46 protein-coding genes, 1 tRNA gene and 11 pseudogenes (1 of these 58 only partly in view) are annotated in these 56,421 nt (G+C 69.1%); 36 read left to right on the top strand and 22 right to left on the bottom strand.

The window, feature by feature from the left end:
- Nucleotides 1-49: 49 nt before the first annotated feature.
- The 5 genes from ACWGDX_RS12390 to ACWGDX_RS12410 form a co-directional block, all read right to left on the bottom strand.
- Complete coding sequence (locus tag ACWGDX_RS12390; RefSeq protein ID WP_453624804.1) at nucleotides 50-1,474, bottom strand: OFA family MFS transporter; 1,425 nt, start codon at nucleotides 1,472-1,474, stop codon at nucleotides 50-52.
- Nucleotide 1,475: 1 nt separating this feature from the next.
- Nucleotides 1,476-2,864 (bottom strand): OFA family MFS transporter, encoded by a 1,389-nt coding sequence (locus tag ACWGDX_RS12395; RefSeq protein WP_453624806.1) that lies wholly within the window; start codon nucleotides 2,862-2,864, stop codon nucleotides 1,476-1,478.
- Nucleotides 2,865-3,212: 348 nt separating this feature from the next.
- Nucleotides 3,213-5,351, bottom strand: a complete 2,139-nt coding sequence (locus ACWGDX_RS12400; RefSeq protein WP_453624808.1) for an acetate--CoA ligase family protein — start codon at nucleotides 5,349-5,351, stop codon at nucleotides 3,213-3,215.
- 2 nt (nucleotides 5,352-5,353) lie between these two features.
- Nucleotides 5,354-6,610 (bottom strand): formyl-CoA transferase, encoded by a 1,257-nt coding sequence (gene frc / locus ACWGDX_RS12405; RefSeq protein WP_453624810.1) that lies wholly within the window; start codon nucleotides 6,608-6,610, stop codon nucleotides 5,354-5,356.
- A gap of 12 nt (nucleotides 6,611-6,622) precedes the next feature.
- Nucleotides 6,623-8,308 (bottom strand): thiamine pyrophosphate-binding protein, encoded by a 1,686-nt coding sequence (locus ACWGDX_RS12410; protein WP_453624812.1) that lies wholly within the window; start codon nucleotides 8,306-8,308, stop codon nucleotides 6,623-6,625.
- Between the two features lie 148 nt (nucleotides 8,309-8,456).
- Between ACWGDX_RS12410 and sucC the strand changes: the two genes are divergently transcribed.
- The 4 genes from sucC to ACWGDX_RS12430 all read left to right on the top strand — a co-directional run bounded on the left by sucC (nucleotide 8,457) and on the right by ACWGDX_RS12430 (nucleotide 12,609).
- Entirely contained in the window at nucleotides 8,457-9,590 is a 1,134-nt protein-coding gene (gene sucC / locus ACWGDX_RS12415; protein WP_453624814.1) for an ADP-forming succinate--CoA ligase subunit beta, read from the top strand.
- An 83-nt stretch (nucleotides 9,591-9,673) separates the two neighbouring features.
- Nucleotides 9,674-10,576: a succinate--CoA ligase subunit alpha gene (gene sucD, locus ACWGDX_RS12420; protein ID WP_453624816.1), complete on the top strand. Its 903-nt coding sequence runs from the start codon at nucleotides 9,674-9,676 to the stop codon at nucleotides 10,574-10,576.
- A gap of 189 nt (nucleotides 10,577-10,765) precedes the next feature.
- Nucleotides 10,766-12,325: an aldehyde dehydrogenase family protein gene (locus ACWGDX_RS12425; RefSeq protein ID WP_453624818.1), complete on the top strand. Its 1,560-nt coding sequence runs from the start codon at nucleotides 10,766-10,768 to the stop codon at nucleotides 12,323-12,325.
- A gap of 199 nt (nucleotides 12,326-12,524) precedes the next feature.
- Nucleotides 12,525-12,609: transfer RNA gene (locus ACWGDX_RS12430), tRNA-Leu, on the top strand.
- 732 nt (nucleotides 12,610-13,341) lie between these two features.
- Here the strand turns inward: ACWGDX_RS12430 and ACWGDX_RS12435 are convergent.
- From ACWGDX_RS12435 to ACWGDX_RS12450, 4 genes are all read right to left on the bottom strand, one after another.
- Entirely contained in the window at nucleotides 13,342-13,749 is a 408-nt protein-coding gene (locus ACWGDX_RS12435) for a DMT family transporter (RefSeq protein WP_453624820.1), read from the bottom strand.
- A 46-nt stretch (nucleotides 13,750-13,795) separates the two neighbouring features.
- Entirely contained in the window at nucleotides 13,796-14,116 is a 321-nt protein-coding gene (locus ACWGDX_RS12440; RefSeq protein ID WP_453624822.1) for a DMT family transporter, read from the bottom strand.
- Nucleotides 14,117-14,399: 283 nt separating this feature from the next.
- Nucleotides 14,400-15,056 (bottom strand): DsbA family oxidoreductase, encoded by a 657-nt coding sequence (locus ACWGDX_RS12445; RefSeq protein ID WP_453624824.1) that lies wholly within the window; start codon nucleotides 15,054-15,056, stop codon nucleotides 14,400-14,402.
- Nucleotides 15,053-15,541, bottom strand: a complete 489-nt coding sequence (locus tag ACWGDX_RS12450; RefSeq protein ID WP_453624826.1) for a nucleoside deaminase — start codon at nucleotides 15,539-15,541, stop codon at nucleotides 15,053-15,055. The genes ACWGDX_RS12445 and ACWGDX_RS12450 overlap by 4 nt, the downstream gene beginning before the upstream one ends.
- Nucleotides 15,542-15,826: 285 nt before the next feature.
- Between ACWGDX_RS12450 and ACWGDX_RS12455 the strand changes: the two genes are divergently transcribed.
- From ACWGDX_RS12455 to ACWGDX_RS12500, 10 genes and pseudogenes are all read left to right on the top strand, one after another.
- A complete protein-coding gene (locus ACWGDX_RS12455) occupies nucleotides 15,827-16,273 on the top strand; it encodes a MarR family winged helix-turn-helix transcriptional regulator (protein ID WP_453624828.1) in 447 nt (148 codons plus the stop codon).
- A gap of 448 nt (nucleotides 16,274-16,721) precedes the next feature.
- Nucleotides 16,722-18,200 (top strand): AMP-binding protein, encoded by a 1,479-nt coding sequence (locus ACWGDX_RS12460; protein ID WP_453624830.1) that lies wholly within the window; start codon nucleotides 16,722-16,724, stop codon nucleotides 18,198-18,200.
- Complete coding sequence (locus ACWGDX_RS12465; protein WP_453624832.1) at nucleotides 18,197-18,454, top strand: acyl carrier protein; 258 nt, start codon at nucleotides 18,197-18,199, stop codon at nucleotides 18,452-18,454. Before ACWGDX_RS12460 ends, ACWGDX_RS12465 begins: the two co-directional genes overlap by 4 nt.
- A gap of 109 nt (nucleotides 18,455-18,563) precedes the next feature.
- Nucleotides 18,564-18,938, top strand: a complete 375-nt coding sequence (locus ACWGDX_RS12470; RefSeq protein ID WP_453624834.1) for an ectoine synthase — start codon at nucleotides 18,564-18,566, stop codon at nucleotides 18,936-18,938.
- An 82-nt stretch (nucleotides 18,939-19,020) separates the two neighbouring features.
- Complete coding sequence (locus ACWGDX_RS12475) at nucleotides 19,021-20,175, top strand: acyl-CoA dehydrogenase family protein (RefSeq protein WP_453624836.1); 1,155 nt, start codon at nucleotides 19,021-19,023, stop codon at nucleotides 20,173-20,175.
- Nucleotides 20,176-20,200: 25 nt separating this feature from the next.
- The gene (locus tag ACWGDX_RS12480) at nucleotides 20,201-20,917 is read left to right on the top strand and encodes a transglutaminase-like domain-containing protein (RefSeq protein WP_453624838.1); all 717 of its coding nucleotides are present in this window, start codon (nucleotides 20,201-20,203) and stop codon (nucleotides 20,915-20,917) included.
- On the top strand, nucleotides 20,914-21,723 hold the full coding sequence (locus tag ACWGDX_RS12485; RefSeq protein WP_453624840.1) for a maleate cis-trans isomerase family protein: 810 nt from the start codon (nucleotides 20,914-20,916) through the stop codon (nucleotides 21,721-21,723). The genes ACWGDX_RS12480 and ACWGDX_RS12485 overlap by 4 nt, the downstream gene beginning before the upstream one ends.
- Nucleotides 21,724-21,769: 46 nt before the next feature.
- A pseudogene (locus ACWGDX_RS12490) lies at nucleotides 21,770-21,910 on the top strand (DUF6253 family protein); the annotation flags it as partial.
- 64 nt (nucleotides 21,911-21,974) lie between these two features.
- A complete protein-coding gene (locus ACWGDX_RS12495) occupies nucleotides 21,975-22,988 on the top strand; it encodes an FkbO/Hyg5 family chorismatase (RefSeq protein WP_453624842.1) in 1,014 nt (337 codons plus the stop codon).
- Between the two features lie 111 nt (nucleotides 22,989-23,099).
- The gene (locus ACWGDX_RS12500; protein WP_453624844.1) at nucleotides 23,100-24,080 is read left to right on the top strand and encodes an LLM class flavin-dependent oxidoreductase; all 981 of its coding nucleotides are present in this window, start codon (nucleotides 23,100-23,102) and stop codon (nucleotides 24,078-24,080) included.
- 181 nt (nucleotides 24,081-24,261) lie between these two features.
- On the opposite strand, the gene ACWGDX_RS12505 is transcribed toward ACWGDX_RS12500, so the two are convergent.
- The gene (locus tag ACWGDX_RS12505) at nucleotides 24,262-24,654 is read right to left on the bottom strand and encodes a hypothetical protein (RefSeq protein ID WP_453624941.1); all 393 of its coding nucleotides are present in this window, start codon (nucleotides 24,652-24,654) and stop codon (nucleotides 24,262-24,264) included.
- 102 nt (nucleotides 24,655-24,756) lie between these two features.
- Between ACWGDX_RS12505 and ACWGDX_RS12510 the strand changes: the two are divergent.
- The 3 pseudogenes from ACWGDX_RS12510 to ACWGDX_RS12520 all read left to right on the top strand — a co-directional run.
- A pseudogene (locus tag ACWGDX_RS12510) lies at nucleotides 24,757-24,878 on the top strand (IS5/IS1182 family transposase); the annotation flags it as partial.
- Nucleotides 24,877-25,319 (top strand): annotated as a pseudogene (locus tag ACWGDX_RS12515) (IS5 family transposase); the annotation flags it as partial. The pseudogenes ACWGDX_RS12510 and ACWGDX_RS12515, both read left to right, overlap by 2 nt.
- 5 nt (nucleotides 25,320-25,324) lie before the next feature.
- Nucleotides 25,325-25,783: pseudogene (locus ACWGDX_RS12520) on the top strand (DinB family protein); the annotation flags it as partial.
- Between the two features lie 672 nt (nucleotides 25,784-26,455).
- On the opposite strand, the gene ACWGDX_RS12525 reads toward ACWGDX_RS12520, so the two are convergent.
- Together ACWGDX_RS12525 and ACWGDX_RS12530 are read right to left on the bottom strand one after the other, a co-directional pair.
- Nucleotides 26,456-27,337, bottom strand: coding sequence for a CU044_5270 family protein (locus ACWGDX_RS12525; RefSeq protein ID WP_453624846.1), 882 nt, complete (start codon nucleotides 27,335-27,337; stop codon nucleotides 26,456-26,458).
- Between the two features lie 317 nt (nucleotides 27,338-27,654).
- Nucleotides 27,655-27,843: pseudogene (locus ACWGDX_RS12530) on the bottom strand (IS5/IS1182 family transposase); the annotation flags it as partial.
- A 521-nt stretch (nucleotides 27,844-28,364) separates the two neighbouring features.
- Between ACWGDX_RS12530 and ACWGDX_RS12535 the strand changes: the two are divergent.
- The 3 genes and pseudogenes from ACWGDX_RS12535 to ACWGDX_RS12545 all read left to right on the top strand — a co-directional run.
- Complete coding sequence (locus ACWGDX_RS12535; RefSeq protein ID WP_453624848.1) at nucleotides 28,365-29,624, top strand: hypothetical protein; 1,260 nt, start codon at nucleotides 28,365-28,367, stop codon at nucleotides 29,622-29,624.
- Nucleotides 29,625-29,740: 116 nt separating this feature from the next.
- Complete coding sequence (locus ACWGDX_RS12540; RefSeq protein WP_453624850.1) at nucleotides 29,741-29,959, top strand: DUF6233 domain-containing protein; 219 nt, start codon at nucleotides 29,741-29,743, stop codon at nucleotides 29,957-29,959.
- Nucleotides 29,960-30,156: 197 nt separating this feature from the next.
- Nucleotides 30,157-30,363, top strand: a pseudogene (locus tag ACWGDX_RS12545) (transposase); the annotation flags it as partial.
- Nucleotides 30,364-30,378: 15 nt separating this feature from the next.
- On the opposite strand, the gene ACWGDX_RS12550 reads toward ACWGDX_RS12545, so the two are convergent.
- Both ACWGDX_RS12550 and ACWGDX_RS12555 read right to left on the bottom strand, forming a co-directional pair.
- Complete coding sequence (locus ACWGDX_RS12550; protein WP_453624852.1) at nucleotides 30,379-31,422, bottom strand: helix-turn-helix domain-containing protein; 1,044 nt, start codon at nucleotides 31,420-31,422, stop codon at nucleotides 30,379-30,381.
- A gap of 605 nt (nucleotides 31,423-32,027) precedes the next feature.
- Complete coding sequence (locus ACWGDX_RS12555; RefSeq protein WP_453624854.1) at nucleotides 32,028-32,615, bottom strand: L,D-transpeptidase; 588 nt, start codon at nucleotides 32,613-32,615, stop codon at nucleotides 32,028-32,030.
- A 658-nt stretch (nucleotides 32,616-33,273) separates the two neighbouring features.
- Here ACWGDX_RS12555 and ACWGDX_RS12560 point away from each other — a divergent pair.
- The 4 genes from ACWGDX_RS12560 to ACWGDX_RS12575 are packed head-to-tail and all read left to right on the top strand — an operon-like array spanning nucleotide 33,274 to nucleotide 37,893.
- A complete protein-coding gene (locus ACWGDX_RS12560; RefSeq protein WP_453624855.1) occupies nucleotides 33,274-33,870 on the top strand; it encodes a hypothetical protein in 597 nt (198 codons plus the stop codon).
- Nucleotides 33,867-34,532 (top strand): ABC transporter ATP-binding protein, encoded by a 666-nt coding sequence (locus ACWGDX_RS12565; protein WP_453624857.1) that lies wholly within the window; start codon nucleotides 33,867-33,869, stop codon nucleotides 34,530-34,532. The genes ACWGDX_RS12560 and ACWGDX_RS12565 overlap by 4 nt, the downstream gene beginning before the upstream one ends.
- Nucleotides 34,532-35,242 carry an ABC transporter ATP-binding protein gene (locus ACWGDX_RS12570; protein WP_453624859.1) on the top strand — a complete coding sequence of 237 codons (711 nt, stop codon included), beginning with the start codon at nucleotides 34,532-34,534 and terminating at the stop codon, nucleotides 35,240-35,242. Before ACWGDX_RS12565 ends, ACWGDX_RS12570 begins: the two co-directional genes overlap by 1 nt.
- Nucleotides 35,239-37,893, top strand: a complete 2,655-nt coding sequence (locus tag ACWGDX_RS12575; RefSeq protein ID WP_453624861.1) for an FtsX-like permease family protein — start codon at nucleotides 35,239-35,241, stop codon at nucleotides 37,891-37,893. The genes ACWGDX_RS12570 and ACWGDX_RS12575 overlap by 4 nt, the downstream gene beginning before the upstream one ends.
- 47 nt (nucleotides 37,894-37,940) lie before the next feature.
- Here ACWGDX_RS12575 and ACWGDX_RS12580 read toward each other — a convergent pair whose 3' ends face one another.
- Together ACWGDX_RS12580 and ACWGDX_RS12585 are read right to left on the bottom strand one after the other, a co-directional pair.
- Nucleotides 37,941-39,275, bottom strand: a complete 1,335-nt coding sequence (locus ACWGDX_RS12580) for a sensor histidine kinase (protein WP_453624863.1) — start codon at nucleotides 39,273-39,275, stop codon at nucleotides 37,941-37,943.
- A 15-nt stretch (nucleotides 39,276-39,290) separates the two neighbouring features.
- Entirely contained in the window at nucleotides 39,291-40,043 is a 753-nt protein-coding gene (locus ACWGDX_RS12585) for a response regulator transcription factor (RefSeq protein ID WP_453624865.1), read from the bottom strand.
- A gap of 152 nt (nucleotides 40,044-40,195) precedes the next feature.
- Between ACWGDX_RS12585 and ACWGDX_RS12590 the strand changes: the two genes are divergently transcribed.
- Entirely contained in the window at nucleotides 40,196-40,861 is a 666-nt protein-coding gene (locus ACWGDX_RS12590) for a response regulator transcription factor (RefSeq protein ID WP_453624867.1), read from the top strand.
- Entirely contained in the window at nucleotides 40,858-42,270 is a 1,413-nt protein-coding gene (locus ACWGDX_RS12595) for an ATP-binding protein (RefSeq protein ID WP_453624869.1), read from the top strand. The genes ACWGDX_RS12590 and ACWGDX_RS12595 overlap by 4 nt, the downstream gene beginning before the upstream one ends.
- Here ACWGDX_RS12595 and ACWGDX_RS12600 read toward each other — a convergent pair.
- Nucleotides 42,251-43,060 carry a COG4705 family protein gene (locus ACWGDX_RS12600; protein WP_453624871.1) on the bottom strand — a complete coding sequence of 270 codons (810 nt, stop codon included), beginning with the start codon at nucleotides 43,058-43,060 and terminating at the stop codon, nucleotides 42,251-42,253. The genes ACWGDX_RS12595 and ACWGDX_RS12600 overlap by 20 nt on opposite strands.
- Before the next feature lie 234 nt (nucleotides 43,061-43,294).
- On the opposite strand from ACWGDX_RS12600, the pseudogene ACWGDX_RS12605 reads away from it, so the two are divergent.
- The 6 genes and pseudogenes from ACWGDX_RS12605 to ACWGDX_RS12630 form a co-directional block, all read left to right on the top strand.
- Nucleotides 43,295-43,462, top strand: a pseudogene (locus ACWGDX_RS12605) (NF041680 family putative transposase); the annotation flags it as partial.
- A 282-nt stretch (nucleotides 43,463-43,744) separates the two neighbouring features.
- Nucleotides 43,745-44,308 (top strand): hypothetical protein, encoded by a 564-nt coding sequence (locus tag ACWGDX_RS12610; protein ID WP_453624873.1) that lies wholly within the window; start codon nucleotides 43,745-43,747, stop codon nucleotides 44,306-44,308.
- 39 nt (nucleotides 44,309-44,347) lie between these two features.
- Nucleotides 44,348-44,593 (top strand): annotated as a pseudogene (locus tag ACWGDX_RS12615) (transposase); the annotation flags it as partial.
- Complete coding sequence (locus ACWGDX_RS12620; protein WP_453624936.1) at nucleotides 44,530-44,895, top strand: hypothetical protein; 366 nt, start codon at nucleotides 44,530-44,532, stop codon at nucleotides 44,893-44,895. The pseudogene ACWGDX_RS12615 and the gene ACWGDX_RS12620, both read left to right, overlap by 64 nt.
- Nucleotides 44,896-44,898: 3 nt before the next feature.
- On the top strand, nucleotides 44,899-47,529 hold the full coding sequence (locus ACWGDX_RS12625; RefSeq protein WP_453624875.1) for a LuxR C-terminal-related transcriptional regulator: 2,631 nt from the start codon (nucleotides 44,899-44,901) through the stop codon (nucleotides 47,527-47,529).
- Between the two features lie 356 nt (nucleotides 47,530-47,885).
- A pseudogene (locus ACWGDX_RS12630) lies at nucleotides 47,886-48,239 on the top strand (transposase); the annotation flags it as partial.
- A gap of 190 nt (nucleotides 48,240-48,429) precedes the next feature.
- On the opposite strand, the gene ACWGDX_RS12635 reads toward ACWGDX_RS12630, so the two are convergent.
- The 3 genes and pseudogenes from ACWGDX_RS12635 to ACWGDX_RS12645 form a co-directional block, all read right to left on the bottom strand.
- The gene (locus tag ACWGDX_RS12635; RefSeq protein ID WP_453624877.1) at nucleotides 48,430-49,035 is read right to left on the bottom strand and encodes a lytic polysaccharide monooxygenase auxiliary activity family 9 protein; all 606 of its coding nucleotides are present in this window, start codon (nucleotides 49,033-49,035) and stop codon (nucleotides 48,430-48,432) included.
- A gap of 751 nt (nucleotides 49,036-49,786) precedes the next feature.
- The gene (locus tag ACWGDX_RS12640; protein ID WP_453624879.1) at nucleotides 49,787-50,365 is read right to left on the bottom strand and encodes an RICIN domain-containing protein; all 579 of its coding nucleotides are present in this window, start codon (nucleotides 50,363-50,365) and stop codon (nucleotides 49,787-49,789) included.
- A 556-nt stretch (nucleotides 50,366-50,921) separates the two neighbouring features.
- Nucleotides 50,922-51,296: pseudogene (locus ACWGDX_RS12645) on the bottom strand (LysR family transcriptional regulator); the annotation flags it as partial.
- 186 nt (nucleotides 51,297-51,482) lie between these two features.
- Here ACWGDX_RS12645 and ACWGDX_RS12650 point away from each other — a divergent pair.
- Nucleotides 51,483-52,466 (top strand): M20/M25/M40 family metallo-hydrolase, encoded by a 984-nt coding sequence (locus tag ACWGDX_RS12650; protein ID WP_453624880.1) that lies wholly within the window; start codon nucleotides 51,483-51,485, stop codon nucleotides 52,464-52,466.
- A gap of 715 nt (nucleotides 52,467-53,181) precedes the next feature.
- On the top strand, nucleotides 53,182-53,397 hold the full coding sequence (locus ACWGDX_RS12655; RefSeq protein ID WP_453624882.1) for an e9imm peptide: 216 nt from the start codon (nucleotides 53,182-53,184) through the stop codon (nucleotides 53,395-53,397).
- A gap of 81 nt (nucleotides 53,398-53,478) precedes the next feature.
- On the opposite strand, the pseudogene ACWGDX_RS12660 reads toward ACWGDX_RS12655, so the two are convergent.
- Nucleotides 53,479-54,060: pseudogene (locus ACWGDX_RS12660) on the bottom strand (transposase); the annotation flags it as partial.
- Here ACWGDX_RS12660 and ACWGDX_RS12665 point away from each other — a divergent pair.
- Nucleotides 54,015-54,845: a WD40 repeat domain-containing protein gene (locus ACWGDX_RS12665; protein WP_453624884.1), complete on the top strand. Its 831-nt coding sequence runs from the start codon at nucleotides 54,015-54,017 to the stop codon at nucleotides 54,843-54,845. The pseudogene ACWGDX_RS12660 and the gene ACWGDX_RS12665 overlap by 46 nt on opposite strands.
- A 254-nt stretch (nucleotides 54,846-55,099) precedes the next feature.
- A complete protein-coding gene (locus ACWGDX_RS12670) occupies nucleotides 55,100-56,074 on the top strand; it encodes a glycoside hydrolase family 6 protein (protein ID WP_453624886.1) in 975 nt (324 codons plus the stop codon).
- Between the two features lie 131 nt (nucleotides 56,075-56,205).
- On the opposite strand, the gene ACWGDX_RS12675 is transcribed toward ACWGDX_RS12670, so the two are convergent.
- Nucleotides 56,206-56,421, bottom strand: the end of a protein-coding gene (locus tag ACWGDX_RS12675; protein ID WP_453624938.1) for an aldo/keto reductase. 762 nt of this gene lie beyond the right edge of the window; 216 of the gene's 978 nt are visible here — the last part of the coding sequence; its start codon lies beyond the right edge, outside the window; its stop codon occupies nucleotides 56,206-56,208.

Genomic DNA, 56,421 nt, shown 5'->3' on the forward strand with positions numbered 1-56,421 from the left:
GGAAGCCGCGCGCGGGGCCGTCTGTGTGATGACGCCCGCCCTCGCCGGGTCAGGCGGGCGCCTCACCCGGCGCGCGCGTACGCGCCCACGGCAGTACGACCGTCCTTCGCCCGCGTTCCGGACCGCCGGGCTGCCGCAGTACCAGTGAGAGTCCCGCGGCGATCAGCGAGACCACACCGGACGCCACATACGCGCCGACGAAGCCCCACGAGGCCACCACGACCGCCCCGAGACCACCGCCGAACAGACCGCTGACCAGCTTGGCGCTGTAGACCATGCCGTAGTTCGAGGCGTTGTTGTTCTCCCCGAAGTAGTCGGGAACCAGCGCCGCGAACAGCGGATAGAACGCACCACCGCCGAAGCCGGACAGGAAGGCGAAGACCAGGAACAGTGTCTGGTTGCGGATCTCGCCCGCCCACAGCACACCGAACTGGGCCACGGCCAGGGTCAGACACACATAGGTCAGCGTGGCCTGCCGGCCCAGCTTGTCCGACAGCCAGCCCACCACACCGCGCCCGGTGCCGTTGATCACCGACATCACACCCATGGACGACGCCGCGATGAGCGGGCCGAAGCCCATCTCCTTCGCGAACGGCACCTGGAACGAGATACCGAAGATCGACACCCCGGCGCAGCAGAGCATGCAGAGCCACATCAGTGGCACCACACCCGTCCTCAACGCCTCCTTCGGCGTGAACTGCCGTACCGCGGGAGGGTTCTTGGCGAGAGCCTTCCCGGTCTTCGAATCACCGGCGATATTGAGCGGATCCACCTCCTCCGGCCACCAGTTCTTCGGCGGATCCTTGAAGAACAGGCCCGAGACCAGCGTCAGCACCAGGACATAGATCCCCACCAGGTCGAGCACCGTGTGGAAGTTCGAGGTGTCGAAACCGTAGGTGAAGAGGAAGATGAACGGCACGGCGCCATAGGCGAACGCCCCGTTCACCAGCCCGGTTTTGCCGCCCCTGCGCTCCGGATACCACTTGCCGACCATATTCACACAGGTCGAGTAGATGAGTCCGGAGCCGAGCCCGCCCAGCAGGCCGAAACCCGCCAGCGCGAGCCAGATGTTCGGCGCATGACTGAGGCTGACGAACCCCACCAGCGAGAAGAACGAGCCGATGAGCATGGCCGCCCTGCTGTTGAGGATGCCCTTCTCCCGCAGCCGGCCGGCCGGGAAGGAGACAGCGGCCTGGAAGAAGATCCAGACGCTGAGCACCCAGAAGGTGTTCGTCGAACTCCAGTGATGAGCCTTGGACAGGGTCTCCTCCGCAGCCCCGAAGGCGTACTCGAAGACGCTGATGGCGAGCATGGCGAGCCAGGGCAGCGCCACCATCGTCCAGCGGGGGAGGCCGAGGATCTGCCGGTCGGATTCACCGATCCGGTAGACACGGCCGCGTGCGTCGGTGATTTCGCGGTAGCCCGCGCCGGCCGGAGCCGGCGCGGACGTACCGGAGAGAGGTTGTGCTGTCATGTCAGGCGATCTCCCGACCGATCGGGTTGGGGTTGGGCTGGATCTTCTTGTGACTCGGCCTGCCTGGCGCCTTCAGGAACACGGCCAGTACCGCCGAGGCGAGACCGATGCTTCCGGCGATGACGAACGCGCCCTCGTAGTCCCAGGCGGCCACCACCACGGCTCCCATACCGGAGCCGACCAGGCCGGATATCAGCTTGGAGCTGTAGACCATGCCGTAGTTGGAAGCGTTGTTGTTCTCCCCGAAGTAGTCCGCCGTCATCGCCGCGAAGAGCGGGAAGATCGCGCCGCCGCCGAAGCCGGAGACCATCGAGCAGAACAGGAAGAACGGCATGCTTCCCATGGAGCCGGAGATGAGCACACCGAACTGCGCGCTGCCCAGGACCACACAGACGATGATCAGTGTGTTACGGCGTCCGTACCGGTCGGAGATCCAGCCGATGACACCGCGTCCCGTACCGTTCACGATCGCCTTGAGCGACATCGCGGTTGCCACGATCCCGCCCGCGAAGCCCATGTCCTTGCCGAAGGGGACCTGGAAGGCGATACCGAAGATATTGATTCCGGCCGTGCAGAGCAGGCAGAACCACATCATCCACAGCACGGGCGTCCGTGCCGCTTCCCTCGGTGTGTACTGCTTCAGCGCCGGCGGGTTCTTCTCCAGCGCACGCCGGACACGGGGGTCCTCCGACGTCTTCAGCGGGTCCGCTCCCGTGGGCCACCAGTACTTCGGCGGGTCCTTGAAGAACCAGCCGGCGACGGCGACGACCAGGCAGCAGATGACACCGACAGCCACCAGAACGGTCTGGTAGTTGCTCAGGTCCATGTACGAGGTGAAGAGGAAGACGAAGGGCACGGAGCCGTAGGCGAAACCGCCGTTGACGAGGCCGGTCTTGCCTCCCTTCCGCTCCGGATACCACTTGCCGACCATGTTCACACAGGTGGCATAGACCAGACCCGCGCCTATACCGCTGAACATTCCGAAGCCTATGTACGCCACGATCACATGCGGCGCGAAGGCCAGGGAGACATAGCCCAGCACCGTACCCAGTGCGCCGAGCATCATGGCGTACCGGGCGGGCAGCCTGCCGCTCTCACGGAGCTGCCCCGCGGGGAAGGCCACGGCCGCCTGGAAGAAGATCCAGACGCCCATGAGCCAGAAGATGTGCCCGCTGCTCCACAGGTGTGCCTCGTGCAGAGTGTCCTCCGCCGAGGTGAACGCGTACTCCGACGAACTGATGCCCATCATTCCCATCCACGGGAAGAGCACCATCGTCCATCGGGGACGGCCCATGATGTCCCGGTCGGTCTCACCGATCCGGTACACACGGCCGTTGCCGTCCGTCACCTCCTTGAAGGGTACGGATGTCGAGATTTCGGTAGTTGTCATGTGGTGTTGCACCCCTTGCATCGAAAGAGCTGGCCAGCGCCCCCTGTCCAAAACCTTTCGTGCTGCCCCGGGCGGGCTAGGTCATCGGTAACCTCCCAACCACCTGACCGGTGTGCTGTTCCGACGGTGTGCCAGGAGTGCGGAGCTGACGGTGTCTCGAAAAAACCCCGCGGTCCTGGCCCACTGGTTGCGTTGTCCCGGGTGCAACCCCCGGACCTCCGGCGGCCCCGGGCACGAACCCCGGTCCACCGGACGACTGTGTGTGCTGACGGTGCGTCATATCAGCGGATGCGGTGTGCGTGCGGGGCATCACGGGCGCCCCGGCCGTTCCGGTGTGCCGGCGGCGTGTCACAGCAACCCCGCAGCCCTGGCCCACCGGTACTTCGCACCGAGCGCGGCGACCGGCTTCTCCGTGGTGTACGGGTAGGCCACCACCCCGCGCTCGAAGAGGTACTGGCACGCCTCCTCGACCTCCACATCGCCCGCGAGTGACGCCACCACCGGCTTCCGGACACCCCGTGCCCGGAACTCCGCCACGACCCGCGCCGTCAGTTCGGCGAAGACCATCGGCGGGGTGACGATCGTGTGCCAGTACCCCAGCACCAGCGCGTGGATCCGCGGATCCTCCAGCCCCAGCCTGATCGTCGCCTCGTAGGTGGAGGGAGGCTCACCACCGGTGATGTCCACCGGGTTGCCGGCCGACCCGAAGGGCGGGATGAAGGCGCGGAACGCCGCGTCCAGATCCGGCGGGATCTCCATCAGCGACAGACCGTTGTCGACGATGGCGTCCGAGAGGAGCACACCGGAGCCGCCCGCGCCCGTGATGACCACGACATTGTCGCCCCGCGGGGTGGGCAGCACGGGCAGCGCCCGCGCGTACTCCAGCATCTCGTTCAGCCCCGGCGCCCGGATGACACCGGCCTGCCGCAGGATGTCGTCGTACACCGCGTCGTCACCGGCGAGCGCGCCGGTGTGCGATCCCGCCGCCCTCGCCCCCGCCGCCGTACGCCCCGCCTTGAGGACCACCACCGGCTTCTTCGGTACGGTCGCGCGCGCCGCGTCCACGAAGGCGCGCCCGTCCTTGAGGTCCTCCAGATGCATCGCGACGCATTCCGTGTCGGGGTCCTCGCCGAACCAGGTCAGCAGATCGTCCTCGTCGAGGTCCGACTTGTTGCCGAGGCCGACGATGGCCGAGACACCCGTCCTGGTGGTCCTGGCGAAGCCCAGGATCGCCATGCCGATACCGCCGGACTGCGAGGTCAGCGCCACGCCGCCCTTGACGTCGTACGGCGTGCAGAAGGTGGCGCAGAGATCGTGCCAGGTGGAGTAGTAGCCGTAGATGTTCGGCCCCAGCAGCCGTACGCCGTACTCCTCGCCGATGGAGACGATCCGGTCCTGGAGTCCGTGCTCGCCGCTCTCGGCGAAGCCGGACGGGATCAGCACGGCGTTCGGTATGCCCTTGCGGCCCACTTCCTCCAGCGCCGCGGGGACGAGCTTCGCGGGGATCGCGAAGACCGCCACATCGGGCTCACCAGGCACATCCATCACGCTCTTGTACGCCTTACGGCCGAGTATGTCATCGGCTTTGGGGTTCACCGGATGGATCTCGCCCGGGAAACCACCGTCGATCAGATTGCGCATGACCGAGTTGCCGATCTTGCCCGGCTCGCCGGAGGCACCGATCACCGCGACCGAGGCGGGCTTCATCAGCCGCTCCATGGAGGTGAGGATCTCCTCCCGGGTGTACGTACGCCGCGCCGCCGGGACCTCGACGGTCAGCAGGATCCGTACGTCGGCGGCCATCACCCCGTTCTCGGACGCGAACACCGGGTTGAGGTCGACCTCCGCGATCTCGGGGAAGTCGGCCGCCAGTTGTGACACCTTGACCACCAGTCCGGCCAGTGCCTCCCGGTCCACGGCCGCGCCGCCGCGCACCCCGCGCAGGATCTCCGCGGCGCGGATCCCGTCCAGCATCGACAGCGCGTCGTCCCTGGTCGCCGACGCGAGCCGAAAAGTGACATCCTTGAGGACCTCCACCAGGACCCCGCCGAGACCGAAGGCCACGATCTTGCCGAAGGTCGGGTCGGTGACGGTACCGATCAGTACCTCCGTACCGGCCGGCACCATCTGCTGGACCTGGACGCCGAGGATCCGCGCGTTCGGGTCGTAGGCCCGGACGTTGGTGACGATCGACAGAAAGGCCCCGCGTACCTCCGCGTGCGAGTTCAGGCCGGTCCTCACCCCGCCCGCCTCCGTCTTGTGCAGGATTTCGGGAGAGACGATCTTCAGTGCGACCGGGAAACCGATCCGGTCCGCGAGTGCCACGGCGTCGTCGACGGTCTCGGCGAGAGCCTCGGCCGGGGTGGGAATGCCGTACGCGTCGGTGACGGCCTTCCCCTCGGGAGCGGTCAGGGCCGTACGGCCTTCGGCGAGCGCGGCGTCCAGGACCGCCCGTACGGCCTGCTGATTCGGTTCCGTGGTGTCCACTGCTAGATGACTCCGTTCGACTTGAGCAGGCGCAGTTCCTCGTCGTCGAGACCGAGTTCGCCGAGGTACACCTCTTCGTTGTGCTCGCCCAGCAGGGGGGAGGTGACCACGTCGACGGGGGAGTCGGAGAGCTTCAGCGGGTTGCCGACGGTGGTGAACGACCCCCGCTCGGGGTGCGGGACCTCGATGACCATGTCGTTCGCGGCCAGCGAGGCGTCCTCGATGATCTCCTTGGTGGAGAGGATCGGCCCGCACGGGATGTTGTGGGCGTTGAGCTTCTCCAGCACCTCCCACTTGGGCAGGGTGCTCGTCCACTCCTCGATGAGCTGGAACATCTTGCCCAGCTTGGGCAGCCGGGCCTCCGGGGTCGCCCACTCCGGGTCGTCCGCCAGCTCGGGGCGGCCCATCAGCTCGGTGACCGGCCGCCAGCCGACGGGCTGGACGATCACATACACATAGTCGTTGGGGCCGCCGGGGGCGCATCTGACCGCCCAGCCGGGCTGGCCGCCGCCGCTCGCGTTGCCGCTGCGCGGCACCTCGTCCCCGAAGTCCTCGTTCGGGTACTCGGCGAGCGGACCGCGGGCCAGCCGCTGCTGGTCACGGAGTTTGACCCGGCAGAGATTGAGCACGGCGTGCTGCATCGCGACATTGACCCGCTGGCCGCGACCGGTGTGCTCACGCTGGAAGAGCGCGGCGAGAATGGCGGCGACGGCGTGGATGCCGGTGCCGGAGTCGCCGATCTGCGCGCCGGTCGCGAGCGGGGGCCCGTCCTCGAAACCGGTGGTGGCCATCGAGCCGCCCATGGCCTGCGCGACGACCTCGTACGCCTTGAAGTTGGTGTACGGGCCGTCGCCGAAGCCCTTGATGGAGGCGTAGACGATCCGCGGGTTGATCTCCCGGATGCGCTCCCAGGTGAAACCCATGCGGTCCACGGCTCCCGGACCGAAGTTCTCCACCATCACATCGGAGCGGCGGATGAGCTCCGTGAGGATCTCCTTGCCGCGCTCCGTCTTGGTGTTGAGGGTGATGGAGCGCTTGTTGCAGTTGAGCATCGTGAAGTACAGCGAGTCGACATCGGGGATGTCACGGAGCTGCCTACGGGTGATGTCGCCGGAGGGTGCCTCCAGCTTGACCACGTCGGCACCGAGCCAGCCGAGCAACTGCGTGGCCGAGGGGCCGGACTGGACGTGCGTCATGTCCAGCACCCGTATGCCGGTGAGCGCCTTCGTTCCCACTGCGGTCTCAAGAGCCTGCGTCATGAGGGGGCTCCTCTACTTGTACCTGGTCTGGTGCACGGTCGCGGGGATGTACGCGTCGGGGTCGACCCGGACGTTGATCAGCGAGGGCAGCCCGGACTCGCGGGCCCGCCGGAGAGCGGGCGCGATGTCGGCCGGGTCGCGTACCTCTTCGCCGTAACCACCCAGCGTCTGGGCGAATGTGTCGTAGCAGTTGTCTCCGAAAGGGCTGCCGCCGGCCCGTTCCCGCTCCAGGCCGTATGCGGCGGCCTCCGGGTGACGGGCCGGATTCATCCGGTGGTTGTCGCCGATGATGCCGACGAACGGCAGGTTGTGACGGACGAGGGTCTCGAAGTCCCGGCCGGTCAGCGAGAAGGCGCCGTCGCCGAAGAGTGCCACGACCTCCTTGCCGGGCCGGGCCCGCTTGGCGGCGAGGACGAACGGGATACCGACACCGGGGGTGCCGAGCGGGCCCGGATCCATCCAGTGGCCGGGGGACTTGGGCTGGACGACCTGGCCGGCGAGGGCGACGATGTCGCCGCCGTCGCCGATGTAGACCGAGTCCTCCGTGAGGAACCGGTCGATCTCGTGGACCAGCCGGTACGGGTGGATGGGTGTGGCGTCCGAGGTGAGCTGCGGCAGCAGCCTCTCGACCGCCGTCCGCTCGGCGCTGCGCAGCTCCTCCAGCCAGGCCTCGCGCCGGAGGGAGCCAGGACCGGTCCGTGCGCTCGCGGCCTCGGTGGCCGATGAGAGTACGAGTCCGGCGTCGCCCACGATGCCGAGGTCGATGTCGCGGTTCTTGTCGACGGCGCGGTGGTCGAGGTCGATCTGGACGACGGTCGCCGTCGGCGAGAGCCGTGTGCCGTACTCCGTGCGGATGTCGAGAGGGGTGCCCACGACGACGATGAGATCGGCGTTGGCGAACGCGTACGGCCGGGAGAGCTCGAAGTGGTGCGGGTCGCCGGGCGCCAGGGTGCCACGGCCCGCCCCGTTCATATAGGCGGGTACGTTCAGTGCCCGCACCAGCGCGACGGCGGCGTCCGTCCCCCGGGTCGTCCAGACCTGGCCGCCGAGCAGCACGGCCGGCTTCTCGGCCCGGACGAGCAGATCGGCGAGCTTCTCGACGGCCTCGGGGTCACCGGCCGCGGGGGCCGGGGTCCGGTGGTGACCGGCCTCGGGTATCCGGGCCTTCTCCAGTGGCACCTTGGCATCCAGTACATCGCTCGGGATCTCCAGGAAGGACGGGCCGGGGGCCCCGACGCGGCTCTCGCGGAACGCCATCGACACCAGACCGGCCGCGTGCGCCGGTTCCGGCACGGTGGCGGCGAAGTTGGTGATCGGGTCCATCAGGTCCACGTACGGCAGTTCCTGGAGTGACCCCATCGGGTGCCGGCTGTGCGCTCCTCGGACGCCGATGAGCAGCATCGGGGACTCGGCGCGGAAAGCGCTGGCGACGCCGGTGAGGGCGTCGGTGATGCCGGGACCTGACGTGACCACCGCGCAGCCGGGCCGGCCGGTGATCCTTGCGTGGCCGTCGGCGGCAAGGGCGGCAACTCGCTCCTGCCGTACGCCGACGACGTCGATGCCCGCGTCGGCGCAGCCGTCATGGAGGTCGGTGGTGTGGCCGCCGGCGAGGGTGTAAACGACCTCTACACCTTGCGCCTTGAGTACCTTGGCGACCAGATGACCACCGGAGATGAGCTCCTGGCTGTCGTCGGACATGAGGGCGGTCCTGTCCCTTCGTAGGGGAGGGCGGGGGCCCTCCCGGTACATTGCATACAGTCGACGAATACTGTATGAAGCTTGTTATCCCGCATCCGGTGGATGGTGTCCAGGGGGCGTGCGGCACTTTCGTCAAATGGGAGCCGGCATGGATCTGTACGAGCACCAGGCAAGAGAACTCTTCGCGGACTACGGCATCCCGGTGCCCGAGGCCGAAGTGGTGGAACTGGCCAGGGAGGCCCGGTTCGCCGCCGAGCGTCTCGGCGGCCGTGTGGTCGTCAAGGCACAGGTGAAGACAGGGGGCCGCGGGAAGGCGGGCGGGGTCAAACTGGCGATCGACCCGGCCGCCGCGGAACTGACCGCGCGTCAGATCCTCGGCATGGATATCAAGGGCCACACCGTCAGGAAGGTGATGCTCGCGCAACCAGTGGAAATCGAAGCCGAGTTCTACGTTTCGTACGTCCTCGACCGAGCGGCGGGGACCTTCGTCGCGATCGCCTCGGCCGAGGGCGGAATGGAGATCGAGGAGGTCGCCGCCACCCGCCCGGAGGCCGTCGCCCGTATCCCGATCGATCCCGCGGAGGGGGTCACCGAGGCCAAGGCGGCACAGATCGCCGCCGCCGCGAAGCTGCCTCCGGACACGGTTCCGGTACTCCAGGCGCTCTGGCAGGTCGTGGTCCGTGAGGACGCCCTGCTGGTCGAGGTGAACCCTCTGGTGCGTACCTCGGACGGGCCGATCGTCGCCCTCGACGGCAAGGTCACCCTCGATGACAACGCGCGCTTCCGGCAGGTGCGTTGGGGCGACACCGAAGAGGATCCGCACGCCGACCCGCTCGAAGCGGCCGCGGCGGACAAGGGGCTCAACTACGTCAAGCTCGACGGCGAGGTCGGCATCATCGGCAACGGCGCGGGCCTGGTCATGTCCACCCTCGATGTGGTCGCCGGCTGCGGGGCACGCCCCGCCAACTTCCTCGACATCGGGGGAGGGGCGTCCGCGCAGGTGATGGCGGACGGACTGTCCGTCATCCTCTCCGACCCGGACGTCAAGTCCGTCTTCGTCAATGTCTTCGGCGGCATCACGGCCTGTGACGCCGTCGCCGAGGGGATCGTCCAGGCACTGGAATCGGTGCGGCTGACCAAGCCGCTCGTGGTGCGCCTCGACGGCAACAGCGCCGCCCGCGGCCGTGCGATCCTCGCGGACCGCGCGCATCCGCTCGTGGACCAGGTCAACACGATGGACGGGGCGGCCCGTCAGGCCGCCGTACTGGCATCCGCCGGATAGGACGCCCGGCCATCAAGAGAGGCCGGCCACCAACAGGCCCGACCACCCGGATCCGGCCACCCGGCTCAAGGAGAGCGGACACCATGGCGATCTTTCTGACCAAGGAGAGCAAGGTCCTCGTCCAGGGCATGACCGGCGGCGAGGGCATGAAGCACACCCGGCGGATGCTCGCCGCCGGCACCGATGTCGTCGGCGGTGTCAACCCGCGCAAGGCGGGCCGTACCGTCGACTTCGACGACCGCGCCGTGCCCGTCTTCGGCTCGGTGCGTGAGGGCATGGAGGCGACGGGCGCGGATGTCACGGTCGTCTTCGTACCGCCGCCGTTCGCGAAGGCCGCCGTCATCGAGGCCGCGGACGCGGGCATCGAACTGGCGGTCGTGATCACCGAGGGCATCCCGGTCCATGACGCGGTCGTCTTCCAGGCGTACGCCAGGAAGCGGGGCACCCGTGTCGTCGGCCCCAACTGTCCCGGGCTGATCAGCCCCGGACAGTCCAACGCGGGCATCATCCCGGCGGACATCGCCGCCAAGCCCGGCCGGATCGGGCTCGTCTCCAAATCCGGCACGCTCACCTACCAGCTCATGTACGAACTGCGGGAGACGGGCTTCTCCTCGGCGGTCGGAATTGGCGGCGACCCCGTCGTGGGCACCACCCATATCGACTGCCTCGCCGCGTTCGAGGACGACCCGGACACCGAGATCATCGTGCTCATCGGTGAGATCGGCGGCGACGCGGAGGAGCGGGCGGCGGCCTATATCGCCGGCCATGTCAGCAAGCCGGTGATCGGCTACATCGCCGGGTTCACCGCGCCCGAGGGCAGGACCATGGGGCACGCGGGGGCGATCGTCTCCGGTTCCTCAGGGACGGCCGAGGCCAAGAAACGGGCTCTGGAGGCGGTCGGCGTACGGGTCGGCTCGACTCCCTCGGAGACGGCCAGGCTGGTCCTCGACCGCCTCGCGGCGACACGTGACGTCACCCATAATTGACGCAGTGCGTGCCGCCGCCCCGGACCGGCCCACCACCGTCGGGCGGACCGCTTCTCTACCGTCGAGTAACAAGAGGTCGCGACCCATGACGACCTGATTCCCCTCACCACCATCACTCCTGGTCTGCCGGCTTCCACGGCAGGCAGGACAAGCCATGTCATTTCCCGCCCCTGAAAGCGGAGACCCTTGATGGCACCCACCCTCACCCCTCAATTGACTTTGTCGCTGAAGCCCGGAACAGCCTGGGCCGACGCCTGGGAGCGCTGCCTCGCGGTGGCGCCCGAGGCCTTCCAGGACGACCGTGTACTGAATCTCTGGGCCGGCTCGTGGCAGTCCGACGGCCGCGCCCTGCCCGCCACCAGCCCGGTCGACGGAAGCCCCATAGCGGGGCCGCCGCGGCTGGACGCGGCCACCGCCCAGCAGGCTGTGCGCGCCTGTCTGGACGAGCACCGCGTGTGGCGGCACGTTCCGCTCGCGGAGCGCAAGGCGCGTGTGGGCGCCACACTCGACGCGCTCACCGAACACCGAGAGCTGCTCGCCCTGCTCCTCGTCTGGGAGATCGGCAAGCCGTGGCGCCTCGCCCAGGCCGACGTCGACCGTGCGATCGACGGCGTGCGCTGGTACGTGGACCATGTGGACCGGATGCTGGAGGGCCGGACCCCGCTGGCGGGCCCGGTCTCCAACATCGCGAGCTGGAACTATCCGATGTCGGTCCTGGTCCACGCCATGCTGGTACAGGCGCTGGCGGGCAACGCCGTGATCGCCAAGGCCCCCACCGACGGGGGAGTGGCCTGTCTGACCCTGGCCTCCGCGCTCGCCGTGCGCGAGGGCATCCCGGTCACCCTGGTCAGCGGCAGCGGCGGCGAGCTCTCCGAGGCGCTCGTGCGCTCCCCGGAGATCGGCTGTGTCTCCTTCGTCGGAGGCCGGGACACCGGCGCCAGGATCGCCACCGCGGTCGCGGACCTCGGCAAGCGCCATGTGCTCGAACAGGAGGGACTCAACACCTGGGGCATCTGGAACTACAGCGACTGGAACGCCCTGACGGCCGTCATCCCCAAGCTGTTCGACTACGGCAAGCAGCGCTGCACGGCGTATCCGCGCTTCGTCGTCCAGCGCTCGCTCTTCGCGGACTTCCTCGCGGCGTACCTCCCCGCCGTACGCTCCATCCGGCTGGGCCACCCCCTGGCGGTCGAGCAGCCCGGGGACCCGCTGCCGGAACTCGACTTCGGCCCGCTCATCAACGCGGCCAAGGCCAAGGAACTGGCGGACCATGTCGCCGAGGCGATCAGCCGCGGCGCGGTCCCGCTGCACGAGGGATCGCTGTCCGACGGACTGTTCCTGCCCGGCCAGGACACCAGCGCCTACCTCCCTCCGGTGACCCTCCTCAACCCGCCCCCGTCCTCCCCGCTGCACCACGCGGAACCCTTCGGCCCGGTCGACACCATCGTCCTGGTCGACACGGAGGCGGAACTGCTCGCCGCGATGAACGCCTCGAACGGCGCCCTCGTCGCGACCCTCTCCACCGACGACCCGGCCACCTACGCCCGGCTCTCCCCGCAGATCCGCGCGTTCAAGGTCGGCCACGGCAAGCCGCGCTCGCGCGGTGACCGCGACGAGCTCTTCGGCGGCTTCGGCCACTCCTGGCGAGGCGCCTTCGTCGGCGGAGAACTCCTCGTACGAGCGGTCACGGACGGCCCCCCGGGCGAACGCCCCCCGGGAAACTTCCCGGACTACCACCTGATGCCGTGACCCACAGCCACTGACCCCGACCCGTCGGGCGCCCCTCCCACCCCGGAGGAGCGCCCGACAACACGGCACGGCACACGCGGGGCCCACCAACCGCGCCCCCACAGGACCGCTGACCACTGGATATACGGGTGAGGAGCACCGCGATCCCCTGGTATCGTTGTCCCCGTCGCCGCGACCGAACACCGCGGTTCGACCACTCGTCCGGGTGGCGGAATGGCAGACGCGCTAGCTTGAGGTGCTAGTGCCCTTTATCGGGCGTGGGGGTTCAAGTCCCCCCTCGGACACTTCGCATACGTACACGCCTGAGAGGGTTGTGACTCAACAGTCACAACCCTCTCAGTCATATCCAGGATCAGGCTGATTCCGAGACTCTCGTACAGCGGGCGTCTACGTTCGGGTGGCGTGGCGAGGAGTCGGTTTTTGATGTCGCCCAGGCTGGTGGCGATGCGCTCGATCTGCTCTGTGGTGAGGGGCTCGGTCCGGGGCGGGGCAGCGAGGAGATCTTGCTGGCTGCGGCTTTCTCGGCCTGTGCCTGGTTGATCCACTCGGCGACGAGACGGGGGTCGGCGCCGGCGTCGAGTGCGGCCCGGTATCCGGTGATGCGCGGAACCGTCACGAGCGGCGGCGGCCCAGGCGGGTCGAGGACTCGACGACCGACCGGGACGCCGCCCGCACCCTGCTACCTGCGGCAAAGAATGTGCTTCTGCGACGTTTCCTGTCCTGGCTGGCAGGTGCGGAACCCCCGGACCGCCCCTCGAACTGCTCACGCGGCCGCACGGGGTACGGGCCGGACCTGCCGGTCGGCAGAAACGGCCCGATGACTCGCCCTCTTGTCGGTGGGTGTGTCACACCAAAGTCCTGCTCGGCCGGCACTCGGTGGGAGGCTCGAACCCTGACCGAAGCCCCGACCGTGGACAGCCCCGGATCAATGACGTGGCCCGCGCCGACCATCGTCGTGGACGGTGATCCGGCGGACGTGGGCCGAACTCTCCTCGGTGTTGCGCACCTTGGGTTTCCTACAGCCTGGCATTGATCCCCTCGGCGCCCCGCGGCGTCTCGACGGGCTCCTGGGCGCTCTGCGGTTTGTCGGCGAGCTTGAGCCAGACCACTCCGACGATGATGACGCCCAGCCACAGGGCCTGGGCCGGGGTGAGGACCTCGTCGAAGAAGACGGGACTCAGCAGCGCGGCACCGGCCGACCCGATTCCCGCCCAGACGGCGTAGCCGATACCGACGTCGATGGTGCGTAGTGCGACGCTCAGTGCCCAGAGCGTCAGAAGGAAGAAGACGACAGCGACCAGCGACCACGACAGGCGAGTGAAGCCGTGGCTTCCGCCGACGGAGAGCGCGTAGCCGACTTCGAAACCTCCGGCGAGGAGGAGCATGAGCCAGGAGTTGGCTGAGGAGCGGCCGGTGTTGGACATGTGCACGGGTCCTTTCGGGAAGACGGGGCGGGGGACGGCGGGATCCTCAGGCGGCGCCACTGAGCTGGAGGCCGACGACCCCGATGATGATGGCGGCGATGCCGATCGCCTTGCGCCAGTTCAGACGCTGGCCGAAGAAGAGCGCTCCGAGAAGGGTGATGCCGATACCGGAAATGGACGTCCAGATCGCGTATCCGACGCCGACGTCGAAAGTCAGCAGTGCCTTGCTGAGGAAGTAGGTCCCGATGGCACCGCTGAGCAGAGTCACGATGGTCCACTTGCGGTTCTTGAAGCCTTCGGCCTTGCCGGCCGCGATGGCGACGGCGATCTCGAAGACGACTGCGATGGCGAGGTAGAGCCACTGCATGGGAAGTCCTTTCGTTCGATGGAGGCCGACTTTTGCGGGGCCGGCCGCCGTGGGATCCGCCGTACCGCGTCAGCGGTGGTGGGCACGGCGAAGAGGTGGTCCAACGGGACCTCGGGAGGAGCCGGGATCAGCCGGCACCGCCCCGGATCGTCGGTGCCGCCGTGAGGCGGTTGTGCGGGTCGAGCACCGCGAACCCGGTCGTGGCGGGGTGCGATCGCATTGCTGTCACGGCACACACCTGCCGGACGCGCGGAGACATCGGGCATCCGACGCGTGTGTCATGTCAGCACCCGCCGGATCCGCAGGCGGTGCCCCCGGCGACTGCCCGTTCCGCCTGGGTGTCGAGCACGGCCTTGCGGATCTCGGCTACGGCGGGGACACCTTCTATGCGGTGGCGTTCGCCGATGATGATCGTGGGGGCGACGGAGATGCGGTACGCCTCGGCGGTCCGCAGCGCTTCCTGGTGGGTCCCGGTGTAAGCCCCGGCCGTCAGCGCCTCGGTGAAACCGGCTGCGTCAAGGCCCAGTTCGGATGCGATGTCGGTGAGGACGTCCAGTCGGCCGATGTGCCGGTTCTCCTGGAAGAAGGCCCGCAGCACACGCGGAGTGTATTCCGCGGCCTTACCGTGCTCGGCCGCGTACTGATAGCCCTCGAACGCCAGCCGGGTGTAGGGCTGTGGTGAGACGGTGGGAAGGCTGATGTCCACCTTCATCTGACGGGCCATCGGATAGACCGAACGGGCCCAGATCGCCGGCAGGTACTCGTCCTCCGGCCGTAGCGTCGGGATCGGGTGAGGCCGCAGTTCGAACGGCATCCACTCGATCTCGACATCGAGGTCGCGGGTGGCCTCGTGCAGCGGGGTCTCGGCAAGCATGCAGAACGGACAGACATAGTCCGACCAGACTTTGATGCCGACTTTGCTGGTTTCCCTCTCGGTCACATCTGCCTCCGGTTCATGGCGACGTACTCCTCGAACGGCTTGGTCCCTTCCGGTATCTGCAGCGAGGTGACCTTGATTCGCCAGGCCATCGGGTCCTCGGCGAAGATCGAGTACGAGCCTGAGTAGTCGAAGCCGTACCGTGCGGCCGTCCTGCGGTCGGCCGCGTGGACGATTTCGCTGACGTTGAAGTACAACGAAGCCATGTAGCACAGGGCACAGGGCTCGCCGGAGGCGATCAGTGTGGCCCCGGCGACGGCGTGCAGCCCATGTTTGGCGGCAGCCTCACGCAGCGCGACCACCTCGGCATGCGCGGTGGGGTCGTTGTCCTCGCGTACCCGATTGAAGCCGACACCGAGGACACGGCCGTTGTTGACCACCATGCCGGAGAACGGGATGCCGCCCTTGACCACATGCTCGCGGCTGATCTGTACCGCCTCACGGACGTACTCGGTCAGCTCGCTCTCTGACATCTCGAGATGGGACATCTTCGCTCCCTGACTCAGACCGTGGTGGGGCGGAGCGGAACGACACCGCCGGTGATCGGGGCGAGCGGGACGATCCGGGAGGCCCACGGGCGGGCGGAGCCCCGGGCGCGGCCCCTGGCAGAGGAACCGTTGGCAGGGGGTGTCGCGGTATCGGTCAGGAAAAAACTTGCTTGTACGTGCATATTCTTCGTTTCCATGGGACTCGATGGAAGAAGCAGGGGAGCGGATAGAGTTTGCATGAGCATGTATCTTGGTGTCAACCGCTGCCTGAGAGGAAGCTGCCCCATGACCAAGATTTCCTATGCGCCGGCCGCCTCGTCCGACCAGGCCGTGTGGGGGAGAGTCCTCACCCTGCACGCGCATGTGGAACGTCAGCTCACCCAGGCCCTGCAACGCAGGCACGGGGTGGGGCTCTCCGAGTTCCGCGCCCTGGAGTGTCTCGTACGGACCAAGGGCGGCGAGCTGCGCATGCAGGAACTCGCCGACAGGGTCGGGCTCGGGCAGAGCTCGGCGACCCGGCTGGTCGGTCGGCTGTTCTCGGCCGGCTTCGCGTTCCGGGATCTCTGTCCCGACGACAAACGCGGTGTCTACGCCGTCATTACCGACGAGGGCAGGCAGCGCTACGCCGATGCGCGCGGTACCTACTCCGAGGTCCTCAGTGCGGCGCTGAATGCCGCCGGCTCCTCCCCGGAGCTGGCCGGTACGGTCCAGGTGCTGCGCAGCGCCCTCTGAGTGACGCCGTCGCCTCCATCCGGTTGTGCCCCGGAGGGACCGCCTGTCGAAAGCCGTCCCCCGGGACGGCTTTCGGCGTTTCCACGCCCCGCCGGGCGTGCTCGGTTGAACGGCCGGGCACGCCCGGCGAACCCTTCCGCGGGCGTCGCGACACCTTGCTGAGATGAAGGCGTCACATCGACCTGAAACGCACATAGTTCATCAAGCAAGCTCGACGCTCCGACCCGCTTTCAGTGATGTGCATCACTGGATGGCACCCAACTGCATGCTTGACTCTGCATGTATCGCAGGTACGGTTGGTCGCGGCTCGATCACCCGGGGGAGTGGTGCGGGGCCGGCCAGGCAGATGGCCGCCGGGCTCCGCGAGTTCTTTGGTGCGATTCGCGCGCCGTCACCCCTCTGGGAGCATGGCCGCTTTCGCGTTGATAATTTCATGAAGGGGGGAACTGTGCCGTTATCCGGCCTTTTTGATGTGCTGGCCGCGCACGCCCGGCGCCGACCCGATCAGGTGGCCCTGATCCGGGGCGAGCGGAAGGTGACGTACCGTCAGCTGATTGGGCTCGCCGAGGACTTGTCAGACGCCCTGGACGGTCTGGGTCTCGACCGGCGGCAGCCGCTGTGTGTGCCCGCGTACAAGACGCCCGCGACGATCGCTCTGCTCATCGGCGCCTTCCGGGACGGCTACGCAGTCCTGGCGCCCTCGCCCGAACTGGGCTCCTCCGCCCGTGCGGTGCTCGCCGCGCAGGCACGGTGTTCCCAGGTATTGACCGTCGACGACCAGGGCCTGCTCGACACCGCCCCGGTTGTGCCGGACGAGCAGGCCGCCCGGGACTTCGACACCGTGGACCCCGCCGTCGCACCACTGCTGCTCACGACCTCCGGCTCCACTGGTACGCCGAAGGTCGTGCCCATCCTCGGGGATGCCTTCAGCCGGTTCGCCGACTGGGCGACCGGCCGGTTCCACCTCACCGAGCACGACACCCTGCTGAGTTACGCACCCCTGAACTTCGACCTCTCCCTGCTCGACGTGTGGACCGCGCTGCGGCTGGGTGCCCGCACCGTTCTTGTCGAACAGGAATTGAGCGCGGACGCACGTCACCTACAGGATCTGATCACCCGGCACGAGGTCAGCTTCGTCCAGGGTGTGCCCATGCTGCACCGGCTGCTCGCACAGGACGGTGCCGTCCATCCGGCGGTCCGCACGGTGATCTTCACCGGAGACGCACTGCCGCAGGCGCTGCTGCGGCAGCTCGGCACGGCCTTCCCGGGCGCCGGCTTCCACAACGTCTTCGGGTGCACCGAGACCAACGACAGCTTCATCTGCGACGTCGACCCCGCGGGAGCCGGTGAGCGGATCCCCATAGGCCGGCCGCTGCCCGGGGTGCGGGCCCTGCTGCTCGACGGCGCGGGACAGGTCCTCGACGGTCCCGGTACTGGTGAACTCCTCGTGACCACGCCGTTCCAGAGCTTCGGATACCTGCAACGCTCCCGCAACAAGGGGGTGTTCGTTCCCGCCCCCGACGGCGGTGACGAAGTCTTCTACCGCACCGGCGACCTCGTCACCCGGGACGCCGACGGCCTGCACTGGCTGCAAGGGCGTACCGACTTCCAGGTCAAGGTCCGCGGGGTGCGGACCAATGTGCAGGAGGTCGAGAACGTCCTGGCAGCTCACCCCGAGGTTGCCGAGGCCGCCGTCGTGGCGATCCCCGATCGTGAGGCCGGCTACCGGCTGCACGCTCAGGTGACCCGGCGGCCCGGCACCTCGCTCACCTCGCTGCGGCTGCGCTCGCACAGCGCCGAGCGCCTGCCCCGCCACGCCATCCCGTCCTCCGTGCACGTGGGCGACGCCCCGCTGCCGCGTACGTCCACCGGAAAACCCGACCGCAACCTCATCAAGGCAGCACGACAGAAGGGAAATCCCGCATGAGCTCCCTGGCGGACGAAATTCGTGGCTATGTCGTCGCAGAGTTCCTCAACGGAGAGGACGCGGCAGACCTGACCACCGGATTCGACCTCATCGACAACGGTGTCGTCGACAGCCTGGGCGTGGTCCGGATCGTCTCGCACCTCGCCCGGACCTACTCGATCCTCATCGACGACATCCCGATGACCCCGAACAACTTCCGCAGCATCGACGCCATCTCGGCATTTGTGGAGAACGCGACGAAGACCGCCGCCTGAGCCGGCGGCCGGATTTTCGCGGATCGGAAACGCGAAAGGCCGGAAAAAGCTCCACAAGAATTTTCGAAGTATTTCCCCGCAAGATGCTATCACACACAAGGAGACCGTCATGATCGTTCGTAGCACCAGCGAGCTCGTCCCCGTCGAGTGGGGCAACGGCACCAGCTACCGTCTGCTCACCGAGGCCGACGGCATGGGCTTCACGGTGTGCGAGACCGTGGTCCGCAAGGGCACCATGAGCGCCCTGCAGTACCGACGTCATCTCGAGGCGTGCTACTGCACGGGCGGATCCGGCGAGGTCGTCACGGCGTCCGGCGAATCGTACAAGATCACAGAGGGCACCATATACGCCCTCAACGAGAACGACGCGCATTACCTGAGAGCCTCCGACTACGAAGACCTGAGACTTATCTCCGTGTTCAGCCCAGCCCTGCGCGGCGACGAGAGGCACACGCTGTCTCCCGACGGCTTCTCCCAGTACTGAGTTTCGCGATCCGGGGCCCGCACCGCCGACAGCGGCGCGGGCCCCGGCACCGACCAACGACGTACCGGAAGGAAGCATACGTATGACACCCGCACCGTCCGCACCGCGGACCGCCGACACCGAACCGGACCCGTACACCCTCGCCGCCCCGTGGGCGGACGAACTCAACCAGGACGTCGAGGAGTGGGACGCCCGCGCGGAGTTCCCGCGGGAGAAGTGGAAGGTGATCCAGCGCTCAGGACTGCTCGCCTTACCGTTCGAGACGCGGTACGGCGGCCGTGGCGGTACTTTGACCGACACGATGCGTGCCCTGGAGGGCCTCGGACACACCTGCCGCGACGCCGGCCTCGGCTTCTCCGCCTCGACGCAGATCGTCAGTGTCGGCGTCCCACTGCAGGCGTTCGGCTCGGAGGAGCTCAAGTCCCGCTTCCTGCCCGGGATCGTCACGGGCGATCTGATCACCGCGCACGCCATCACCGAGCCGGGCAACGGCTCCGACGCCCTGAACATCTCCACCACCGCCACCCGGGACGGCGACGACTACGTCATCGACGGCGGCAAGATGTTCATCACCAACGCTCCGATCGCCGATCTCTTCCTGTTGTACGTACGCACCGGCAAGCCCGGTCCGTTCGGCCTGAGTGTCTTCCTGGTCGAGCGGGACACCCCCGGCCTCCGGGTCGGCGAGCCCCTCGACAAGATGGGACTGCGAACCTCCCCGCTGAGCGAGGTGACCTTGGAGGGGCTGCGCGTGCCCGCCACCCGGCGCATCGGCCAGGAGGGCGCCGGCTTCCTCGTTCTCGACCATGTGATGAGGCGGGAGATCCTCTTCTCCTTCTCCCTCACACTCGGCGAGATGGAGCACCGTCTGGAGCGGGTGCTCGGATACGCCAGGTCCCGCCGCCAGTTCGGCGAACCGATCGGCGCGTTCCAGGGCGTCGCGCACAAGATCGCGGACATGAAGATCGCGGTGGAGACCGCCCGCAAGTGGCTCACCGACACCGGCGCCAAGGTGGAGGCCGGCAAGGACGCCGCGTTCGACGTCGCCGCGACCAAGACCGTGGTCAGCGAGGCCAACAAGCGCACCGCGCTCGACGCCGTCCAGATCTTCGGCGGTCAAGGCTATCTCACCGCCACCGGCATCGAGCGGGACGTCCGCAACGCGGTCGGCGGAACCATCTACTCCGGCACCAGCGAGATCCAGCGCAACCGCATCGCCTCCCTCCTGGGCCTGTGAGCCGGAAACCAATGAAGGAGTCACCATGACCACACTCACTACGGACGATCTCCGACGGCTCACCGCGCCCACCGACTTCCTCGACTACGAGAGCGACAGCGTTCAGTCCTTCGTCGACGAGGCGGTCACCGACCGCGGGGCGGACAAGCGCCGGCTGGCGGTCGAGCTCTACTACGCCGTCCGCGACGAGGTCTTCTACGAGGTGTACGGGGCCGACCTGTCCCCGCAGGGACTGCGGGCCAGTCACACCGCCTCCATCCGCAAGGGCTTCTGCCTGCACAAGTCGGCGCTCTACGCCGCGGCCTGCCGGGCCGTGGGCATTCCCGCCCGCGTCCACTACGGCGATGTGCGCAATCACCTGGCCTCCGACCGGCTGCGCGGCCACATGGGCGGGGACGTCTTCTTCCACGGCCTGAACGCCGTTCACCTGGACGGCAAGTGGGTCAAGGCCACCCCGGTCTTCAACAAGATCCTGTGCCGGCTGTACGGGATGAAACCCCTGGAGTTCGACGGCACCGCCGACAGCCTGTACCACCCCTTCGACGAACAGGAACTCCACAGCATGGAGTTCCTGTTCGACCACGGCAGTTTCGACGACGTTCCCTACGAGTTCGTGATGGCGAACATGCGCCGTAAGCACCCCGGCTTCCTGAACAACACCGGCACCGGCACCGTCGACGGTGGCTCGCTGGCCGCCGAGGCGTCCCAGATCCGGCCCAACGACGAGGGGACACCCAGATGAGCACCATCCAAGCTCAGAGGGACGGTTGGGAGGCGCGGGCGCGCATCGGCGTGGTCGTACCGCACGCGGACGTCGGCCCGGAGTCGGAGTTCCAGGCGATCGCGCCCGACGATGTGTTCGTGCACGGCTCGCGCGTTCACTTCGGCGCGATGCGAGCCGGCGGCGAGATGGATCCGAAGATTCCGCACGATCCGGTGCGCGCCTTCGTGCAGCCGCCGCACATCGACGATGCGGTCACGTTGCTGGCCGCCTCCCCGCTCGACGCGATCGCGCTCGGTTTCACCAGCTCCGCCTACATCCTCGGGGCGAGCGGCGAGAAGGACTTGTTCGCGCGGCTCGCGCAGCACACACGGGGCCTGCCGCTCACCGGCACCACCACGGCGGCCGTGGCCGGCTTCACCGCACTCGGCGCCCGGCGTATCGCCCTGGTCAACCCGCCGTGGTTCGACGACCGGCTCTCCGGGCTCGGCGCCGACTACTTCACCGAACAGGGCTTCGACGTCGTCCACCACGGTCCGTGCGGGCTGCCCAGTAACCAGAAGCTGATCACCCCCGACGCGCTGTCCGAGTGGATCCGCACCACGGTCGCCGGGCAACGGCCCGACGCCGTCCTGGTGGCCGGCAACGGTATCCGCGCGGTCGGCGTCATCAACGCCCTGGAACAGGAATTGGGCTTCGCGGTCCTGACCGCCAACCAGGTCCTGTTCTGGCACGCCCTGCACCTGGCCGGAGCGGCGGTAGCGGCCCGCGCGATCACCGGGTACGGCCGGCTGTACAACACCGAGCCGCCATGCGGCGCGGTTTGAGCCTGCCGGCAGCCGACGGGCACGTGATCCTGTCGTTACCGAGCACGTGATCCTGTCCGTCACCGACGAGGGGGACCGCCCGCCGGTTCCCCTCGTGTGCTGGTACGACGACGGCACCACCGTCCGCGGCGCGGTCCTGTACCGGGGTGTGTTGCGCCGGGCGGAGCATGTCCCCGGCTTCCGCCGCTGTGCTACCGGAGGCCCCCCATGTGCGGCGCGGACGCGCCCTCCCACCACCGAGAGGCACACTGGTGAACCAACTCCCCTCTTTAAATGCCTACTTCGCCCCCCTCGTCGGCGCACCCCAGCCGGTCCCGGATCGGCACATCCTCGGCACGGTCGCGTTCGGCGAGCGCTTCGGCCTCGCCTTCGACCCGCACGGACACCCCGAACTCGCCGTCCCCATGTCCTCGCCGGGCTTCGACGCCTTCCGCGAGGTGTGGACCACCACGGCAGAGCCGGTCAACGGCAGCCAGGACGGCCTTGTTTTCGCGGACGACGGCGAACACCTCTTCGTCGCCGGCACCATCGCACCGCACCCCGTGTACGCGCCCACCGTACGGGCGACCTACGAGACGGCGTTCTCACTCGTCGCGGAGCGCGGCTGTTCCCATGTCTTCCGCATGTGGAACTTCGTCGGCGACATTCTCGGCACCAACTCCGAAGGTCTTGAGGTCTACCAGGACTTCGTGTCCGGCCGCGCCGAGGCGTTCGCCTCCTACTACGGCGACGGCATCGGGCACATGCCAGCCGCGACCGGCATCGGCACCCGGGGCGAGGGCATCTCCTTCGTTCTGCTCGCTGCCCGCACCGCGAGCTCCCGGCATGTGGAGAACCGGCGCCAGACTCCCGCCTACCACTATCCCGAGCAGTACGGCCCCAAGCCGCCGAGCTTCGCCCGTGCCTCCCTGGTGGAGCCCGGCGGTACGCTCTACGTATCCGGGACGGCCAGCATCCTCGGCCACGAGACCGTCCACCGGGGTGACGTCGCAGCCCAGACCCAGGTGGTCCTCGACAACATCGCCGAGTTGATCGGCGGACCCAGCCTGGCCGCCGCGGGCCTCGACGGCGGCCACGAACTCAAGGACCTCCGCCTGGCCAAGGTGTACGTCCGCCACGAGCGGGACCTGCCGGTGGTGCGCGCCTTGTGCGGCGAGGCGCTGGGCCCGGAGGCGGAGACCAGGTACCTGAATGTGGCCGTGTGCCGGGACGACCTGCTCGTCGAGATCGAAGGGCTCCTCCCCGGCCCGGCGCCAGCCCGATGAGAGCGAGCCCTCGCCGCTCTCCCCCGCGCGAGGACCGGTGGTGTGCGGCGGCCGGATCGACGCCCTCCTCGCCTGAGCCGCCCCGTAGACACGAACCCACGGAGGTACCCCATGCCCCAGTCCCCCGCCGACCTGCGCGTCGGTGTCCTCCTGCCCGGCCGCGAATCCGTTGTCGAACGCGGCGACTACCCCCGCCACCTCGGACAACTTGCCCAGAAGGCAGAGGAACTGGGGTACGACTCGATCTGGGCCGGTGAGTCCCCGCTGGCCCGCTCCCGGATGAACCCGCTGCTCGCGCTGACCGCCGCGGCCACCACGACCGAGCGAGTCCAGCTCGGCACCGCGGTACTGCTGCCACTGCGCCCGCCGGTGCACCTTGCCCATGAACTCGCCTGCCTGGACCGGATCTCCGGCGGACGCCTGATCGCCGGCCTCGGATCCGGCTTCACCTCACCCGCCGCCGAAGCCGAGTTCAAGGCCTACGGCGTCCCGTTCGGGCAACGGATGGGCCGGATGCGGGAGACCATGGAGATCTGCCGGGCACTGTGGCGCGCCGAAGGGAAGCCGGTGTCGTACGAGGGCCCCTACCACCGGCTCGACGACGTGACCCTGCTGCCGGTACCCGAGCAGCCGTTCGGTCCGCCGATGTGGATCGCGCACTCCGGCGAGAAGATGCTCGATCGCGCGGGCCGCGAGTACGAAGGCTGGATGCCGACCAGCACCACCTCGAAGGCGTACGCGAAGGGCTGGCTGCGGGTGCAGGAGGCTCGCGAGGCCGCAGGCCGCCCCGAGTCCGACGTCACCGCCGCCGTCTATCTGTCGGTCGCCGTCGACGACAGCGCCGAGAAGGCCGAGGAGACCCTGCGGGCCTACTTCCGCGCCTACTATCGCCTCGACCTGCCCACCATGCGCACCACCCAGGGCATCTTCGGCGGCACCGCGGAGCAGACCGCTGAGTGGCTCGCCGGCTATGTCGCGGCCGGCGCCCGCCACCTGGTACTGCGGCTGCCCACCGCCGACCTGCACGAGGCGAGTCACCGGGAGGCTCTGGAGCGGACGGCCGACGAACTGCTGCCACTGCTGCGCGGCTAGGGCCTCTCGTTTGGATCTTGCTGGGCTCGCGTGCCCTGGCACCGCGCCTCGCCGCGTTGTCGTCGGTCGCCCACGCTCCGCGGGGGCTCCCTCCTCCGCCTTGCGATCCACGGCACCACGCGGACACCAGCCGCTGCCGCGGCGGGCGCTCCCTCATCCAGCCAGATCCAAACGAAAGACCCTAGCCATGCGCCCGGCCGAGGTCATTCACCTGCAGAAATCCCAGTGCCGCCTGCCCTTGAGCGGCCGGGGACTTCTGAATCTGAAGGGCGGCGTTCTGACTGCGGGCAAGGAGTGGACAAACGACGGTGCGGTCCACGAGACGCACTCCCTGAAACGGCAAGCGGCCAAGGCCACCCAACCGGTGCGTATCCCCCGGGTGCTCGTCCGCATGTTGCGCGAGCACATAGGACGCTTCGGCGTCGCACCCGACGGACGTCTGCTCCGCAACGCCGCGGGAAAACACATCGACGCATCGGCGTACGGCATCACATGGAGACGAGCCCGTGAGGCTGCCCTTGACCTTGACGAGCAAGCCCTTGAATTGGCGAAACGCCCCTACGACCTGTGTCACGCCGGCATCTCGTTCTGGTTGGCCTCTGGTGTCGACCCCGCAGAGTGTGTGCGCACCGGGCTGGGCAGAGCATCCAGGTCCTCTTCCGCTATTACGCCGCCCGGCAACCGCAACGGCTGCAAGGCGTGGGGCTGTCCGGCGCCAAGGATGCCGTCGGCAAGACCACGGTGATCGCGGACGGCGGCTACCGGGGCCCCGGCCTGGTCATCCCACACCGCCGCGAACCGTGTTGTCCTTGATGAGCTCGGTGCCCGCGGTGAGCTGGACTGGTCGCGTTGCGCGATTGATTCCGTCAGTGTCCGGGCGGCAAAAGGGGGTCACTGACGGGACCGAATCCGACCGACCGTGGCAAGTCGGGATCGAAAATCCAGCTGATCACCGACCGGAACGGTCTTCCGCTGTCGCTGGGAATTTCCGGCGCGAACACGCACGACAGCCAGGGCCTGGAGCCGCTCGTGCGCGCAATTCCGCCCATCCGCTCCCGGCGCGGCCCCCGCCGCCGGCGGCCCGGCAAACTGCATGCCGACAAGGGCTATGACTACAACCACCTGCGCCGATGGCTCCGCAGTCGCGGTATCACCCACCGCATCGCCCGCAAAGGTGTCGAGAGTTCACAGCGCCTCGGCCGCCACCGATGGGTCGTAGAACGGGCCGTCTCGTGGCTGGCCGGCTCGGCCTGGTCAAACACGTGGCCACCGTCGAGGCCAGGTACTTCGGTGAGGTCTTCGACCGCCCTTCCCCGGACCCGGAACCGCTGCCCCGAGGGCAGGACTACAACGGCAGCGATCTGTGGGCGACCGCGGATGAGACCCGCGATCAGATCATCGGGTTCTACCGGCGCACGTGGGAACACTCGGACGCGACGATCAACGAGCTTCCCCTCGACGCCCCCGGCCACGTGCCGTGGTGGCCGGAGCCTTATTCCAACACGAACCTGTTCGCCGTCATGGTCCATGTCCTCGGCGAGTCCATCCGGCATACCGGGCACGCCGATATCCTGCGCGAGGGACTCGACGGCCGGACCGGGTTGCGCGCCGAACACGAGAAGCAGATCGACGAGGAAGCCCGTGCAGCCTACTGCGCGAAGATCGAGCAGGCCGCCAGGTCGGCCGCACCAATCAAGGCTTAGTCGGGTAGCCGGGTCACGTTGCCGCGACCCGGCTACCCGACTTAGTTGATCCCTATCGCTCATCGCGTAGGCGGCACGCGGCCAGTGCGTGCTCCTCGCCGCTTCCGGACACCAGGGCGTGACAAGGATCAGGCATCCCTCAACTTGTGTTTCGGCAAGGGATTGTTCGGTCCCTCACTGGTCCTGGGGACACCATGCCGCCAGTTGGAGGCGGGAGGCACAATCGTCGTACCGTCCGATGCTCGCCACCGGCCCAAGCGGGGAGCTCCCCATGAGACGCTTTGCATTGCCGTCAGCCCGCCCGTCGCCGCGACGGCCTCGTCTGCGCTTCGCTTCTCCACCCGGGCAAGGTGAGCGAAAGGCGGCCCACCCCGTCGGGCTGTTCGGCGGTAGCGGTGAACGTCGTAGTCGTTCCCGGGTTGTACGTGGTAGACGGGATCTGTGACCCGCTTGTCCTTGTCGAATTCCGCGAAGCCCTTGATCCGGTGCTTGGTGCGGTCGACGGAGATCTCCCGCTTCCTTCGGTCAATCGCGCTGAAGGACGCCCCCATCTCGACGCGACGGGGGCGGCCCTGTCATACGTGCGTTGGGTGGAAGATCACCGCGCGGTGAGAAGCTCTCCGTTCGCCTGACCGGCGCCCCGGTTCACACCTACGCCGCAGAAGCCGTGGTTCAGCCTGCCTGAGCCGACGTCTGCCCCGGCTTGTCAGTGACGGTACGGCTCAGGACCGCGATGTCGTCGATGGCCTCGCCCTTCTCGCCCCACGCCGTGCCCTCGACCATGACACTGCGCTGGCCGAGGAAGTGCAGGCTGTCCTTGTTGAAGATCCATTCCGTGCGCTTTCCCTTGTAGACGCGGGCGACCGCCACGCCGTCCCGGCCCGCCGCGTCGGTCGTCCGGTCGACGACCGTGACACCGGGGATCTTCGCCGCGGCCCGGTACAGAGCGGCACTGACCTTTGGCGGGGCGAGCTGCTCGCCCAGCAGGTCGCCGATGGTCGTGAACGCCTGCTCGTGGGGGTCGGATCCCATTCCCTCGGTCTCATCGTAGATCTTCGTGAGCAGCCCGCCGGGGTCGGTCGGCAGGGACTCCAGGTAACGGTAGGTGGGGTCGTTCAGGGACGGTACCGAGTCGCCTCCGTCAACGAACTGCTTGGTGCCGTACTCCCAGAGGAGTGCGGGGCGGGATCCGTCGACGGAGAGCCAGATCCGCCGCATGTGGGGCTTGTCGCTGAGCCGGCCGTTCGGACCGCTCACCCTGGTCGGGGCGACCTCGCTGACAATGTGGACGTACTGGTCGTCGCGGATCGTGGGCGCCGGCCGGGAGGCGGCGGCGACCGCGATCCGGTCCAGCAGCACTGCGGCGGAGGGGCGGGAGGCCACGGTCGGGTCCAGGCTTCCCGCGCCGGCGGGACCGTTGTCGGACAGGCTCCCGGTGGCCAGTACGACGGCGGCCACGGCGCCCGCGGCCAAGCGGTACGGCCGCCAGTGCCAGGCGGCGGCGCAGGGGACGGGAAGCGGTTCGGTCGGTGGTGGTGTGCTGCCGGACTTCACGCATGAGGTGGTCCTTCAGAAGCTGGTGGCGGCGTCCGGGCAGATCCCGATCGGCCGGGACCGGCAGCAGCCGGGCCATCTCTTCACGCTCCGCCGGGGTGCGCCGGGGCGGTTCGGCGTTCATCGGGTCTCCTCCTGGGGTGGCCGGACCGCGGAGCCGCGGTCACCCGGGCGCCGGGAAGTCGCCGAGCATTTCCTCGTCGAGAGCGCACCCGAGCAGAACGGCCCGCCCACGAGCGAGCAGGACGCCCCGTTTCGACGGGGACGGCTGCGGAGGCGGTGTCGCCTCCGACAACGGCGGCCCCACGGTTGACGTCTCATGGTCGGAGTCGTAAGCGGATGGCTGCGGTGCTGACGGCGCTGTGGAAGACGTAGGCCTGTTTACCGTAGCCGGTGGTGACGGTCCGGAAGTTCTTGAGCCGGTTGATCGTCCGCTCGACTTCGTTGCGGCGCCGGTAGATCTTGCGGTCGAAGCCGGTGGGCGATAGGCCGTGCGTCGGGCGGCGGGGCACTGGGGCGTGGAGATTATGTTCGGTGGCTTCCAGCCGGAGTGCCTTGTCGTGCTCTTCGAGGCACAGTGCGACCGGCAAGTGGCGCGGCGACCAGTGCTGAGTCGGCGCATCGGGCGGTGCGGCGGCCAGGCCCGCCGGACCGCGGGCGTGCCGCGATGACGCTGTACCACCGCGTGCGCCCAGCGCCCTGTACTGCCGTGAACGGTGCGGTCGTACGCCGGCGCACGAACGAAGGCGGGCGTCCTGCGCGCCGAGCGGTGGCGGGAATGGCATGCGCCGAAAGTGTTGCCGCTCCCACCACAGGCTGCGGGGGGAGGCCGGGGGAGCTGCGGCGATGTCCACGCGCCCGCCGCTCGCCGGCCGGCGGGCGCGTGGCCGGTGCAACCGCAGGGGCCCAGGGTGCGACACCGGGGGCCCGCGTCGGCCAGCGCGTGGTGGCCTGAAATCAGCGGTACGGCGTGCGGACCACGGCGGACCGCGGTCGGCGCGTGGCGGGTTCGGCAATGATGCGCCGCATGGCAGCGAACACGGATCCTGCGAAGGCGTCCACCTCCGGCACATCCTTTACCTACTGTCTCGACGCGGGCCCGCTCGGCAGCAAGGACGAGACCCGCGCCTCGACCCTCTGGCGGCTGAACGGCACGGCCTGGGAGTACCTCGCCGGGAAGGCGTGGACCCCCGCGAGGATCGACCTGGTCCCGGAGTCGGTCCGCACCCTGAGCACGAGGATCACCGCCGGGCAGGCGGACACGGTCGTCGGCGGGCTGCTCGACCTGAGCTACTGGGGCGTGTACGAGACGGACGCGCCCGAGGGGGCGGACCCGTACACGGTGATCCGCCGCGACGAGCGGACCGGTGCCCGCGACCAGGCGCTCGGCCGTGACGGCCGCTGGTCCAACACTCTGACGCTGTACAAGGTGTTCACCGCGCCGGGCGCCGACCTGCCCCGGGTGCGCAGGCTCGACACCGGCATCGACGTGGTCCGCGCGCTGGCCCTGTTCACACCGCCGCCCGCGACCCCGCCCGCCACGGGCGGCGGTTCCCCGGAGCCCGCCGCGCTGACGCCGGAGGAGGAGGCCAAGCTTGTCACCTACCACGAGACGGCAACGGGCCGGAAGGACAAAGTCGGCGCGCTGATCGCCAGCATCGCCAAGGCAACCAATGGCACGCTCGTCGGGACCGAATACGCGCTCAAGAGCCTCGGCTCGCTGCGGGAGAAGGTCCTCAGGATACGCGAGGAGCACGCGGGCAAGCCGGGCCCGGCCGCCCAGCCGCTGACTCTCGAAGTGGCGCTGGCGGCGGTCGCCGACCTGCACCGCTACACGATCCTCTACGCCCCCGCGCAGTACGCCGCAAAGGCCAGGGACGCCTGCGCGGCGTTACGCGCGACCTACCTGGACCAGGTGTTGCGGGACTACTGGTCGACCGACTATTACAAGGGTTTCAACACCTCCTGGCAGGCCAAGGACCAGTCGTACATGATCGAGGTCCAGTTCCACACGCCCAACAGCTACGACACGAAGTCCGCGACGCACGTCTACTACGAGATCAACCGCGCACCGGCCTCCGGGGAGTGGGACCGGCGCGCCTGCCGGGCCCTGCAGACGCTGGCCAACGCGGAGTTGGAGATCCCGCCGGACCTGTATCTGCTGCCGGTGAAGGTGCCTGCGACGGAGCCCGACTACCGGAAGGCCCCGGAGTTCCAGGCGGCTCTGGTCCGGGTGAAGGCGCAGGCGCTCGAACTTGGTCGGAAGGCGACGGGGTTGAAAGCCTGAGCGGCCGGGCGACCGGACTGCGTGCAAGGCGTCGAAAACGGCCGCGAGTCGCTGCTCAGCCGTTGCCCCGGGGTACTTGTTCATGGTGCTTGCCGGGGCGGGGGATCGAGCGGTGGGTGACCCAGACCCTCCCCGCTGGCCATATCGTTGTCCACGAGGCTGACTGCTGGGTCGCCTCCGGCCAGCTCACGGCGGCGAGTGCCGAGCAGGTTACCGACATGATCACGGCCGGGCGGGCCGAGGCCTGCGACGTCTGCAAGCCGACGCCTGAGGACATACGACCCGCGCGTTCAAAGTTTCCCCAAGGAATCCGCAAGACCGACCGGAGACGCTGATCGGACCGCCGCATCAACGGGGCGTCGGAAGCCCGGCCACCAGCGGGAACCCATGCGTCTTCGCCATGCCATGGCCAGCACCGTATTCAGCACCGCGCTCCTCGCCGGCGCAGCCGCCGCGCCAGCCCACGCGGAGCGTGTCTTCAGGCGTCGTCCGCCCGCCGGACGGAAGGGACTGGTTCGTGTGCGGGTCGTTGGTGTGTGCATGGGGGCGGGGTGATCCGAGCGATGCGGAGTGGGAGCGGCTGCTGCCGTTCCTGCCGGTCAGTAGCGGACGTTGTGGGCGGGGGCGGGATCACCGGCAGGTGGTCGACGGGATTCTGCACCGGGTGCGGACGGGGGTGCAGTGGTGTGACCTGTTGGAACGGTTCGGGCCGTGGAAGACCGTCTACGAGCGTCATCGGCCAGGGGCCCTTGCATCACGCGGGCTCCACAAAAAATTCCTGCCAGGCTTCTCCGTCGCAGGGCTTCTGGACGGCCTCCCGTGTGGTGTCCCGCGTCTGGCCGCGGATGGACACGCACAGGTCCGTATGGGCCGGGCGGATGCGGTACCCGCCCGGTACGGGTTCGTCGACCGCTTCCATTCGGAAGTGCTGGGAGAGTCGCGTCCTTCCACAGTCGTCCCACGGTTCCAGGAAGTCCTTGACGGGACCGCTGTCGAGCACGGTGAGACAGCCGATTCCACCGTCGACCGGGTGCTCCCACTGGATGTGGAAGAGCCCGTCGCCGACCGCTTTGAGGTACGTACGCGGCTGGGCGCTCCCGGTGCAGGGTCCCTGGACGGCGACGGCGGACCCGTAGACGCCTCCGGCGGCGCGACCCTCGGTGAGGCACGAGCCGGGCGAGCCGATCGGTCGGATACGGGACCTGCCCTGAACGGGACTCCGGGCCGGCGCGACCGAGGGTATGACGGAGGGGTTATCCGCCGCGGTGTCGGGCGGCGGCGAGGACTCCGTGCGGGGCGCGAAGATCCACGCACCAGTGACGAGCAGCAGGAGAGCGCCCGCCGCCATTCCAAGGGCGACCGGCAAACGGAGCCGGTGTGACCGCACTCCTACTCCCTCCAGCCGGACAGTGGACGGGTCTCCGGGCGGCGAACCGGCCACGGCCGCTGAGGACTTGCCGACACCGGCGGACTCATCCGGCTCCCCTGCCTCGCCGGGCACCCCGGGGTCACGGACCTCCCCGGCCGAGATCCTGCGCCGCGCCTCCAACCAGATGTCCCCCTGGTCACCCGCTCCGCACGCGCGGACGAAAGCGAGCAGCATCTCCGGGCGCGGCAAGGACTGCCGGCGCAGGACATCCGCCAGTGTGCTGCGCGCCAGTACGTCGCCGTGCGCCTCCGCCTTCTGTTCCAACTGCCGGAAAGTGAGTCCCGACCGCTCCTTGAGCCGCCGCATCAGCGCGACGAGTTCGGCCGCGTTCCGCGCGGCGCGCGGCGTGAATTCCTCCTCAGCCCCCATGGGTGGGCATTCTTGTTGACCCGTCCGAGGTCAACAATGTTGCTTTCGGTCGCCCGTGTGACGGATATTGACTGCCACGCGGGGTGCGGGTGCGGCGCCGACGGCCAGGAACTCCTTTGTCTACATCGGGTCCCGCGATTGACGCCAACGGCCGGGGAGTCGTGCGCGGCGTGGTGTCCATGGCAGCGCGGGCCGGTTGGCGGGTGGCGGGCACTGGAGGCGGTAGCGGCTCGCCAACGGGCTGGAAGAGCGAGGTCGGACCGTCCCCGGAAAGGAATCCTTTTGGGAGGTCAGCGCAGTGTGGTCCGGTCTCACGGGAGACAGCCGAAGGCCCCGCTCGCGTGAGCGGGCGGGGCCTGTTGGGGGTGTTGGGGCTAACAGGTCTACGGCGTAGGACACGTCCGCCAGGCTGTGACACTGGCGAGGGAAGTCGGCAGTGCACGTACTACGTGGACAACCGCAGCCTGTGAACGCGGTATGGCAAGCCCGACCGGGATCGGGGCGGTATGGATCACGCCGCCCCTCGCGCAACGGGCCAAGGTTGTGAGGCACCGTCGAGTTCGGAGGGACCGGGTTCGCCCGTCACCGCTCTGGCCAACGGCCCGTCAGCTCACGACCGCCAGCTTGGTCAGCTTCCCCCAGCCCACGCTGTCGAGCCTGCTGAACAAATTCTTGATGTTGGACGGGTTGAGCTTGATGCAGCCGTTGGAGTAGTAGTCGTTCGGGTTGCTGTTGGTCCACCTCTCGGACTCGATGGAGCCCTGCTTGGCGTTCGGCGTCATCTCGCTGTGGATGAACAGTTCTGTGCGCTTGGTGCCCTTGCTGCATCGCTTGTCGGCAAGCTTGATGACATAGCCGTTGATGATTCCGTCGAAGTTCTTGCTGTGGAACTCGATCTTGTAGTCGCCGTTGGGCAGCCAGCCCTTCCCGACGGCACAGGTGTTGGTGCCGGTCCCCGATCCGGCCTTGTAACTCGCGACGACCTTGTCGGGGCCCGCGACGCTCTTCATCAGATACAGCTTGGAGTTGGTCACGGTGTTCTTGTCGAACTTCAGGTAGTACGTCGTGGCAGCTGCGGCGGCAGCGGTGCGTTCGCCCGCTGACTGCGCCTGGGCCGGGGCCATGGTGGCCGCCAGACCGCCGGTGAGGGTCATCGTGAGGGCTATGGACGCAAGGCGTGCGCGGGTTCCCATGAGGGTGCTCCTGCCGTGAGTTCGTGCGGTGCCCGGCGGGATCGCTCGGGCTGGGGCAGAGCCTTCCGGTGCAACGCGTGACCTGGCAATGGCGGTTGGTGTCCCGGACAGCCCCGCTCTGTCCGGGCTGGTCAGAGCGGTGTCCGGGACATGTGCGCATCGGTACGCGGCGCTTCGAACTGACCTGGGGTGCTACGTGCCGTACGGAGGGCTCGTCTGGTCGACTTTGCCGAACGAACACGGAGCGCCCGAGCGACACCCAGAGGTGATCCGCCCGCCCTTGGCAGGCATCGAGTTGCTGTGATCGCCGCGCCGACGCAGCGGGCCCCGAATCGGCGAGTTGGGGATCGGGGTACGGGTCCGGCCTGGTCGTGCTGTGTTCCGGTGCGTGAACGGGTCTCGTAGGGAGACGAGATGACGGCCGTCGGCTCGTGGCCGAGGTCTTGGAAGAACGCGATACCGCCGGGTGTGTTCCGGCCAGGCTCTCCCGGCCGGCAGTCGGTGTGGCCCGGCGGCGCCGGTATCGCGGGTGCTGCGTTGCCGGCGAGGACGCGTTAACCGCGCGCTCACCTGTTGTGGTGCGGACGCTGGCCGCCCGGTTTCTAGCGTCGGTTCCGAGACGGTCGTCCGGCCGGCTCGTCCCCCGCGCAGAGGTGTCATGATGCGTCGTACCCTGTCCGCCGTGCTGACCGGTCTGGTGATCCTGACCGGAGCAGTGGCGTGCTCCTCCGGCAGCTCCGACTCCGGATCCGGCCCGTCCTCCTCGGCCCCCGCGCCGGAGGTGAATCCCGCCGGTGACATTCCCGACAACCAGGTGTACGTGGACTGGTCACCGGCCGGAGCCGGTTATCGCGTCAAGGTGCCCGAGGGCTGGGCGCGCCAGGGCTCCGGCACCGCCACGGTCTTCAGCGACAAGTTCAACAGTGTCCGGATCGAACGGTCACCGACCCCGCGGGCGCCGACTGTCGACTCGGTTCGTGCGGCCGATCTGCCGGCCGTCGAACGGTCAGGAACGAATGTGACGGTGGGCAAGGTGAGCACCGTGAGCCGCCAGGGCGGCAGTGCCGTACTGGCCACGTACCGGGCGGACTCGGCGGCCGACGGCGTGACCGGCAAGAGCGTCCGGCAGGACGTGGAGCGCTATGTGTTCTGGCACAAGGGCGAACGGGTCGTGCTGACGCTTTCCGGCGCGGTGGGCGCGGACAACGTCGATCCGTGGCGTACCGTCACGGACTCCTTCCGGTGGTCACGATGACCGCGGCAGCTCCGCTCAGCGCACGCTCCCTGTACCGGTTCTTCCGGGCCGGTGAGGAGGAGACCTTCGCGCTCCAGGGAGTCGGTCTGGAGGTGGCGAAGGGTGAGATCGTCGCGGTCATGGGCCCTTCCGGGTCCGGCAAGACGACTCTGCTGAACTGTCTGGCCGGTCTGGACGAACCTGACGCGGGCATGGTGCGCGTCGCCGGTCTGCCTCTGTCCCACCAGCGGGAACAACTGCGCGGCCGGCTCCGAGCCCGGCACATCGGTGTGCTGTTCCAGTCGGGCAATCTGCTGGAGCACCTCACGGTGGCAGGCAACGTACGGCTCGTACGGCGGCTCTCGCGCACCCCGGACCACATAGGGCCACGGGATCTGCTGGAGCGAATGGGTATCGCGGGACGTGCGGGCGCGCTGCCCCGGCAGCTCTCCGGCGGCGAGTCGGCCCGTGCCGGTCTGGCCGTGGCACTGGCCAACGACCCGGCCGTGGTCCTCGCCGACGAGCCCACCGGTGAGGTGGACGCGGAGACCGAGCGGCGGATTCTCGCGCTGCTGCGCGAACGGGCCGCGACCGGGACCTCCATGGTGGTGGTCACGCACTCGCAGGCGGTGGCCTCCGTGGCCGACCGGGTGCTGCGGATGCGGGACGGACGGTGGGTGTGATGGCCGGGACCGGAGAACCGCTGGTCGTCTGCGCGGACGTGGCGCGCACCTATGGCTCGGGCAGCGGCGCGGTGGTCGCCGTGCACGGCGCGAGCTGTACGGTCGCCGCGGGCGCGCGTATCGCGGTCGTGGGCCCTTCAGGCTCCGGCAAGTCGACGCTGCTGCACCTGATGGCCGGTCTGGACCGGCCCACGGCCGGGCGGATCACCCATCCCCGGCTGTCCGAAGGGCCGCTCGCCCGGCACATCGGTTTCGTCTTCCAGGGACCGAGTCTGCTGCCGCCGCTCACGGCGGTCGAGAACGTCGCCCTGCCACTGCGTATCGACGGCGTGGAGGAGACGGACGCGGAGGTCCGTGCCGTCGCGGCGCTGGAGAGCCTGGGACTGGCGGCGCTGGCGGCGAAGCTGCCCGACGAACTGTCGGCCGGTCAGGCCCAGCGTGTCGCGGTGGCGCGGGTGCTGGCACGACGGCCGCGGCTGATCCTGGCGGACGAGCCGACGGGCCAGCTCGACCGCTACAGCGCCGAGCAGGTGATGACGGTGCTGCTGGGCGCCGCCGAGACGCTCGGCGCGGCCGTGGTGGTCACCACGCACGACACCCGGGTGGCGGAGTCGCTGTCCACACGATGGTCCATGGCCGACGGCCGGCTGGTGCCGGCGGATCGTACGGGACCTGAGCCGCGGGAACATCAGGAAGGTGAGGTGCGATGATCAAGATGTGGCTTTCGGGGCTGCTGCGTGTGCGCGGCGGCCGGCTTCTCGCGACCGCGTCGGGAGTGATGGTGGCCGTCGCGCTGCTGTCCGTGCTGGGCGGCTTCCTCTCCACGACCCGGGCCACCATGACGTCCCAGTCGGTGCGTTCGGTCTCCGTGGACTGGCAGGTACAGGTCGCCGACGGGGCCGATCCGACCGGCGTGCTGTCCACCGTGCGTGCTCTGGCGGGTACGAAGAAGGCCCTGCCGGTCGGTTACGGGCAGACCGATGGGCTGGACGCCCGGACGAACGGCACACTCCAGAGCACCGGGCCGGGGTCAGTGCTGGGTCTGCCCGCCGACTACGCCACCGTCTTCCCCGGCGAGATCCGGGTACTGGCGGGGAGCGGCCGGGGAGTGCTGCTCGCCCAGCAGACCGCCGCCAATCTGCACGCGGCTCCCGGCGACACTGTCACCGTCAAGCGGGCCGGGCTGCCCGCGGTGCCGCTCCAAGTGGCCGGTGTGGTGGAACTGCCGTTCGCCGACTCACTGTTTCAGAACGTGGGAGCGCCGCCGCAGTCGCAGCCCTCGGCGCCGCCGGACAATGTCCTCCTGCTTCCCGAGCGGACCTGGCGCACCGTGTTCGATCCGCTCGCCGGTCCCCGGCCCGATCTCGTACGGACACAGATCCACACCCTGCGTGGCCATGATCTGCCCGCCGATCCGGCCGCCGCGTACACCACGGCCACCGGCAGCGCGCACAACGCGGAGGTACGGCTCGCCGGTACCGGTCTGGTCGGTGACAATCTGGGCGCCGTTCTGGACGCCGCCCGCTCGGACGCGCTCTACGCGCAGTTGCTGTTTCTCTTCCTCGGCGTGCCCGGTTCCGTGCTGGCCGCCGCGCTGACCTGGGCGGTCGCCCAGGCCGGAGCGGGCCGCCGACGCAGGGAACAGGCGCTGCTCCGGGCCCGGGGAGCCACCCTGGGCCGGCTGATGGGTCTGGCGGCGGTGGAGGCCGCGGTTGTCGCGGTGGCCGGCACGGCGGGCGGGCTGGCGCTCGCCGCACTGGTGAGCCGTACGGCGTTCGGTACGGCGGGGATCTCGCCGGCGTGGGCGCTGGTCGCCGCGGTGGCGGGAGTGGCGGTGGCGGGCGCGACCGTACTGGTACCGGCGCGGTTCGACGCTCGGCGGGCAACCGTTGTCTCCGGCCGTACGGTGGTCGGGCGCCGCCCGGTGCCACGTCCGGCGTGGTGGGCACTGGCCGTACTGCTGCCGGCGGGCTCGCTGGCGGTGTTCCGCGCCACGAGCACGACGAACTACGCGCTGGTCCTGGCCCCGGAGGGCACCGCGAGCCTGTCCGTCGACTACTGGGCGTTCGCGGGCCCCGCCCTGCTGTGGGCGGCCGGGGCGGTGCTGGCCTGGCTGCTGACCGACGGGCTGCTGCACCGTGGCGGGCCGGTGCTGCGAAGGCTGTTCCGGCCTGCGGCCGGTGCCCTCTCCGGCACGGTCGCGGCCAGTCTGTCCCGGCAGCGCGGCACGGTGCTGCGCTCGGTGGTGCTGCTCGCGCTGGCCTGCGCGTTCGCCGCGTCGACCGCCGTGTTCAACTCCACCTACCGGCAGCAGGCCGAGGTGGACGCCGTGCTGACCAACGGCGCCGATGTCACCGTCACCACGTCCACGTCCACATCCACAGCCTCTGCCACTGGTCCCGCGGACATCACCAAGATCGCCGCGGTGCCCGGCGTACGTCATGTCGAGCCGCTCCAGCACCGGTTCGCGTATGTCGGCGCCGATCTCCAGGACCTGTACGGCGTACGGCCCGCGAACATCGTGTCGGCCGGGCGGTTGCAGGACGCCTACTTCTCCGGTGGTACGGCGAGCGCCCTGATGGACCGTCTCGCCGGGCGTCCCGACGGGCTGCTGGTGAGCGCGGAGACGGCGCACGATTTCCAGCTCCACCCGGGCGATCAGGTCCGGCTCCGGCTGACCGACGCGCGGACCGGCCGGCTACGTACGGTTCCCTTCCACTTCGCGGGTGTCGTGAAGGAGTTCCCGACCGCGCCCAAGGACAGCTTCCTGGTCGCCAACGCCTCCTATATCGCCCGTACGACGGGCAGCGGGGCCGCCAGTACATTGCTGGTCGACACGGGCGGCATGGATCAGCGGGCGGTCGCGGCGCGGGCGCGGGTACTGCTCGGACCGAACGCGCGCATCACGGATCTGCCGTCGTCGCGGACCGCGATCGGATCCAGTCTCACTGCCGTCGATCTCGCCGGACTCACCCGGGTCGAGCTGGGATTCGCGCTGGTGATCGCCGCCGCGGCGGGCGGTCTGGTGCTGGCGCTCGGACTGGCGGAGCGGCGGCGCACGCTGGCGCTGGCGTCGGTGCTGGGCGCGCGGGGACGGCAGCTCTCGGGATTCGTGTGGAGCGAGGCGGCGCTTGTGGCCGTGTCGGGCCTCGCCGGTGGCGCGGTGCTCGGCTGGGCACTGTCGCGAATGCTGGTGAAGGTGCTCTCCGGAGTCTTCGATCCGCCGCCGTCACAGATCGTCGTCCCCTGGGCCTATCTGAGTGCGATGGCCGGGATCACGGTGACGGCGCTGGCGGTGGCGGCTTGGGCCGCCGTACGGCATGCCCGCCGGCCTCCGCTCACCGAGCTGCGGGAGCTGTGACGGACCGGCGGACCCGCGGGCCAAGCGGGTCGGGCGGGCCGGGCATCTCACGACTGCCCGTGTGACGGGAGCCTCGCCGGCGCGGGCCGCGCGGGAAGGGCCACGAGCCAGGTGAATCCGGGGTGCGGGCGAGGGCGGGAGACGAAGAGTCTGCCGCCCTCGGCCTCGGCCAGTGAGCGGGCCAGCGCGAGACCGATGCCATGGCCGTCCTCCGTCGCGTGGCCGCGCCGTACGAACGGATCCGTGCCCTCGGGGATCCCGTCGCCCTCGTCCTCGACATCCACGGCCAGCACTCCGGCGCTCTCCCGGACGCGTACGGTCACCGTTCCCCTGCCGTGCGTGCGGGCATTGGCGATCAGCACATCGAGGACCTGCCGGGCGGCCCGCGGTGAGCCGACGGCGTCCGGCAGGTCCTCGTCGATCACCACCCGCAGGCGCCGCCCGCCCGCCGCGAGTTCGCCGTGCCAGTGCCGTTCGATCCCGTCGAGGAGCGGCGCCAGGTCGAGCGGTGCCCGCTCGGGTACGTCACGGGCCAGGGCCAGCAGATCGGTCAGGGTGGTCTCCATCCGTTCGACCTGCTGGAGGGCCGTGCGCAGGGCGGTGTACGGATCGGTGCGCGCGCCGGGTGCCAGTGGAGTCTCCAGCTCCAGTCGTACACCGGTGAGCGCCGTACGGAGCTGGTGGGACGCGTCAGCGCTGAAGGCCCGCTCGCGCCGCAGGAGCAGGCCGATGCGGCCGGACGCGCGGGCGAGGGCGTCGGCGACCGCGTCCGCCTCCGGCAGCCCGGAAGCCGGTGCACGGCCGGCCGGCGGCTCGCCGCGCTCCATGTCGCGGGCCGCGACGGCGAGCGCCTCCAGTGGACGGGCGAGCCGACGGCTGGACCGGACCGCGAGCAGCACGCCGACGCCCACGGCGAGCGCCGCGGGCACCGCCATCCCGGCCCAGGTCAGGGCGGCCCGCCGGTACGGATCGGCAGCGGGCGAGGTGACCCGTACCACCGCGCGCACATGTTCGGCGCCGCCGACCGGGACCGCCGCCACCAGGCCCTCACCGGACCGGGCGGTGGCGGCCCGCCCCGCCGCCGCGGCCCGTACCGGACCGTCGCCGGCCTGGGGACCGGTACCGATCACGCGCCGCCCGTCGGGCCCGTACACCGCGATACGGGTGCCCGCCTCGGTACGGGGCAGCTCCACCGGATCGGCGGCGCCGGGACGGCCGAGCGGTACGGGCAGGCCGACCGCGACCCGCTCGCCGAGCTGCCGCAGCTCACGCTCCTCGTCCTGCTCGTACAGCCGCAGCGCGGCGACGGCGAGCGGCAGAGCGAAGAGAAGCACCGCGCACACGACCGCCAGCACGGTCGATCCCAGGATGCGGCGGCGCACTGTCCGGTCCTGCCGTCAGCCGGCCGCGGGGGCCGTCGGGACTTCGAGGCGGTAGCCGAACTGGCGCAGTGTCGTGATCCGCACATGGTCGCCGAGTTTGCGGCGCAGGGCGGCCACATGCACATCGAGGGTCCTGGTGGAGCCGAACCAGTTCTCGTCCCAGACGTCGTTCATCAAGTCCTCGCGGCTGACGGCCTGTCCCGGACGCGCGGCCAGTCGTACCAGCAGATCGAACTCGCGGGGACGGAGTGTGATCTCGCCCAGAGGGCCCAGACAGCGTCGGCCGGGCCGGTCCACGACAAGAGCGCCGAGGCCGATCCGCGCCGAGGCGCCGGGTACTCCGAGGGCGCCGGGCGTGGCGCGACGCAGATGGGCGGTGACCCGGGCCTGGAGCTCGGCGATCCTGACGGGTTTGGTGAGATAGTCGTCGGCTCCGCACTCCAGGGCCTGGACGACATCCATCTCCCCGGTTCTCGCGGTCAGTACGACGATGACGGCGTCCGGAGCCCGCTCCCGCAGCAGACGGCACAGTTCGAATCCGTCCATGTCGGGCAGCCCCAGGTCGACCAGGAGCAGATCGGCCGGGTACGGCGCGGTGTGTGCCAACGCGGTGGCGCCGTCGGGGCACCAGCGGCTGTCGTGACCGAGCACGCGCAGTGTCGCGCTGAGGCCGCCGCCGATCGTCGGGTCGTCCTCGACGACCGTGATACGTGCCATCGCCTCACGCCGCCCGGCGCCACGGACGGACGCGCCCGTACACGCCGCCATACATACATCCGTACACATCGACGCGGCCTTCCGCGCCCTGGATCACGGTCACGCCCCGAGGATGCCGGGCCGTACCTGAACACAACCTGAACGCGCGCGTCGCGGCCCGGGACGATGGACGGCGGACGTCCGTACGTGGTCATACTGGCGGAATGACGACTCCCCGCGTGCTGATCGTCGAGGACGACCACGGACTGCGCGATGTGATCGCCCGCGGCCTACGCGACGAGGACTTCCTCGTGGTGACAGCGGCCGACGGCGCCTCGGCGCTGCGCGCCGCCGACGGCTCGGTGGACGCGGTGGTGCTCGATGTCGGACTGCCCGACTCCGACGGCCGCGATGTGTGCCAGGCGATGCGTGCCGCCGGGGTGACCGCGCCGGTGGTGTTTCTCACGGCGCACGACACACTGACCGACCGGCTCTCGGGCTTCTCCTCCGGTGGCGACGACTATCTGGCCAAGCCCTTCCATCTCAGCGAACTCGCGGCCCGGATCCGGGCCGTGCTGCGGCGCTCGGGCGACGGTACGGCGATCGACACGGGTGCGGTACGGCTGGACCCGGTGCGCCATGAACTGGAGGTGCGCGGGACGGCGGTGGCGCTCACTCCCACCGAGTTCCGGCTGCTGGCCTGTCTGATGGCCGCCCCCGGGGCCGCCGTACGCCGACGCGCCCTGCTGCGGGCCGGCTGGCCGGAGGGCGCCCAGGTCTCCGACAACACCCTGGACCAGTATCTGGTCCGGCTGCGACGGAAGCTGCGCGAGGCCGACGCGCCGCACGGCATCGGCACGGTCCGTGGCATCGGATACCGCTTCGCATGATCGGACAGCGCCGTCTCCAGCGCATCGGTCCGCGTACGCTGCGTGGCCGGCTGGCGCTGATCGCCCTTGCCACCAGTGTCCTGTGGATCGCCGTACTGACCACGGTGTTCAATGTGGCCCTGGACAGGAGACTGCACGGGCAGGCCGACGAGGTGCTGCGTACCCGTGCGGAGGCCGTGGCCGCCACCGTGGAGGCGCGGCCGGACGGACGGCTGACGGTCAGGGAGCCGGCGGAGGACCAGGCCCTGGACGCGGGTGTGTGGATCTACGAGGGCGGCCGGGCGATCGAGCGGCCCCCGAATGTTCCGCCCGCCCTCCAGCGGCAGGCGGACGCGCTGGTCGGCCACGGCACCCGGTTCGCCGAGACCACCTCGCCCTCGGCGACACGGCTCTACGCGCTGCCGGTCGTCGCGCTGCCGGTCACCGGAGGCGGCATTGAGGCCGGAAGTGGAGGTGAGGCCGCGGGCGGCGCACAGGCGGGTACCGTGGTCACCTCCGTCAGCCTCGACCCGTATGTCAGCACCGCCGATTCCGCGCTGGCCGGCTCGATCGCCCTGTCGCTGGTGCTGCTGGGCGGTGTCTATCTGCTGACCCGGCTGGTCGTACGGCGGGCTCTGCGGCCGGTGGGCGACATGAGCGCGCAGGCCGCCGAGTGGAGCAAGGCGGGTGTGGCGGAACGGTTCGGTGAGGGCGGCAGGCCCACCGAACTCGTCTCCCTGGCCTCCAGTCTCGACGAGCTGCTGGACCGGCTCGCCGCGGTCCTGCGCCATGAACAGCGTCAGGCTGCCGACATCTCGCACGAGCTGCGTACTCCGCTGGCCCGGATCACCGCGGAGACCGAATGGCTCGCCCGGCGCCCGCGCACCGCCGCCGAACAGCGTGCCTCGCACGAGGCCATCGCGAGCGCCGCCGCCACGATGGGCCGGATCTGCGAGACCTTGCTCTCCGAGGCCCGTACACGCACCGGACAGACTCCAGGAAGCTGCGACGTCCCGGCGCTCGCGCGGGAGCTGGCCCGGCGCGGTGCGGACGGACCGCCGCGGACGCCGTTGACCGAGGTCCGTGGCGGCCCGGCCACCGCCGGTGTCTCCGCGGCACTGGCCGAACGCATCCTGAGCCCACTGCTGGACAACGCCCGTCGCTATGCCGCGCACACCGTGGTGATCGAGTGCGCGGCGGTGGCGGGCACGGTGCGGGTGACCGTCGCCGACGACGGGCCCGGAGTACCGGAGGACTTCCGGGACTCGCTCTTCGAACCGGGTCGGCGCGCGACGCCCGGCGACGGTCACGACGGCGCGGGCCTCGGACTGGCGCTCGCGCGCCGGCTCGCCCGCGCGGCCGGCGGTGACATCGCACTCGACGCCGGACACGCGGGCGCGTGGTTCACCGTCACTCTGCCCGCGGGCTGAGTGGCTCGGGCGGTACGACATCCCTCCTGGTCCGGGTGAGAAAGACGACCAGGCCGAGGATCACCGCCAGGAACAGCGCGCTGGTCCCCACGGTGCCGAGCCCCAGTCCACCGTCCGCACGTGCCTGGGACAGATAGTCACCGAGGGACGCGCCGAGTGGGCGGGTGAGGACGTAAGCGATCCAGAACGACCAGACGGCGTTCAGATCGAGGGCGCGGTGGGCGACTGCCACCGCGGCGATCAGGACCGCGAAGATGACGGCCGAGAGCCAGTATCCGAGATTGAGCCGCTCGGCGGTGAGGTCGCCTGCGGCGGTACCGAGGGCGAAGGTGAAGAGGATCGCCAGCCAGTAGAAGCCCTCGCGCCGGCCGGTGCGGATGGAGTGGATGGAGAGCGTGCGCTCGCTCGCGTACCAGCCGATGAAGGTGAGGGCCAGGGCGACCGCGAAGACCGCCGTCGTGATCTCCAACGGAACGCCGAGGTTGTCGGTGAGATTGTCGCTGACCAGAGTGCCCACCACACTGATCAGCACGACGGCGAGCCAGTACAGGCCCGGCACATAGGCGCGAGCCCGGAACTGGAAGAACAGCGTGATCACGAGCAGAGCGCCCATGATGAAGGACGTATTGGTCAGCCCGAGCCCGAGATTGGCGTTCAGCAGGTCGGCCGCGGTCTCCCCGACCGTGGTGCAGAGAACTTTGATGACCCAGAAGTAGAGGGTGACCTCGGGGACCTTGTTCATCAGCTCGCGGCGCCGTGAGGCGCTCGGCACATATGTGTCTGGTGTCATGACGCAGCACGCTGGCAGGGTTCACCTGAAAGTTTCCTGACCGGAGGGCACGGTCACCCGGTCCGAGCGAGGGAGAACCGTACCTCGAAGTTGGTGTGGCCGGATCGGCTGGTCATGTCCACCGACCCGCCAGGGGCGGCGATCACCGTGACAACGGCCGGACCGAGGCCCACTGCCCGCCACTTGCGCGGATCCCGTCCTCATCGGAAGTGATGCGGCAACCGCGCAGGTCACCGGAACGGCACCGCACGGACGATGGCCTGGGACCGTATCCATCCCCGACTCATTACCCGTTCCACGTGGATCGACCACGACGGCGAACTCCCCGTCATCAAGGGCACGTTGATCCGCCTGGAGGTCGACCACCCGCCCGGCGGCGGAGATCCGCTGCCGGTGTGGCTGTAGTCCTCGACGGGGACGGGTCACCGTCGGTCCGGAGGGGGCGTGCCGAGGACACCCCGCGTGCTGCGGGCGCACCGCGCCTTCCGTGCGCCCGCAGTGCGTATTCGACTACTCGTGACGTGCTCGCGGCGGCCTGAAATTCTGGCCGACGACAGGGCCGGTCACCTCCTCGGCCGGCAGGTGCCGGTTGTTCGGCGGTGGCGTGGCCGTCCTGGTTCTCTACGAGGGAGTTGGCTCATGTCCAGCACTGCGCAGGTACGAACGCGTCATCAACTCGTTCTCATGGCGATCGCCCTGTTCACCGCCGTAAGCATCACCGGCGCCGGCCTTGTACACGGACAGCCGGCGCGGGCCGCCGGAACCAGCGACTCCAGATCGGCCGCAGCGACGCCGGCCCAGGCCGATCAGTCCGCCTCCGCGCCCCGCACCTCGCTGCTGCAGTGGTGGAGTGCCGCGCGTGGCGACAACTTCATTTCCGGTTCTGCCGCTGAGGATCAGAGCGCCCGGGAGGCCGGCTACACCTTCGCCCGCCAAGAGGGGTTGGGTCTGACAGCGCAGGACCCGGGCACCGTGCCGCTCTATCTGTTCTGGAGCCCCACCCGGGGCGACAACTTCAGCACGGCGACCCAGGCGGGCATCGATTCCGCCTACGACGCCGGGTACAGCTACGCCAGGATCCAGGCGTACATTTATCCGGTCCAAGTAAGTGGCACGGTGCCGTTGTACCAGTTCTGGAGCAGCACCAGGCAGGACAACTTCGCCACCGCGACCACGCAGGGGATCAACTCGGCGTACGCCGCCGGGTACAGCCTGGCCAGGATCGAGGGCTACGTGTACCCCAACTAAGACCGTGTCCTACGCGGAGGTGGCTCGTTTGGGCTGTGCGTGGGGCGGGGTAGGTGGAGTTGGATTGTTCCGGATGGGCTGTGGGAGATCGCGAAGCCGCTGATCCCGCCGTCGAGGGTGCGGCCGCAGGGCGGTGGGACGCAGGACACGCCTGATGAGACGCTGTTCGCCGCGATCATCCACGTCCTGGCCGGCGGCTGCGCCTGGCGGGCCCTGCCGCCCTGTTTCGAGGCCCGTATCGATCGGAAGAACAGGAAAGCACTGGTGGCAGGGTTCGGAGGAATTCCTCTCCAACGTCAGCGAGCGGCGGAGTTCATCGCGGGAACGGTGAACTGCCCTGCCCGTGCGATCCGCGACAACCGGGGATCATGCAGGAAGTGCCCGAAGTAGTCGGCGTGCGGCCCGAGCACGATCCTCGGTCCGCCACCGTCTGCTGGGGCCGTCCGCTCTCCGGCCATCGCGCGGATGAAGAGTTCGCGTTCAACGTTCCCCGCCCTCGCCTCCGACGCGGACCCCGGCGTCTGACGGACAACGGAAAGTCGGCAGGATCATGCCGTGAGGTGATCGGGGGCGGTTCCTATTCTTGACCCATGAGGCGAACCTGGCCGTTTGTGGGGCGGCTTGACGAACTGAGGTTCATCGACGGTGTGATGCAGGGCGCTGAAGGCCCGGGGGGCGTGGTGCTGACCGGCGAGGCCGGGGTGGGCAAGACGTGGTTGGCGCGCCAGGCGCTCACACTGGCCGCGGAAGGTGGCGCCGCCACCCGCTGGGTGGTGGGCACGGCATCCGGGCGTAACCTCTCGCTGGGCGCTTTCGCGGCATTGCTGGGCGCGATCAGCGGTGATCCGTCGTCGGTGCTGCGCGAGGCCGCCCGAGCGCTCGTGGCCGACGCCGGTCCCACCCCGGTGGTGGTCGGTGTCGACGACGCCCACCTGCTCGACGAGGTCTCGGCACTCCTCGTCCACCAGCTCGTCGTCCACAGGTCCGCCACCGTGGTCCTCACCGTGCGCGCCGGTGAGTCCGTACTCGACCCGGTGACCAGTTTATGGAAGGACGAGTACATCGGCCGGCTGGAGGTGCGACCCCTCCCGCAGCCGGAGACCGGTGCCCTGCTGGAAGCGGTGCTGGGCGGCCCGATGGAGAGCACGAGCGTCGCCCGTCTCTGGGCGATCACCCGGGGAAACGCCCTGTACCTGCGTCAGTTCGTCGACGAAGAGGTCAGGGCACGTCGCCTGTACCGGGTCAGGGGTGTGTGGCGTTGGTCCGGGAAGTCGTTGGTGTCACCACAACTGGCAGACCTGGTGGCCCTCCGTATGGGCGACCTGTCCGAGCCTGTCCAAGCGGCGGTCGATCTCCTCGCCGTCGGAGAGCCGCTGGGTGTCAGCCTGCTGACGGGACTGACCGACGCGACGGCGGTTGAGCGCGCCGAGACCGCGGGTCTGGTCTCCGTCGAGCAGGAGGGCCGCCGGTTGGAGGTCCGGCTGGCCCACCCCATCTACGGCGAGGTACGGCGGACAGCCATGGGGTTGCTGCGTGCGCGCCGCCTGCGAGGCCGGATCAGCGAGGCTTTGGCGCGGACCGGCGCCCGCCGGGCCGACGACACGGTGCGACGTGCCGTCCTCGCTGTGGACTCCGATCTCGACCCGGACAAGCACCTGCTCACCGAGGCGGCCGGACGTGCCGCCCAGCTGTGTGACCTTCCACTGGCTGTACGACTCGGGCAGGCCGCGCAAGCGGCGGGCGCCGGGTTCGAAGCGGGGATGATCGTGGTGTCCGCCCTCACCGGAATGAGCCGCTCGGCGGAGGCCGAGGTCGCCGCGCTGACCGCCACGGCCGGCACGGACGCCGAGGTGGTCAGGGCAACGGTGACACAGGTGATCAATATGGCGTGGATGGACGCGACGCCGGCGGAGGCGGAGACACTCCTTGAGACAGCTGAGTCGCGTGTCACCGGGAACGACGGCCGGATTCGGCTCATGGCCCTGCGATCGCTGCTCGAAGGGCAGATGGCCAGGCCGGTTCAGGCGCTTGAGTCCGCGACCACGGTGCTGGCGTCACCGGGCCCGCCCGATGAGTCCGTGGCCCTCGCCGCCAGCGGGTATGCCGCCGGGCTGGCGACGCTGGGCCGTGCCGACGAGCTCGGCCCGGCGGTGGCGCGTGGCCTTGAGGCAGCCGCCCGTTCGACCGAACTCGCCTTCTTACGCTTCCCGCTGATCGGCCTCCAGATCACCGGGCTACGCCTGGCGGGGTATCTACAGGTCGCGGACGACATCGCGCGCACAAGCTGGGAGTCGACGGAGGGTTTCGACTTCACCGCCGCGATCAGCGGTGTGCTGATGGGGGAGGTCACCCTCGCGCAGGGCCGGCCTGTCTCCGCCTTACGGTGGCTGCGCGAGGCGCACGCGGGACTGGAAAAGTTCGGCCACGCGGGCGGCTTCGAATACGCCTGCCTGATCCACTTGGTCCGCGCGCTGGCACTCACCGGTGACCTGGCCGCCGGCCGGGACGCGATGGCGGAGCTGCTTGCGGGACAACACCCGACGCTGCTGTTCCTTCGGCCCGACATGCTGTTGGCACAAGCGTGGATGGCCGCCGCCGAAGGTGCGTCCAGCACCGCGAAGGCGTTCGCACACGAGGCGGCGTCGGTCGCGGTCGCGACAGGACAACTCGCGCACGAGGTACTGGCGTTGCACACCGCGCTGTGCTTCGGTGACCGGTCCGTCGCCGGTCGGCTGGCCGAGCTGGCGACCCGGGTCGACGGGCCCCGGGCCCAGGCCGCCGCCGCACACGCCGCCGCGCTGGCCGCCGACGACGGCGATGCCCTGCGAGCCGCCGCGTCCCAGCTCGAGGGGATGGGGGACCTGTTGGCCGCGGCCGACGCGGCGGCGCACGCGGCGACCGCGTACGCGCGTCGTGGCCGGCGAAGTGCCGTCCATACCGCCGTCGCCCAGGTACAGCGGTTGAGTGGACGGTGTGAAGGCGCACGTACCCTCGCGACGAGAGTCGGGATCCAGCCGCTGCCACTCACGGACCGCGAACGCGAGATCGCCACGCTGGCCGCTCAGGGAATGTCCAACCGGGAGATCGCCGCCCGGCTGGTGGTCTCGGTGCGTACCGTTGAGGGCCATCTGTACAGGGTGAATTCAAAAATCGGCACCACCAGCCGGGCCGAGTTGGCCGCCGTGCTGGGCGACGGCCGCCCTCCGCACGGGTTCGAGTAGCCGACTCCTCGCGTCCGCCCGGTCACCGTGGGCAAGGGTGAACAGGCACGTCCACGGCGCGCGGGCCCGGTCTGCGAGCAGATGTCGTCGCCATCATCAAACTCCGGAGGTGAGAGGACCAACGGGTGTCACGTACGGGTATACGAACGAACATCACGGCGTTCCTGTTCTTGGAGGTCGTTTTCATCTGTAGTGCGGCGCTGTCTCCTGTATTGCGTCCGCTGATGATCTGGTGCGGGTGGGTCAAGCCGGGTTGGAGTTGCTCGCAGAGGCGGGTGATGTGACAGCTGGGGCAGAAGGCGGCCTGCGCCTGTCTCATTCCAGGACGTCCGTATCTGTTCCGTGCTTCAGTCCGACAGACCGCACGCCTGGGCGCACGCCCCCGACCGGCGGTACGTCCAGGGCATGGCCGAAACGCGATCTTGTACGTGGACCGCACAGGGGCGCAGTGGCGCTACCTGCCGCATGACTTCCCACACGGGAACACGGTCTACGGCTACTTTGCCAAGTGGCAGTCCGACGGCATCTCTGCCCAGCTCAACGGCCTGTTGCGGGAGTTGGTGCGCCAGCAGGAGGGCCGGAACACGAAGCCGTCGGCGTGCGTGATCGACGCGCAGAGCGTCAAGACCTCCACCAGCGTGCCCGCCACGAGTCAAGGTACGGACAACGCCAAGAAGATCGTGGGCCGCAAGCGCGGCATCGCGACCGACCGTCCAAGATCCCCCGACATCTCCGGCCGCTTGACGATCTGTAGGAGCCTCAGAGTCAAGTGAGGAACGCGGGAAGCCCCGTCGGGGCAGGGTGACCCATTGGGGCCCCTGTCCCGACGGGGCTCGGTCGGCCGGGCGGCGGGTTACCGGCGCCCGGCAGAGGCCGGTGCCGTGTGCGGTGCTTCGCGGCTCAGCCGAAGTTCACGTCGCTGCACCACATGTAGGCCTGGTCGAGGTGCGAGGCCTGCCAGATCACGAACAGGATGTGGTGTCCGGTGTAGCCGGAGGTCTGGACGGGGAACGTGATGTCCTGTGCCGGGGCGAAGCGGCCGGTCTGCGTGATGAAGTCGAGGTTGCTCCAGCCCAGGGTCTGGGTCTTGGGGTTGAAGCCCTGCTTGCTCACGTAGACCTTGAAGTAGTCGGCACCGTGGGACGCCTGGTCGTACATGTGGACCGAGAAGTTGTTGCCGATGGTGGTGGTCTTCCACGATCCGGGCTTGTCCAGGCTGGCGTTCCTCGAGAGGTTGTTGCTGCAGAGTGTCCCGTCGGGGGTCCGTGCCTGGAACTGGCCCCCGAGGCCGTCGCGGAGCGCGCTCATCCAGTTCCACATGGTGTCGGGGTTGGCCTGGAAGGCCTGCCAACACATGGGGTCCTGGGTCTGCATGGCCGGGTTCGTGTGGTCGTTGCCCCACGTCTTCCAGCACTGGTACGCGCGGGTGGCGGGGCCGACGACGGTGCCGTGGGCCTGGGCGGGGATCGACCAGGTGAGGGCGCCGACGGCCACGGCGAACAGCATGACGAGCGCCTGGAGAGGCCGGCGGAGGGACGCTCGCGAACGCCCGGTTAACGGACTCTTTTTACGCATGGTGGGGGACTCCTTCCAGTTGCGAGGCTGTTTTGGGAGCGCTCCCAAAGATAGGTCTTCCGAGTGAGATGTCAATGAAGCAGACGGAGTTGATTGCAGGGGGGTGGCGAGCAGGGAATCTTCCGTGAGTCGGAGTCAGAATTGTTCGCGGGACCGGGAAACGAGGATGTGGCCTGGACCGGTGTGCCTGGCCGACGATGCCACCCTCTTCTGGCGCGACCCGACACTCGGGGGTTAAACACTCATTCCGGGATAAAATGTCGGGAAAGACGCCCTCTTGGTGCTCGCCGTCTTCACCACCGCGGGTACCACCCCCGCGAAGGCGGTCGCGGTGACGCCGGACAGCGCGGTCTCCTCGACGGACCGACTGCGCTATTGCAATGCTTCGACCGATGCGGGCGCCGTCGGCACCCTCGACGCCAACAGCAACCACATCACGTTGAGGGTCTACTCAACGGATCATTCGCCACCGGATGGAGCCGGGTCGCGCCGGTCCAGGCAGTGTCTGGCACATGGCGCCGTCCGCCCGCAGGGCTGAGCGTGCGGCGTCTGGTGCGTCCCACGTATGAGGCCCCGGGACCATCGCATCCCGGGGCCTCATACGGTCCGGCTTTACGGACGGGGTCCAGTCGACGACACGACCACGGCGCCCACTCGGCCGACAAATCCGTCCCGGCGATGCTTATGCCGCAGCGAGATACCAAAGGCGCGACGGGTGGGTGTCGCAGTTGTAGATGACTGTGGGCGTGTTGTTCGCGATACCCCCGCCGGCCGGGCTGAGGCACTTGCCGCTCTTGTAGTTCACGAGGTGGTAGGTGAGATTGCCCTTGTCGACGAAGTACCAGAGCCGCGACGGATCATTGTCGCAGTTGTAGATGACGGTCTGAGCGTTGTTGTCGGAGCGCCCCCCTTCCGGGGTAAGACACTTGCCGCTGTTGAGGTTCAGGATCTGGTAGATGTTGTTGCCCTTGTTCACCAGGTACCACTTGCGTGACGGGTCGGTGTCGCAGTTGAAGATGACATTGACGGCGTTGTTGTCGGACCGGCCACCCTCGGGAGTAAGGCACTTGCCGCTGTTGTTGTTCACGAGAAAGATGTTGCCCAATTCCGCGGCCGCTCGTGACGATGCCGTCGTTGAGGACGGCGCCGCCGGCTCCGCTGGACTCGATGCCGAGGCATTCGGTGCCGAGAGGACGCTGCCGCCGATCGCGGCCACAGTCGCCGCGACCAGTCCTGCGGCCTTGAAGTGAATCTTCATCATTGTCCCGCTTCCGTTACCGAGTTCGGACAAGTGAATGCAAGCGGGCATCCTTGATCGTCGGGGCCGTGTATCCGGCGAGGCGCGACCGGTCGACATTCCTGTCGGTGCGTGCCTGGACAACGATCCGAATCGATTTCCGGGTGCCACGCGAGGCGCCGTGAAACTTACCGTTGAGGACAGAGTCATGTCGTGAGTAGCCTGGTACTCAGACCTTGGGGGCGCCCTGAACGACACGGACCTGTGGGGCGCGAGAAAGGTGATGCGGCATCAGGCCGACTCCACCCGAACCGCCGGCGTGACGCAACTGCCTCCTGGGCTCCCGTGGTCCTCCGACACCACCCTCACGGCCGAGGGAGCCGCGTACGAGATCCGACACCGCCGTATTCGCGGCACCTGACACTGCGGCGGAGAGAGCTCGCGCAGCCATCGCCGCCAGGTCAGGTGCATCCATATCGGTCCCCCATGCCGTCCCCAGTCCCGCCGTTACGGGCCTGCTCGCGACCGCGCGGGCGTCATTCGCAAGTACGTCCTGCGGGAACAGCGCAACGGGCTACGCGGCAACGGTCGTTGTCGCCGTCCTGGCGTGCCGGAGTGCTCGCAGGGCGGTGGGCACCAACGAGATGTTGGCGGTGGCGAAGGCTCCCGTGTGCAGCAGTCCGCCGTGCCCCGCGTGCAGCACGGCCAGCTCCCGCGACGCCCGCGACAGCCGGTCGAGCACCTCCACGGCGTGCCGGTGCAGCGCGCGGCCCGCGGAATTGAGCCGTACACCTCGAGGGAGCCGCTCGAACAGCGGTCCGCCCGCCTGCTGCTCCAGTGCGGCGATCCGTCGGGACACCGCGGACTGCGTGTAGTTGAGCCGGACCGCCGTCTTGGTGAACGATCCGGTCTCCGCCACGACCACGAGCAGCCGAAGCGCGTCGACCTCGAACACAACCCTCCCCCTTCACGATCCACCGGGGTATCGCCCGTCTTCCCACAACCCATTCTCCATGTGCATGGGTCCTATGCGATCCAGTCGCTGGTGGAATGCCTTGGCCCGCCCTAACGTCGTTCGCACGACGGGCTTCGCAGGGAAAACGGCCCCGCCGCACCGCTGCCCATGAAGTCCGAGGGGGAAATGTGTCGGCACGACGGGAAGCGCGACAGAGAGTTGGCATGGGGCGGGACCGATCACCCCTCCGCCGCACTGTTCGCCCTTGCCTCCCAGCTCGCCGCGGAGCTGGGCCAGGAGCCGCCGCGGGGGATCGCCGTCGGCGGTGCCTCGGACGGCAACTACACCGCGGCGGCGGGCTGTCCGACACCGGGCGGCCTGGGCGTCGTGGGCGTTGTGGGCGGTGGCGCTCACGCGGACACCGAGTACGTCGAGGTCGTGCAGATGGTCCCCTGCACCCGTCTGCCCGCCCAACTCATCATGCGGACACGGCGCCGGCCCGACCGTGACCGGCGTGGCTCCGTGGGAAACGCGACGGGGACTTTCTCTCAGCCCCTCGAATCCGGTAATGCCGTTGCCGCTGCTGCCGCCGTCCCGTCAGCCGCACCGCGATGGCTGATGCCGGTCCGAATCGATAGGGAGATCATGGCTCTGCTCCAGGGGAGACGGTTCATCATGCGACAGGACATGGACAGGCTCGGCCTCGGCGAGAAGCTCGGTAGCTATCCCATCGCGGGAGTGGGAGGCAGCCTGGCGCAGATGGCGCGGCGGGTCGGCGTGGTGCTGTACGTCATCATGATCGTCTGCTTGGCCGCCATCACGCCCCCGGCGGCGTTCGCCAAGGGTGCTGTCATGACGGCGGTGGTGTTCGTCCTGTTCGGCCTCATGCTGGCATGGCGTCGTATGTCCGCCAGGTTCGGACTCAGGCGGTGCTGCCTCTACACGCACGGCCTGGTCGTCACCAATCTGTTGGGCGGCGTGCAGGACGCGGTCGCGTGGAGCGAGGTGACCGAGCTGAACCGGCTCAGCGGCGCGTCGGTCTTCATGACCTTCCACCGGGTCGAGGTCGCACGGCGCGGCCTCAGGCCCCTGGCGTTCCTGGCGCTGGGCCTGAAGCCCCCGCTGGTGGACGCCCTGCTGAGCCAGCTGGCCAAGAACGGTGTTCGCTGAGGTGTTAGGCCTTCACGAGAGACCGCCATGCGCTACGCGGACTCCGCATGGGCCCTGCTGGAACAGGTCCTCGCCGCGTTGTCGGATTCGCGCGAGTACGTCCAGTACGAGCGCGATCCTCCGCCTTGCGATGCTTCCCCGTGGCCTGAACGGCACGGGAGGTACCCCCTCCCCCCGGACGCCGCGAGCCCCCGGCAAACCTTTCCGGCCACAGCAGCAGGCCGCGGTACCAGCCGTCGTCGGCCGCGTCGAGCGCCCCGCCCGGGATGTACGTCTGGCCGCCGGCGTTGGCCGGAGAGCCGGCCTCGCTGATGGCGGGGACGCCCACGGCCCCTGGGCCGGCCAAGAAGGACGACTCCGAGAGTGGTGTTGGCGTTGTACAGATTCTGCCGCCAGCGGTCCTTGTCGTTCCGGGTGCATGAGGACGCCGCCAGCCGCCGCACGTTGTAGCTGCCGATGAGGTTGACCTCCAGCACTTGCCGGTGCCCCGCCCTGCCTGCATGAAGCGATCGCCGCTGAATAGCCGCCGCCCATCGCCGGAACCACACGCGACCCTTGAGCGGCTGGATTCGTCCGTGAACGTCAGGTCCGGCCCGCCTGAGCATCGAAGTTGGCCCAGTAGGTCGGTCTTCCCCAGACCCTAGGACCCGTCCGGGCGATCACAGGTCCCATTACGGTGGTTGTGGTGGAAGGGCCTGGTGAGTGTGGAGTGGAGATGAGCCGTGCGGAGGCGGTCGCGCTCGTGCAGCGCGTCATGGATGCGGGCTGCGCCTCCGACGACGAGGTGGACGGCTGGCTGGACAGGCTCGACAGAGCCCTGGCATGCCCGTCTGGCCACGTCAGTGGCTTGATCTTCTGGCCGCCGGAGCGGGACCTTTCGGCTGATGAGGTGGTCGAGCAGGCCCTGGCGTATCGGCCGATCGTTCTGTGACCGGGCTGAGGTCCGAAGCCGGATGAGCAGGGCTGCGGTGGTTGCGGTGCCGAGGAAGACGTAGCTGCCCTTGTCATAACGGGTGGCGACGGCCCGGGACTGCTTCAGCCTGTTGATCGCTCGTTCCACGGTGTTGTGTTTCTTGTACCGCTCTTCGTCGAGGCCGGGTGGCCGCCCACCGCGCGAACCTTCGCGCAGTCGGGCGGCCTGGCTGTCGGTCTTCTCCGGGATCGTGTGCCGGATGCCCCGGCGCCGCGGGTACTCGCGGCACGGGCCGTTGCCGTACACCGTGTCGGCCGCGATGCTGTCGGGCTTCGTGCGGGGCCGGCCCGGACCGACCCGCGGAACACGGATTTTCACCAGCACCGCCTGGAACTGAGTGCAGTCCGCTCGCCGCCCTGCGGTGACGACCAGGGACAGCGGGCGGCAGCGGCCGTAGTCGCTCAGGTGGAGTCTGCTGCCGAAGCCGCCCCGCGAGCGGCCCAGGCCCTCACCGCATGCACCACCTCCGCCAGGCAGGCACGAAGGCTTCGCCAGGGAGATTCGCCCCGGTGTTCTGTTGCTTCGGCCCCCTTTGACGCGGGCGCCGGCGGCGGATCGATGCGGACACCGGCCGCATGCTGGTGAGCCCGGACGATGGTGGACTCGACCGAGATGGCCCAGTCGATCTCGTCGCCAGCGCCGAGTTGCATACCCGCGACGGCAGGAAGTCGGCGTTGCTGCTGTGGGACGTTCCCACGCGTCGCCTTCGGCAGATCTTCAGCAGCGCCCGCAGGATGATGTCCTCGGAGATCAGCCCGGACGGACGTCTGGCCGCCATCGGCCACATCGACGGGTCCGTACACATCAGGGAAACGGCCACCGGGAAGGTGACGGCCGCCCTCACGGGCCGGCACGGCCCTGCGATGTCGATGGCGTTCAGTGGAGACGGCCGCACCCTGGCCATCCGCAGCCATGACGGAACGATACAGCTGTGGGACGTGAGTGCCGAGCGTATCCGGCACACTCTCACCGGCACGCCCCACGAATTCCTGTCCATGGCATTGAGCCTCGACGGGCGCATTCTGGCAACCGGCAGTCCCGGCGACGTACCGTTGCGATTGTGGGATGTCGCGAGCGGCAGCCTGAGAGACACCCTTGGACGCCATAGGGACGTGGAATCGCGGCAGACGAGTCGGGGTGTACGACGGGTACGTCCTCGTACGGGGCCTGCCTTCCAGCCGATCCGCCTCCGGAGAGGCCGCCGCGGTGGACTCCGCCCCCATCGCGTCGCGATCCTCGTCCACGACCGAGTGACGTTGCTGGACAACGCCGGTCCCATGGTGGTGTGGAGAGAGGCGAACCGGTTCGGTGCCGACCACTGCCGGCGCCTTGGCGAGCGCCGGCGCCCCGGCGAGGTTCTCCCTCGGCACGGCCTTCTCGATCGCCGCCCACGCATCCACCACTGACACCGGCTCGCCGGTGTCAGTGGCCGGAGCGGTCTCCAGCAGTACCCCGACCGCCCTCGCCAAAGGTGCCCCGCCCGCCGTCCCTCACCGAACTCATTGACAGCGGACTGACCCCCTGTCACCGTCTCGTCTGACAGCGGTAGTTCTCGGAGGGAGCCCCCAAGGGGACCGCCGCTCGATCCTCCCCCCACCCGCGTCTCCCTCGCAGCTGAGTCACCACCGATGTGGGAGCGCTCCCAGAGAGGGCTGCACTCATGAGAAAGATGATGCGTACGCTCGTCACGTCGGCATTCGCGTGCCTGCTCCTGCCCCTCGGCACCGGGCAGGCCGACGCCCGTGTCCTGGCCGATCCGATCAGCATGACCAGCGGGTTCTACACGGACCCGAACTCGACTCCTGCCGCATGGGTCGCGGCGAACCCCGGTGACGGACGGGCTCCGGCGATCCGGGACAACATCGCCTCGCGCCCCATGGCCCGGTGGTTCGGTTCCTGGAGCGGTGACATCGGGGCCGCGGTGGGCTCCTACGTGGGAGCCGCGGACGCCGCCGACAAGCTTCCCGTCCTGATCGCCTACAACATCCCCGGCCGCGACGCCTGCGGCGGCCACTCCGGTGGCGGGGCGGGTTCTCCGGCGGCGTACCGCACCTGGATCTCCGCCTTGGCCTCGGCCATCGGCGGGCGACCGGCACTGGTGGTGATCGAGCCCGACTCCCTCGGTGACTACAGCTGCATGTCCCAGCAGCAGATCGATGAGCGCAACGCCATGCTCAGAGACGCCCTGGCGCGGCTTTCCGCGTACGCGCCCAACACGTGGACGTATCTGGATGCCGGAAACCCCGCCTGGATCGACGCGGGCACCATGGCCCGGCGTCTCGACGGCGCCGGGGCACGACAGGCGCACGGCTTCGCGTCGAACATCTCGAACTACTACGGCAACAGCCGCAACATCAGCTACGGCAACGCCATCAACTCGGTGCTGTCGGCGTCCTACGGTTACACGAAGCCTTTCGTCATCGACACCAGCCGCAACGGCAACGATTCCAACGGCGAGTGGTGCAACCCCGCCGGTCGCAGGACCGGGGCCGTCAGCCGGACGGGCGGCGGAGCCGAGATGCTGCTGTGGCTGAAGACCCCAGGTGAGTCCGACGGCAACTGCGGAGTCGGCGCCGGCTCCGTGGCCGGCCAGTTCCTCCCGGAAGTCGCGTACAAGATGATCTACGGATACTGAACCGCCTGCTTCGTCACTGTGCCGGACAGCTTCTCCTCCCATGTCTCGATGCCGCGCGCCGTGGCCTCGCTTTCCGTCGGGCCGGGGACCGCCCGGCCCGGCGCAGTGGTGTGCGCAGGGGGGCCGAGCGGTCAGCCATCGATCGTCGCGCGGCTCGCGTACCGGTCGCCGGCCGCGGCGCCGGGTGGGAACAGTGCGTCGAGCTCGGCCACCTGCCCGGAGGTCAGGGTGATCGCGGCGGCGGCCAGATTCTGCGCCAGATGGGTTCGTCGGGTGGTGCCGGTCAGCGCCACCACGTCCGGCCCCCGGGCGAGCACCCAGGCCAAGGCGAGCTGGGCGGGTGTCAC

Source organism: Streptomyces sp. NPDC055025 (genome assembly GCF_053608565.1).

Coding starts and splice junctions, on each gene's coding strand:
- ACWGDX_RS12390 (WP_453624804.1), bottom strand. CDS start 1,474: ATGACAGCACAACCTCTCTCCGGTACGTCCGCGCCGGCTCCGGCCGGC.
- ACWGDX_RS12395 (WP_453624806.1), bottom strand. CDS start 2,864: ATGACAACTACCGAAATCTCGACATCCGTACCCTTCAAGGAGGTGACG.
- frc (WP_453624810.1), bottom strand. CDS start 6,610: ATGACGCAGGCTCTTGAGACCGCAGTGGGAACGAAGGCGCTCACCGGC.
- ACWGDX_RS12410 (WP_453624812.1), bottom strand. CDS start 8,308: ATGTCCGACGACAGCCAGGAGCTCATCTCCGGTGGTCATCTGGTCGCC.
- sucC (WP_453624814.1), top strand. CDS start 8,457: ATGGATCTGTACGAGCACCAGGCAAGAGAACTCTTCGCGGACTACGGC.
- sucD (WP_453624816.1), top strand. CDS start 9,674: ATGGCGATCTTTCTGACCAAGGAGAGCAAGGTCCTCGTCCAGGGCATG.
- ACWGDX_RS12425 (WP_453624818.1), top strand. CDS start 10,766: ATGGCACCCACCCTCACCCCTCAATTGACTTTGTCGCTGAAGCCCGGA.
- ACWGDX_RS12435 (WP_453624820.1), bottom strand. CDS start 13,749: ATGTCCAACACCGGCCGCTCCTCAGCCAACTCCTGGCTCATGCTCCTC.
- ACWGDX_RS12440 (WP_453624822.1), bottom strand. CDS start 14,116: ATGCAGTGGCTCTACCTCGCCATCGCAGTCGTCTTCGAGATCGCCGTC.
- ACWGDX_RS12450 (WP_453624826.1), bottom strand. CDS start 15,541: ATGTCCCATCTCGAGATGTCAGAGAGCGAGCTGACCGAGTACGTCCGT.
- ACWGDX_RS12455 (WP_453624828.1), top strand. CDS start 15,827: ATGACCAAGATTTCCTATGCGCCGGCCGCCTCGTCCGACCAGGCCGTG.
- ACWGDX_RS12465 (WP_453624832.1), top strand. CDS start 18,197: ATGAGCTCCCTGGCGGACGAAATTCGTGGCTATGTCGTCGCAGAGTTC.
- ACWGDX_RS12470 (WP_453624834.1), top strand. CDS start 18,564: ATGATCGTTCGTAGCACCAGCGAGCTCGTCCCCGTCGAGTGGGGCAAC.
- ACWGDX_RS12475 (WP_453624836.1), top strand. CDS start 19,021: ATGACACCCGCACCGTCCGCACCGCGGACCGCCGACACCGAACCGGAC.
- ACWGDX_RS12480 (WP_453624838.1), top strand. CDS start 20,201: ATGACCACACTCACTACGGACGATCTCCGACGGCTCACCGCGCCCACC.
- ACWGDX_RS12485 (WP_453624840.1), top strand. CDS start 20,914: ATGAGCACCATCCAAGCTCAGAGGGACGGTTGGGAGGCGCGGGCGCGC.
- ACWGDX_RS12500 (WP_453624844.1), top strand. CDS start 23,100: ATGCCCCAGTCCCCCGCCGACCTGCGCGTCGGTGTCCTCCTGCCCGGC.
- ACWGDX_RS12535 (WP_453624848.1), top strand. CDS start 28,365: ATGGCAGCGAACACGGATCCTGCGAAGGCGTCCACCTCCGGCACATCC.
- ACWGDX_RS12550 (WP_453624852.1), bottom strand. CDS start 31,422: ATGGGGGCTGAGGAGGAATTCACGCCGCGCGCCGCGCGGAACGCGGCC.
- ACWGDX_RS12555 (WP_453624854.1), bottom strand. CDS start 32,615: ATGGGAACCCGCGCACGCCTTGCGTCCATAGCCCTCACGATGACCCTC.
- ACWGDX_RS12560 (WP_453624855.1), top strand. CDS start 33,274: ATGATGCGTCGTACCCTGTCCGCCGTGCTGACCGGTCTGGTGATCCTG.
- ACWGDX_RS12565 (WP_453624857.1), top strand. CDS start 33,867: ATGACCGCGGCAGCTCCGCTCAGCGCACGCTCCCTGTACCGGTTCTTC.
- ACWGDX_RS12570 (WP_453624859.1), top strand. CDS start 34,532: ATGGCCGGGACCGGAGAACCGCTGGTCGTCTGCGCGGACGTGGCGCGC.
- ACWGDX_RS12575 (WP_453624861.1), top strand. CDS start 35,239: ATGATCAAGATGTGGCTTTCGGGGCTGCTGCGTGTGCGCGGCGGCCGG.
- ACWGDX_RS12585 (WP_453624865.1), bottom strand. CDS start 40,043: ATGGCGGCGTGTACGGGCGCGTCCGTCCGTGGCGCCGGGCGGCGTGAG.
- ACWGDX_RS12590 (WP_453624867.1), top strand. CDS start 40,196: ATGACGACTCCCCGCGTGCTGATCGTCGAGGACGACCACGGACTGCGC.
- ACWGDX_RS12595 (WP_453624869.1), top strand. CDS start 40,858: ATGATCGGACAGCGCCGTCTCCAGCGCATCGGTCCGCGTACGCTGCGT.
- ACWGDX_RS12600 (WP_453624871.1), bottom strand. CDS start 43,060: ATGACACCAGACACATATGTGCCGAGCGCCTCACGGCGCCGCGAGCTG.
- ACWGDX_RS12610 (WP_453624873.1), top strand. CDS start 43,745: ATGGCGATCGCCCTGTTCACCGCCGTAAGCATCACCGGCGCCGGCCTT.
- ACWGDX_RS12625 (WP_453624875.1), top strand. CDS start 44,899: ATGAGGCGAACCTGGCCGTTTGTGGGGCGGCTTGACGAACTGAGGTTC.
- ACWGDX_RS12635 (WP_453624877.1), bottom strand. CDS start 49,035: ATGCTGTTCGCCGTGGCCGTCGGCGCCCTCACCTGGTCGATCCCCGCC.
- ACWGDX_RS12640 (WP_453624879.1), bottom strand. CDS start 50,365: ATGATGAAGATTCACTTCAAGGCCGCAGGACTGGTCGCGGCGACTGTG.
- ACWGDX_RS12650 (WP_453624880.1), top strand. CDS start 51,483: ATGTGTCGGCACGACGGGAAGCGCGACAGAGAGTTGGCATGGGGCGGG.
- ACWGDX_RS12655 (WP_453624882.1), top strand. CDS start 53,182: ATGAGCCGTGCGGAGGCGGTCGCGCTCGTGCAGCGCGTCATGGATGCG.
- ACWGDX_RS12665 (WP_453624884.1), top strand. CDS start 54,015: ATGCTGGTGAGCCCGGACGATGGTGGACTCGACCGAGATGGCCCAGTC.
- ACWGDX_RS12670 (WP_453624886.1), top strand. CDS start 55,100: ATGAGAAAGATGATGCGTACGCTCGTCACGTCGGCATTCGCGTGCCTG.